Origin of the sequence: Streptomyces virginiae (genome assembly GCF_040638905.1) — a bacterium.
GTDB lineage: Bacteria > Actinomycetota > Actinomycetes > Streptomycetales > Streptomycetaceae > Streptomyces > Streptomyces virginiae_B.
Map to the genome: position 1 here is coordinate 226,020 of NZ_JBEZYV010000008.1, position 50,093 is coordinate 276,112.

47 protein-coding genes and 1 tRNA gene are annotated in these 50,093 nt (G+C 71.2%); 20 read left to right on the forward strand and 28 right to left on the reverse strand.

Annotated features, from left to right (window positions below):
• Positions 1 to 14: 14 nt before the first annotated feature.
• Entirely contained in the window at positions 15 to 506 is a 492-nt protein-coding gene (locus tag AB0F82_RS14570; protein ID WP_362627034.1) for an HIT family protein, read from the reverse strand.
• Positions 507 to 722: 216 nt separating this feature from the next.
• Between AB0F82_RS14570 and AB0F82_RS14575 the strand changes: the two genes are divergently transcribed.
• From AB0F82_RS14575 to AB0F82_RS14605, 7 genes are all read left to right on the forward strand, one after another.
• On the forward strand, positions 723 to 1,790 hold the full coding sequence (locus tag AB0F82_RS14575; protein WP_362627037.1) for an alpha/beta hydrolase: 1,068 nt from the start codon (positions 723 to 725) through the stop codon (positions 1,788 to 1,790).
• Positions 1,783 to 2,973 (forward strand): acyltransferase family protein, encoded by a 1,191-nt coding sequence (locus tag AB0F82_RS14580; protein ID WP_362627040.1) that lies wholly within the window; start codon positions 1,783 to 1,785, stop codon positions 2,971 to 2,973. Before AB0F82_RS14575 ends, AB0F82_RS14580 begins: the two co-directional genes overlap by 8 nt.
• Before the next feature lie 130 nt (positions 2,974 to 3,103).
• Entirely contained in the window at positions 3,104 to 4,327 is a 1,224-nt protein-coding gene (locus AB0F82_RS14585) for a sensor histidine kinase (protein WP_362627042.1), read from the forward strand.
• Positions 4,324 to 4,995: a response regulator gene (locus AB0F82_RS14590; RefSeq protein WP_030817459.1), complete on the forward strand. Its 672-nt coding sequence runs from the start codon at positions 4,324 to 4,326 to the stop codon at positions 4,993 to 4,995. Before AB0F82_RS14585 ends, AB0F82_RS14590 begins: the two co-directional genes overlap by 4 nt.
• A gap of 88 nt (positions 4,996 to 5,083) precedes the next feature.
• Complete coding sequence (locus AB0F82_RS14595; RefSeq protein ID WP_362627045.1) at positions 5,084 to 6,421, forward strand: sensor histidine kinase; 1,338 nt, start codon at positions 5,084 to 5,086, stop codon at positions 6,419 to 6,421.
• Positions 6,418 to 7,077, forward strand: coding sequence for a response regulator transcription factor (locus AB0F82_RS14600; RefSeq protein WP_356811622.1), 660 nt, complete (start codon positions 6,418 to 6,420; stop codon positions 7,075 to 7,077). The genes AB0F82_RS14595 and AB0F82_RS14600 overlap by 4 nt, the downstream gene beginning before the upstream one ends.
• Before the next feature lie 104 nt (positions 7,078 to 7,181).
• A complete protein-coding gene (locus AB0F82_RS14605) occupies positions 7,182 to 8,390 on the forward strand; it encodes a cytochrome P450 (RefSeq protein ID WP_362627048.1) in 1,209 nt (402 codons plus the stop codon).
• On the opposite strand, the gene AB0F82_RS14610 is transcribed toward AB0F82_RS14605, so the two are convergent.
• Positions 8,387 to 8,650, reverse strand: coding sequence for a hypothetical protein (locus AB0F82_RS14610; RefSeq protein WP_362627051.1), 264 nt, complete (start codon positions 8,648 to 8,650; stop codon positions 8,387 to 8,389). The genes AB0F82_RS14605 and AB0F82_RS14610 overlap by 4 nt on opposite strands.
• 127 nt (positions 8,651 to 8,777) lie before the next feature.
• Positions 8,778 to 9,620: a diacylglycerol kinase gene (locus AB0F82_RS14615; protein ID WP_362627152.1), complete on the reverse strand. Its 843-nt coding sequence runs from the start codon at positions 9,618 to 9,620 to the stop codon at positions 8,778 to 8,780.
• A gap of 182 nt (positions 9,621 to 9,802) precedes the next feature.
• Between AB0F82_RS14615 and AB0F82_RS14620 the strand changes: the two genes are divergently transcribed.
• Positions 9,803 to 11,086, forward strand: a complete 1,284-nt coding sequence (locus AB0F82_RS14620; protein ID WP_356811620.1) for an adenylosuccinate synthase — start codon at positions 9,803 to 9,805, stop codon at positions 11,084 to 11,086.
• Between the two features lie 124 nt (positions 11,087 to 11,210).
• Here the strand turns inward: AB0F82_RS14620 and AB0F82_RS14625 are convergent, their stop codons facing one another.
• Positions 11,211 to 12,920: a hypothetical protein gene (locus AB0F82_RS14625; protein WP_362627054.1), complete on the reverse strand. Its 1,710-nt coding sequence runs from the start codon at positions 12,918 to 12,920 to the stop codon at positions 11,211 to 11,213.
• A 229-nt stretch (positions 12,921 to 13,149) separates the two neighbouring features.
• Here AB0F82_RS14625 and AB0F82_RS14630 point away from each other — a divergent pair, with 229 nt between their 5' ends.
• Entirely contained in the window at positions 13,150 to 14,025 is an 876-nt protein-coding gene (locus AB0F82_RS14630) for a PP2C family protein-serine/threonine phosphatase (RefSeq protein WP_362627057.1), read from the forward strand.
• A gap of 44 nt (positions 14,026 to 14,069) precedes the next feature.
• Positions 14,070 to 15,035 (forward strand): MASE1 domain-containing protein, encoded by a 966-nt coding sequence (locus AB0F82_RS14635; protein WP_362627060.1) that lies wholly within the window; start codon positions 14,070 to 14,072, stop codon positions 15,033 to 15,035.
• Between the two features lie 40 nt (positions 15,036 to 15,075).
• Here the strand turns inward: AB0F82_RS14635 and AB0F82_RS14640 are convergent, their stop codons facing one another.
• The 12 genes from AB0F82_RS14640 to AB0F82_RS14695 all read right to left on the reverse strand — a co-directional run bounded on the left by AB0F82_RS14640 (position 15,076) and on the right by AB0F82_RS14695 (position 28,709).
• Complete coding sequence (locus tag AB0F82_RS14640; protein WP_362627063.1) at positions 15,076 to 16,731, reverse strand: PKD domain-containing protein; 1,656 nt, start codon at positions 16,729 to 16,731, stop codon at positions 15,076 to 15,078.
• A 225-nt stretch (positions 16,732 to 16,956) separates the two neighbouring features.
• Positions 16,957 to 18,609: a hypothetical protein gene (locus AB0F82_RS14645; protein WP_362627066.1), complete on the reverse strand. Its 1,653-nt coding sequence runs from the start codon at positions 18,607 to 18,609 to the stop codon at positions 16,957 to 16,959.
• 151 nt (positions 18,610 to 18,760) lie between these two features.
• The gene (locus AB0F82_RS14650; protein ID WP_362627069.1) at positions 18,761 to 19,639 is read right to left on the reverse strand and encodes an alpha/beta hydrolase; all 879 of its coding nucleotides are present in this window, start codon (positions 19,637 to 19,639) and stop codon (positions 18,761 to 18,763) included.
• 171 nt (positions 19,640 to 19,810) lie between these two features.
• Positions 19,811 to 21,022, reverse strand: coding sequence for a kynureninase (kynU, locus tag AB0F82_RS14655; RefSeq protein WP_362627072.1), 1,212 nt, complete (start codon positions 21,020 to 21,022; stop codon positions 19,811 to 19,813).
• Complete coding sequence (locus tag AB0F82_RS14660; RefSeq protein WP_356811612.1) at positions 21,015 to 21,860, reverse strand: tryptophan 2,3-dioxygenase family protein; 846 nt, start codon at positions 21,858 to 21,860, stop codon at positions 21,015 to 21,017. Before AB0F82_RS14660 ends, kynU begins: the two co-directional genes overlap by 8 nt.
• Positions 21,861 to 22,026: 166 nt before the next feature.
• Positions 22,027 to 22,440 carry a DUF3151 domain-containing protein gene (locus AB0F82_RS14665; protein WP_356811611.1) on the reverse strand — a complete coding sequence of 138 codons (414 nt, stop codon included), beginning with the start codon at positions 22,438 to 22,440 and terminating at the stop codon, positions 22,027 to 22,029.
• A 421-nt stretch (positions 22,441 to 22,861) separates the two neighbouring features.
• On the reverse strand, positions 22,862 to 23,884 hold the full coding sequence (gene fbaA / locus AB0F82_RS14670) for a class II fructose-bisphosphate aldolase (RefSeq protein ID WP_030031672.1): 1,023 nt from the start codon (positions 23,882 to 23,884) through the stop codon (positions 22,862 to 22,864).
• A 238-nt stretch (positions 23,885 to 24,122) separates the two neighbouring features.
• The gene (pyrE, locus tag AB0F82_RS14675; RefSeq protein WP_362627077.1) at positions 24,123 to 24,662 is read right to left on the reverse strand and encodes an orotate phosphoribosyltransferase; all 540 of its coding nucleotides are present in this window, start codon (positions 24,660 to 24,662) and stop codon (positions 24,123 to 24,125) included.
• Positions 24,663 to 24,683: 21 nt separating this feature from the next.
• On the reverse strand, positions 24,684 to 25,466 hold the full coding sequence (locus tag AB0F82_RS14680; protein WP_362627080.1) for an aldose 1-epimerase: 783 nt from the start codon (positions 25,464 to 25,466) through the stop codon (positions 24,684 to 24,686).
• 51 nt (positions 25,467 to 25,517) lie between these two features.
• On the reverse strand, positions 25,518 to 26,330 hold the full coding sequence (locus AB0F82_RS14685; RefSeq protein WP_362627083.1) for an SRPBCC family protein: 813 nt from the start codon (positions 26,328 to 26,330) through the stop codon (positions 25,518 to 25,520).
• A gap of 32 nt (positions 26,331 to 26,362) precedes the next feature.
• Positions 26,363 to 28,006: a polyamine aminopropyltransferase gene (locus AB0F82_RS14690; protein ID WP_356811607.1), complete on the reverse strand. Its 1,644-nt coding sequence runs from the start codon at positions 28,004 to 28,006 to the stop codon at positions 26,363 to 26,365.
• 157 nt (positions 28,007 to 28,163) lie between these two features.
• Positions 28,164 to 28,709, reverse strand: a complete 546-nt coding sequence (locus AB0F82_RS14695; protein WP_356811606.1) for a DUF2617 family protein — start codon at positions 28,707 to 28,709, stop codon at positions 28,164 to 28,166.
• Positions 28,710 to 29,397: 688 nt separating this feature from the next.
• On the opposite strand from AB0F82_RS14695, the gene AB0F82_RS14700 reads away from it, so the two are divergent.
• Positions 29,398 to 30,588, forward strand: coding sequence for a pyridoxal phosphate-dependent aminotransferase (locus AB0F82_RS14700; protein WP_436842090.1), 1,191 nt, complete (start codon positions 29,398 to 29,400; stop codon positions 30,586 to 30,588).
• 207 nt (positions 30,589 to 30,795) lie between these two features.
• Entirely contained in the window at positions 30,796 to 31,914 is a 1,119-nt protein-coding gene (locus AB0F82_RS14705) for a glycosyltransferase family 39 protein (protein WP_362627090.1), read from the forward strand.
• A 16-nt stretch (positions 31,915 to 31,930) separates the two neighbouring features.
• Here AB0F82_RS14705 and AB0F82_RS14710 read toward each other — a convergent pair whose 3' ends face one another.
• Together AB0F82_RS14710 and clpB are read right to left on the reverse strand one after the other, a co-directional pair.
• Positions 31,931 to 32,470, reverse strand: a complete 540-nt coding sequence (locus AB0F82_RS14710) for a YbjN domain-containing protein (protein WP_356811603.1) — start codon at positions 32,468 to 32,470, stop codon at positions 31,931 to 31,933.
• Positions 32,471 to 32,604: 134 nt separating this feature from the next.
• Positions 32,605 to 35,196, reverse strand: coding sequence for an ATP-dependent chaperone ClpB (gene clpB, locus AB0F82_RS14715; RefSeq protein WP_362627094.1), 2,592 nt, complete (start codon positions 35,194 to 35,196; stop codon positions 32,605 to 32,607).
• Positions 35,197 to 35,335: 139 nt separating this feature from the next.
• Between clpB and AB0F82_RS14720 the strand changes: the two genes are divergently transcribed.
• Entirely contained in the window at positions 35,336 to 35,758 is a 423-nt protein-coding gene (locus tag AB0F82_RS14720; RefSeq protein WP_356811601.1) for a pyridoxamine 5'-phosphate oxidase family protein, read from the forward strand.
• Positions 35,759 to 35,892: 134 nt separating this feature from the next.
• On the opposite strand, the gene AB0F82_RS14725 is transcribed toward AB0F82_RS14720, so the two are convergent.
• Entirely contained in the window at positions 35,893 to 36,207 is a 315-nt protein-coding gene (locus tag AB0F82_RS14725; protein ID WP_362627097.1) for a (2Fe-2S)-binding protein, read from the reverse strand.
• Complete coding sequence (locus AB0F82_RS14730; RefSeq protein WP_362627100.1) at positions 36,204 to 36,479, reverse strand: hypothetical protein; 276 nt, start codon at positions 36,477 to 36,479, stop codon at positions 36,204 to 36,206. Before AB0F82_RS14730 ends, AB0F82_RS14725 begins: the two co-directional genes overlap by 4 nt.
• Before the next feature lie 84 nt (positions 36,480 to 36,563).
• On the opposite strand from AB0F82_RS14730, the gene AB0F82_RS14735 reads away from it, so the two are divergent.
• Positions 36,564 to 37,643 (forward strand): helix-turn-helix transcriptional regulator, encoded by a 1,080-nt coding sequence (locus tag AB0F82_RS14735; RefSeq protein WP_362627103.1) that lies wholly within the window; start codon positions 36,564 to 36,566, stop codon positions 37,641 to 37,643.
• 73 nt (positions 37,644 to 37,716) lie between these two features.
• On the opposite strand, the gene AB0F82_RS14740 is transcribed toward AB0F82_RS14735, so the two are convergent.
• The 4 genes from AB0F82_RS14740 to dnaK are packed head-to-tail and all read right to left on the reverse strand — an operon-like array spanning position 37,717 to position 41,916.
• Positions 37,717 to 38,187 (reverse strand): heat shock protein transcriptional repressor HspR, encoded by a 471-nt coding sequence (locus AB0F82_RS14740; protein WP_356811599.1) that lies wholly within the window; start codon positions 38,185 to 38,187, stop codon positions 37,717 to 37,719.
• Between the two features lies 1 nt (position 38,188).
• Positions 38,189 to 39,367: a molecular chaperone DnaJ gene (gene dnaJ, locus AB0F82_RS14745; protein ID WP_356811598.1), complete on the reverse strand. Its 1,179-nt coding sequence runs from the start codon at positions 39,365 to 39,367 to the stop codon at positions 38,189 to 38,191.
• Positions 39,368 to 39,406: 39 nt separating this feature from the next.
• Positions 39,407 to 40,066 carry a nucleotide exchange factor GrpE gene (gene grpE, locus AB0F82_RS14750; protein ID WP_356811597.1) on the reverse strand — a complete coding sequence of 220 codons (660 nt, stop codon included), beginning with the start codon at positions 40,064 to 40,066 and terminating at the stop codon, positions 39,407 to 39,409.
• Positions 40,066 to 41,916 (reverse strand): molecular chaperone DnaK, encoded by a 1,851-nt coding sequence (dnaK, locus tag AB0F82_RS14755; protein WP_356811596.1) that lies wholly within the window; start codon positions 41,914 to 41,916, stop codon positions 40,066 to 40,068. Before dnaK ends, grpE begins: the two co-directional genes overlap by 1 nt.
• Before the next feature lie 206 nt (positions 41,917 to 42,122).
• Between dnaK and AB0F82_RS14760 the strand changes: the two genes are divergently transcribed.
• Both AB0F82_RS14760 and AB0F82_RS14765 read left to right on the forward strand, forming a co-directional pair.
• A complete protein-coding gene (locus AB0F82_RS14760) occupies positions 42,123 to 42,656 on the forward strand; it encodes a sugar transferase (protein ID WP_356811595.1) in 534 nt (177 codons plus the stop codon).
• A 110-nt stretch (positions 42,657 to 42,766) separates the two neighbouring features.
• Positions 42,767 to 45,430: a 4Fe-4S dicluster domain-containing protein gene (locus tag AB0F82_RS14765; protein WP_436842091.1), complete on the forward strand. Its 2,664-nt coding sequence runs from the start codon at positions 42,767 to 42,769 to the stop codon at positions 45,428 to 45,430.
• A gap of 73 nt (positions 45,431 to 45,503) precedes the next feature.
• Here the strand turns inward: AB0F82_RS14765 and AB0F82_RS14770 are convergent, their stop codons facing one another.
• Positions 45,504 to 45,701, reverse strand: coding sequence for a hypothetical protein (locus AB0F82_RS14770; RefSeq protein WP_362627108.1), 198 nt, complete (start codon positions 45,699 to 45,701; stop codon positions 45,504 to 45,506).
• 287 nt (positions 45,702 to 45,988) lie between these two features.
• Here AB0F82_RS14770 and AB0F82_RS14775 point away from each other — a divergent pair, with 287 nt between their 5' ends.
• Positions 45,989 to 46,897 carry a Yip1 family protein gene (locus tag AB0F82_RS14775; RefSeq protein ID WP_362627111.1) on the forward strand — a complete coding sequence of 303 codons (909 nt, stop codon included), beginning with the start codon at positions 45,989 to 45,991 and terminating at the stop codon, positions 46,895 to 46,897.
• A gap of 96 nt (positions 46,898 to 46,993) precedes the next feature.
• Here AB0F82_RS14775 and AB0F82_RS14780 read toward each other — a convergent pair whose 3' ends face one another.
• The 3 genes from AB0F82_RS14780 to AB0F82_RS14790 form a co-directional block, all read right to left on the reverse strand.
• A complete protein-coding gene (locus tag AB0F82_RS14780) occupies positions 46,994 to 47,494 on the reverse strand; it encodes a phosphoribosyltransferase (RefSeq protein ID WP_362627114.1) in 501 nt (166 codons plus the stop codon).
• A complete protein-coding gene (gene dcd / locus AB0F82_RS14785; RefSeq protein WP_030647898.1) occupies positions 47,491 to 48,078 on the reverse strand; it encodes a dCTP deaminase in 588 nt (195 codons plus the stop codon). The genes AB0F82_RS14780 and dcd overlap by 4 nt, the downstream gene beginning before the upstream one ends.
• 85 nt (positions 48,079 to 48,163) lie before the next feature.
• Positions 48,164 to 48,376 carry a hypothetical protein gene (locus AB0F82_RS14790; RefSeq protein ID WP_362627117.1) on the reverse strand — a complete coding sequence of 71 codons (213 nt, stop codon included), beginning with the start codon at positions 48,374 to 48,376 and terminating at the stop codon, positions 48,164 to 48,166.
• Positions 48,377 to 48,556: 180 nt separating this feature from the next.
• On the opposite strand from AB0F82_RS14790, the gene AB0F82_RS14795 reads away from it, so the two are divergent.
• The 3 genes from AB0F82_RS14795 to AB0F82_RS14805 all read left to right on the forward strand — a co-directional run.
• Positions 48,557 to 48,627, forward strand: a tRNA-Gly gene (locus AB0F82_RS14795).
• Between the two features lie 495 nt (positions 48,628 to 49,122).
• Entirely contained in the window at positions 49,123 to 49,326 is a 204-nt protein-coding gene (locus AB0F82_RS14800; protein ID WP_356811592.1) for a cold-shock protein, read from the forward strand.
• A 312-nt stretch (positions 49,327 to 49,638) separates the two neighbouring features.
• The coding region (locus AB0F82_RS14805; protein ID WP_362627120.1) for a DEAD/DEAH box helicase at positions 49,639 to 50,093 on the forward strand (455 nt) is incomplete at its 3' end.

Consider the following 50,093-nt stretch of genomic DNA (forward strand, 5'->3'; position numbering starts at 1 on the left):
CCGCCAGTAGCCGGTCAGGCCGTGGGCCCCGCCGCTCCGAGCCGGTCCAGCTCCTCGCCGATCGCGGCCCTCAGGGCGTCGTGGCGCGGACCCAGCGCGTGCCGCTCGCCGCGCCAGCACTCCTCCTCGTAGAGCCACACGGGCCGCCTGACGCGGTCCTCGGGTTCCCAGTCGTAGCGGGGCCAGACATGGGCGTGGAGGTAGGGGTCGGTGTTGCCGAGGATCTCGATGTTGACCCTGCGGAAGGCCGGGTCGAGCCGTACGCAGGCCCGCTCGACGGCCTCGGCCAGCCGCTCGGTGTCCGCGAGGTACGCGCCCCTGCGCGGCCGGGGCAGGTCCGAGAGCCGGGTCGCGGCCGGGTCGTCGGTCAGCAGTACCGAGTAGCCGGGGAGGAACTGCCGGTCCCCGATGACCGCGAAGCCGGCGGTGAGGCGGCGCAGGACGGTGGGGTTCACGCCGCGGTGCGCGCTGCCGATGCGGTCGCTGCGCCAGTCGTCGTCGCTCATTGGTGAACTCCAAGTGGCTCATGTCACCGTGGTGTTGGGCGATGGTGTGGCACACGGTGAGGCGCGCGCTGTGCCTCTGAAGTATCCCCCGTCATACCCGAGAGCTACGTGCGAACACGGCTCTGCGGCGGGACGCCGACGAGGGGTCCCGGTTTCTAACTTCGGTGAGACAGAGGGGCGCTGACGGCCCTTCCGGGCGACCGAAGGAAGCACATCGTGGCGACGGGGACGGCGACGGGCACGGCAGGGGCTGCGGGGGCGGCGGACGGGGTCGGCACGGGCGGGGTCAGCGCGGGCGGGGTCGGCGCGGGCGGGGCGGTGTTCAGCACCGGGAGGGCGAGGGTGCGTGGTGGGCGGCTACGCCGCACGCTGCTGGCCTCGCTGGTCGCGACGGCCGTCGTCGTCCCCGTGTCGGCCGCCGCCTCCGCCAAGGCTCCCGCCCCGGCACCCGTCGTGTTCGCCGAGGATGCCTCGCCCCAAAGCCGTTATGCCGCCAACCGTGACAATCTCGCCGAGGCGGTCCGGATGGCCCAGGACGCCGACCGCTCCGGCCGGGCCGGCCGACTTCGGGCCATGGCGGCGGGCGGCACGGCACAGTTCCTCGCCTTCGACGGCAGCGGACGGGGCCGGGTCGTCGAGGTGTTCGGCGAGCTGGAGACCGCCGACCGGATCGCCGTCCTGGTGCCCGGCTCCGACACCACCCTCGATACGTACGAGAGGTTCCGGTCCGGGGCGGTGGCCCTCCAGCAGCGCCTGCAGGCGGGCGGTCCCCGTTCCGCCGTGGTCGCCTGGCTCGGGTACGACACCCCGGGCACGGTCAGTACGACCGTGCTGACCGCCGGCCGGGCCGAGGAGGCGGCGGCCGAACTGGGGCCGCTCCTGGACCGGTTGCGGGACATGGCCGCGCCCGGCTCACGGCTGTCGCTGCTCTGCCACTCCTACGGCTCCGTCGTCTGCGCCCGGACCCCGACGGGGCCGGCGGTCGGCGACATGGTGTTCTTCGGCAGCCCGGGTACCGGGGCCGCTTCCGTCCGGGAGCTGCAGACCTCCGCCCGGGTCTGGGCCGGGCGGGGCGGCGCCGACTGGATAGCCGGTGTGCCGCACGTCCGGCTCGGCGGGATCGGCTTCGGCACCGACCCGGTCGACCCCGCCTTCGGGGCGCGGGCCTTCGACGCCGGCGCCGGGGGCCACAGCGACTACCTCAAGCCGGGCACCCGTTCCCTCGACGCCCTGGCCGCCATCGTCCTCGGTACCGCTCCCGCGCAGGAGGCCTCCCGTGCATGAACTCCGCGGCCGCTGGTCCGCTCTGGCGGCGGGCATCGACGCGGCCACGCCGGCCGGCCGGGACCGGGCCGTGGACGCGCTCCGGGCCCTGGCGATCCTCGGAGTGGTGCTCGGCCACTGGCTGGTCACCTCCCTGACCGCGGCCGACGGCGGTCTGCACGGCACCAGCCCGCTGGCCCGCCTGCCCTGGCTGGCGCCGGTGTCCTGGGTGTTCCAGACGCTGGCCGTCTTCTTCCTGGTCGGCGGCCATGTCGCCGCTGTTGGGTACGCCTCGGCGCGCGAGCGGGGAGTCTCGTACGGGGCTTGGATCGGGCAGCGGCTGGGCCGGCTGTTCCGGCCGGTCGCCGCGGTGCTCGTCCTGTGGACGGTCGTGGCGGGCGGGCTGCTCATCGGCGGCGCGGAGCTCGACACCGTACGGACGCTGGTCAAGCTGGTCCTGTCGCCGCTGTGGTTCCTGCTGGTGTTCGCCGCGCTCACCGCCGCGACCCCACTCGTGGCACGGCTCAGCCCGCTCTGGCCTGCCGCCGTGGTGGCGGGTGTCGACCTGTGGCGTTTCGGGCCGGGCGGGCCCGAGTGGATCGGCTGGGTCAATGTGGCCGCGGGCTGGCTCGTGCCCTTCACGCTGGGCGCCGCGTGGGCACGCGGGGCCCTCGCCCGGCGGGCTCGGCTCCGGCTCCTGGCCGGCGCCGGCGCCGCGGCCACCGCCGCGCTGATCCTGTGGGGCGGATACCCGGCGTCCATGGTGGGCGTGCCGGGAGCGGCGATCTCGAACCTGAACCCGCCGACCCTCGCCGCGGTCGCCTTCGGACTGGCCCAGTGCGGGCTGGCCCTGCTGGTCCGCGACCGGCTGGCCCGGCTCATGCGGCGGCCGGCGGCCTGGGCGAAGGTGGCGCTGGTGAACCTGTCCGCCATGACGATCTTCCTGTGGCACCAGACCGCCATGATGGCCGTCACCGCCCTCGGGCTGTTGGTCTCGGCCGACCTGCCCGGCCTGCACACCGTGCCCGACTCGGTCGGCTGGATAGCGGCCCGGGTGTTGTGGCTGCCGGTGTTCGCTGCCGTGTTGGGGCTTTGTTGGGCGGCGTTCCGCGTCCACGAACAGGCGGGGCGCCCCCGCCCGGCCACGGTCACCGCCGCCTGCCGCGTCCCGAGCCCTTCCGCCAAGGAGGTCAACCATGCCTAGGCTGGCCGATGTGAACGATCAGCGCGTGCCCCCGGCCGGGCCGAGAACCTCAGAAGCCGCCGCGGGAGCCGGGCCCCGTCTGTCGTTGGCCCTGGACCTGTTCACGCTGCGAAGTGATCCGCTCCCCAGGATGGGCGGGCCGCGGTGGCTCGCCCGGCTGCCGCACGTATTCGTCGCCTATGCCGCGGTGTTCTTCGGGTTCCTCACCACCGAGCAGCTCATGGACCACTACCACGTCAAGGGCGGCCCGCCGCTGGCCGTCGCGCTGCTGACCGCGCTGTCCATCTGGCTGGCGATGTTCCGCCCTGTCGCCGCCTGGTGGCTCGCTCTGCTCGCCGCGGGCTGGATCGCCTGGATGATCCACGACAACGTCGGGCAGGGCCAGACCTGGCCCTGGACGCCCGGCGGGATGTTCGCGTTCGCCCCCGTGCTGCTGCTGGTCGCCCTCCGGGTGCCGCCTCGGGTGACCATATGGGTCGTCGGCATCTCCATCGCCCTCACCGGGGCGGCCGAGCTGACGCTCCATCCGGGCGGGAGCCAGTTCTCCTCCATGGCGGCGACCGTCCTCTTCGGCTTCGTCGGGCTCCTCGGGTACGCGCTGCGCGCCCTGCGGCTGGCCCGTGGCGAACTGGTCGAGCAGGAGACCCTCACCGCGGAGGAGCGCGCACGGCGCACCGTGCTGGAGGAGCGCAGCCGCATCGCCCGTGAACTGCACGACGTCGTCGCGCACCACATGTCGGTGATCTCCATCCAGGCGCAGGTCGCCCCACACCTCGTGGACAACCCGTCCGAGGAACTCAAGGAGAACCTGGCGGGCATCCGGGAGAACGCGCTGGAGGCCCTCACGGAGTTGCGGCGGGTACTGGGAGTGCTGCGCTCCGAACAACCCGGGGATCCCGCTGCCCCGCAGCATCCGCAGCCGACCCTGGCCGAGTTGGACGGCCTCGTGGACAACGTAAGGGGTGCGGGGCTGGACGTCACCACCGCGGTCGCGGGCATCCGCCGGCCGCTGACGCCCGGCGTGGAACTCACCGCGTACCGGATCGTGCAGGAGGCCTTGAGCAACTGCCTCCGCCACGCGCCCGGTTCACAGGTGGAGGTCGGCGTCGCGTACGGGCCTCGCGAGCTGCACCTGTGCGTCGCCAACAGTGCGCCGACCCGGCCGGCCGCGCCCTCGCAAGGAGCGGGGCACGGGCTGCTGGGGATGCGGGAGCGGGCGGGCATGCTGGGGGGCGAACTGGCCGCGGGACCACGCCCCGACGGCGGGTACGAGGTCAGCGCCGTGCTCCCGATGGACCCCCAGGACCCGCCCGCCGGCCCCGGTACCGGCCCCGAGACGAAGAAGGCCGCATGAGCACCCCGATCAAGGTGATGATCGCCGACGACCAGATGATGGTGCGGCAGGGCTTCACCGTGCTTCTCAACGCCCAGCCCGACATAGAGGTCGTGGGGCAGGCGGTGGACGGGGCGGACGCCGTCGCGAAGGTCGCCGAGCTGGCTCCGGACGTGGTGCTGATGGACATCCGCATGCCCGGCATGGGCGGTATCGAGGCCACGTCCGTGATCACCCGTGTTCCCGACGCCGCGGTGAAGGTTCTCGTGCTGACCACCTTCGACCTCGACGAGTACGTGTACGAGGCGCTGCGGGCCGGGGCTTCCGGGTTCCTGCTGAAGGACGCCTCGGCCGATCAGCTCGCGGAGGCGGTACGGGTGGTGGCGGCCGGTGAGGCGCTGCTCTCGCCGAACATCACGAAGCGGCTGATCACGGAGTTCTCCCGGCTGGGCGCTCCCCGCGCGCCGTCGCGAGCCCGGATCGACGTGCTGACCGAGCGGGAGACCGAGGTGCTGTCGCTGATCGCCCAGGGCCTGTCGAACGCGGAGATCTCCGAGCACCTGGTCCTGGCCGAGCAGACGGTGAAGACCCACGTGAGTCGGATCCTGGTGAAGTTGGGGCTGCGGGACCGGACGCAGGCGGCGGTGTTCGCCTACGAGAGCGGTCTGATCCGTCCGACGGGCTACTGACGGACCCGTGTAGTACTTGAGAGGGACCCGGGGAAATCCCCATCGGCGGCGACGCGGACGAAGGCGGTACAGACCTACGGTTGTGTGCATGACCGAGACGACCACCGGGGGGACAGCCCGGACGCCTGAATTCCGACTGGCATCGGAGGTGATCGCGACCCTGCGCCAGGACCTCGTCACCGATGCCTTCGCCTACCGGCCGCTGCCCCTGGCGGGGGCACCGGGACGCTTCTCGCGGCGGCTCCCCGAGGGGATACGACGGTATGCGCCGTGGCGGCGGCATGCGGCGGTGGGCGTGCTGGCGTTCTTCGCCGTGCTGTTCACGACGGAAGGGCAGTCGAGCTACTTGGGCGATCTGGGTCAGCTCGTCATGGGGCTGATAGCTGCGGCTCCGGTCCTGATGACGCTTGTACGGCCGGTGGGCGCGTGGTGGGCGGCCGTCGCGATGACGGTGGTGCTGGCCGCCCTCGGCGGCGGCGCCAACTGGCCCTGGACCCCGGGCGCCTTCTTCTCCTACATCGCGGTCATGGTCCTCGTCACGCTGCGAACCGGCCCGCGGGTGGCGGCCTGGATGTGGGCGCTCACCCTCGCGCTGGGCACCGCATTGTCCGTGGTGTTCAACGGCCAGTGGGGCTCGAACATGCCGGAGATGGCGGTGACCTCGGCGTTCGCTCTGGTGATCGCCGGCAGCATCCAGATACGCAGGCACGCCAAAGCGGAGGTGAGCGCGCAGCAGGAGGTCACGGCCGTCGAGCGGGACAAGCGGACGCTGCTGGAGGAGCGGACCACGATTGCGCGGGAGTTGCACGACGTGGTGGCGCACCACATGTCGGTGGTGGCGATCCAGGCGGAGGCCGCCCCGTACCGGGTGAAGAATCCGCCGCCGGAGCTGGAGGCGGCGTTCGTCACCATCCGGGAGAACGCGGTGGCGGCCCTGACGGAGCTGCGGCGGGTGCTGGGTGTGGTGCGCTCCGCGGACTACGAGGCTCCGGACGCCCCGCAGCCGACGCTGGCCTCGCTGGACGGGCTGTTGGCGAATGTGCGCGAGGCGGGGCTCAGCGTGGAGAAGACGGTCACGGGTGCGGTACGGGAGCTGCCGCAGGGCGTGGAGCTGTCGGCGTACCGGATCATCCAGGAAGCCCTGAGCAACACCCTGCGACACGCGCCGGGCGCGGCGGCCGGGGTGGAGGTGTCGTACGTGCTGGGCGGTCTGGGGATACGGGTCGTCAACGAGGCGCCGACCGGGGATGTTCGGCCCTCGGCGGGGGCCGGCCACGGGATCACCGGGATGCGGGAGCGGGTCGCCATGCTGGAGGGGCAGATGACGGCCGCGCGGACGGCATCGGGCGGGTACGAGGTCGCGGTGTTCATTCCGGTGCGCAACCGGGCCGAGCCGGTGCCGGAGTCGCAGGAAGGACCGGCATGACGATCAAGGTGCTGATCGTCGACGACCAGATGATGGTCCGCGAGGGGTTCTCCGTTCTGCTGAACGCCATGGACGGCATCGAGGTGGTGGGCGAGGCGGTCGACGGCCGGGAGGCCGTCGCGCAGGTGGCGGCGCTGCGGCCGGACGTGGTGCTGATGGACATACGCATGCCGCAGATGAACGGCCTGGAGGCGACACGGGAGATCGTGGCCGCGGACACGGACGCGAAGGTGCTGGTCCTGACGACCTTCGACCTCGACGAGTACGTGTACCAGGCGCTGCGGGCGGGGGCTTCCGGGTTCCTGCTGAAGGACGCTTCAGCCCGCCAGCTGGCGGACGGGGTGAGGGTGGTGGCGGCCGGTGAGGCCCTGCTGGCGCCTTCGGTGACCAAGCGGCTGATAGCGGAGTTCTCGAAGATCTCCGAGGCGCGCAGGCTGGCGGATCCGGCCGGGGTGGGTGAGCTGACGGAGCGTGAGACGGAGGTGCTGATCCTGATCGCGCAGGGCTTGTCCAACGCGGAGATAGCCGACCGGCTGATCGTCGCGGAGTCCACGATCAAGACCCATGTCAGCCGGATCCTGGTCAAGCTGGGCCTGCGGGACCGGACGCAGGCGGCGGTGTTCGCCTACGAGACCCGCCTGGTCACGCCGGCCTGACCCGGGGGGAGAGCCGGGGAGAGCCGGGGAGAGCCCCAGGAGGTGGCTCGCCGATCGCGCCGCGGGCCCGGCCTGGTCGACAGGACACCCCCTAGTCTGCGGGGATGGGCTTTGATCCGTGGGATGCCGCGTTCGTCGCCGATCCGTACCCGGCGTACCGGGAGTTGCGGGAGCAGGGGCGGGCCATCTGGTGGGAGGCCACCGGGCAGTGGCTGGTGCCGCACTACTCCGATGTCAGTGCGCTGCTGAGGGACCGGCGGCTGGGGCGGACCTACCTCCACCGGTTCTCGCACGAGGAGTTCGGGCGGGAGGCGTCGCCGCCGGAGCACGAGCCCTTCCATGTGCTCAACGGCAACGGGCTGCTGGACCTGGAGGATCCCGCGCACGCGCGGGTGCGCAGGCTGGTGGCGAAGGCCTTCACCCCGCGGACGGTGGAGCGGCTCGTGCCCGCCGTGCAGCGGATGGCCGGGGAACTGGTGGGGCGGTTGCTCGCGGACGGGGGCGGTGACCTGCTCGCCACCGTCGCCGAGCCGCTGCCGGTGGCCGTGATCGCGGAGCTGCTGGGCGTGCCGGAGGCGGACCGGGGGCTGCTGCGGCCCTGGTCGGCGGACATCTGCGGGATGTTCGAACTCCGGCCGGACGAGGAGACGGCGCGGCGCGCGGTGCGGGCCAGCATCGACTTCAGCGCGTACCTGCGGGAGCTGATCGCCGAGCGGCGAACCCGCCCCGGGGAGGATTTGATCTCCGGACTGATCGCCGCCCACGATGAGGAGGGGCGGCTCAGCGAGCAGGAGATGATCTCCACTTGCGCCCTCCTGCTGAACGCCGGGCACGAGGCCACCGTCAACACCACGGTCAACGGGTGGTGGGCGCTGTTCCGCAACCCATCTCAGCTCGCCGCGCTCCGCGACGGCCACGATCCCGAAAAGTTGTCCACAGCTGTGGATGAACTCATGCGGTACGACACTCCTCTGCAGATGTTCGAACGCTGGGTGCTCGACGACATCCGCGTGGGTGACAACGAGATCCCCCGCGGAGCCGAGGTCGCACTGTTGTTCGGTTCTGCGAACCGGGATCCCGCGCGCTTCGACGACCCCGACACGCTGGACGTCGTACGGGCGGACAACCCCCACCTGACCTTCGGGGCCGGGATCCACTACTGCCTGGGGGCGCCGCTGGCGCGGCGGGAGCTGGAGGCCTCGTTCGGGGCGCTGCTGTCGGAGGGGATCCCGCCCTTGCGGCTCGTGGAGGAGCCGCGGTGGCGGGACGGGTACGTCATCCGCGGGCTGGAACGCCTGCTCGTGGAGTTCTAGGGGCGTCTGCCGGTGAGGCCGTCAGGTCGCGGCGGCACAGGGCGGCGGGGCAGGGCGGCGGGGCCGGCCGCCGCCAGGGCGGTCTGGGCCAGCACCGGCGGCCGCCACGGCATGCGCACCACCTCGGCGTCGTACGGCACCCAGCGCACCGCCGGGTCCCGCAGCAGGCGCCGCACCCTGGCGGACGGCGCGCAGCTCGCGCATTCCGAGCACACACCGGGCCCAGCAGCACCCACCAGCACCACCGGGCGCATGAGCACCGCCGCGACCGGCGCAGGTCAGCAGAGCACCGGCAGCAGGCACAGCAGCAGCGTCCCGCCGCCAGTCACCCAGCGCCTCCCGTGCCCTCCCGCGACGTCACCGCAGGCGGTGTCGCCGCCCCCGCCGTCAGCGGGGCACGGTGAGCGTCCATGCCCCCGGGCGCAGCGTCCACGTACGACGGCGGACCGGGCCGGCCATCGCGCCGTCGGCGCGGTAGCGGAAGTCCGCGCCCGACACCGTGACCTTCTTCGCCCGAGCCGTCACCGTCGAGCCGCCGAACCCACCACCCGTGCGCACCGCGACCTCCGCCGGTTCTCCGTCGCCCCGCGTGCGCACCGAGACGTCCGCCACGGGCTGGTCCACATCGGCCAGCAGCACCCCGTCGGCCTCCACCCGCAGCCGGTGGTGCCCGCCGCCCGCCCCGCCCGCCGCCGCGACCGGGCGGACCAGCGTCCGCACCAGCGAGCGGTACGCGCTCCACACCGACGGCCCGGCCGGCCTGGGCACCCCCCGCTCCGGCCCGCGCAGCGGCGGGATCCGCAGCGCGCCCAGCACCACCCCGTCACTGTCGTCGACCAGCAGGTCGCACATCCGCACCGAGCCGTCCAGCACCGCCCGCGCCGCCGCGACGGCGGACTCGGGCACACCCAGGGACCTCGCCAGCGCCAGGGACCCCGCCGGCCCCACCGGAACCAGCGCCAGCGCGCCCTCGCCCAGCCCCCGCTCCCGGTGCAGCAGTCCCACGGCCCGCACCAGGGCCCGGTCGTCGCCCACGATCACCGGCTGTCGATGACCCCGGCGGGCGAGGGCCCGCGCGAATTCCTCCTGCGAGTCCGGGAGGCAGATCTTCGCTGCCGCGCCCGCTGACAACACATCTTTCGCGATCCGCACGGACTCGCCGTCAAGACGGCGGGCGACCGGGTCGACGAGCACCAGCAGACCGCCTACCGGCGCGCCCGCTTCGCTCATGGTGGGCTCTGGAGCCGACACCTCGGTCCTTCCTCGGGTAGCATCTTTGTGCAAGAGGCCCTTGCGCTATTGCGCCAGGGCCTTCGTCTATTCCGGGGCAACCCGTCCGACGGCTCAGCCCGCGTACATCGTCGTACGCCCCCTGACCTTGGACATGCCCCATCCGGAAGAGGTGTACGCCTGTGCCCGCTCTTGTGCTGCTCGGAGCTCAGTGGGGTGACGAGGGCAAGGGAAAGGCCACCGACCTGCTCGGTGGATCCGTTGACTATGTAGTGCGCTACCAGGGCGGCAACAACGCCGGCCACACGGTCGTCGTCGGCGACCAGAAGTACGCGCTGCACCTTCTCCCTTCCGGCATCCTCTCCCCCGGATGCACCCCGGTCATCGGTAACGGCGTCGTCGTCGACCCGGCCGTCCTGCTCTCCGAGCTGCGCGGCCTGAACGAGCGCGGCATCGACACCTCCAAGCTGCTCATCAGCGGCAACGCGCACCTGATCACGCCGTACAACGTCACCCTCGACAAGGTCGGCGAGCGCTTCCTCGGCAAGCGCAAGATCGGCACCACCGGTCGCGGCATCGGCCCGACGTACGCGGACAAGATCAACCGCATCGGCATCCGGGTCCAGGACCTCTACGACGAGTCGATCCTCACCCAGAAGGTCGAGGCGGCGCTGGAGGGCAAGAACCAGCTCCTCGCGAAGCTCTACAACCGCCGCGCGATCGAGGCCGGCCAGATCGTCGAGGAGATGCTCCAGTACGCGGAGCAGATCAAGCCGTACGTCGCCGACACCACCCTGATCCTCAACAACGCGCTGGACGAGGACAAGGTCGTGCTCTTCGAGGGCGGCCAGGGCACCCTGCTCGACGTCGACCACGGCACCTACCCCTTCGTCACCTCGTCGAACCCGACCGCGGGCGGCGCCTGCACCGGTACCGGCGTGGGCCCGACGAAGATCAGCCGTGTCATCGGCATCCTCAAGGCCTACACGACCCGCGTCGGCGCGGGCCCGTTCCCGACCGAGCTGTTCGACCAGGACGGCGAGGACCTGCGCCGCATCGGCGGCGAGCGCGGTGTGACCACCGGCCGTGACCGTCGCTGCGGCTGGTTCGACGCGCCGATCGCACGTTACGCCACCCGCGTGAACGGCCTCACCGACTTCTTCCTCACCAAGCTGGACGTGCTGACCGGCTGGGAGCAGATCCCGGTCTGCGTCGCGTACGAGATCGACGGCAAGCGCGTCGAGGAGCTCCCCTACTCGCAGACCGACTTCCACCACGCGAAGCCGATCTACGAATACCTCCCCGGCTGGTCCGAGGACATCACCAAGGCCAAGACCTTCGACGACCTGCCGAAGAACGCGCAGGACTACGTCAAGGCCCTGGAGGAGATGTCGGGCGCCCCGATCTCCGCGATCGGCGTCGGCCCCGGCCGCACCGAGACGATCGAGATCAACTCGTTCCTCTAGGGAGTGTCGACCAGGCCGGCCCCGCCGGCCGGGCGGGACTTTGACGGCACGACCCAGGCCGCAGCGGCACGAAGGGGCGGTGCGCCGTACGGCGCACCGCCCCTTCGGTCTACAGGCCGCCGGGTCAGTCCGTCTGGTAGTAGGCGAGCAGGTCGACGAGCAGGTGGGTGTCCTCCCAGCCCTGGTTCCACAGGTCGATCATGCCGCCCTTGCCGCCGGGCGTCTGCGCGACGTTCGCGACGGTCGCGCCCTTCGTCCAGTTCAGGACCGAGGAGACGGGCCGCTGCGGCGTCACCGCCGTGCCGTTCGCGTAGTCGGACCAGAAGTTCGGGTCCGGTGTCACGGACAGGAAGCCGTTCCCGCGGGTGTCGGTGACGGTGGTGTTCAGCACCCAGCCGTCGACGTCCGGGGTCGTCGTGTCGCCCTCCAGCCGCATGGGGAAGTGCGTACGGGCTTTCAGCGGGCCGGCCTTCCAGCCGCCCCAGCTGTCCTTGCGGGTGTCCAGCAGCCGGTACGGGATCCCGTGGGCCACCAGGGCGGACCGGCTCTCGGGGGTGTAGTAGCCGACGACGTCGACCACCACGTCGGCCGGGTCCCAGCCGCCGTTGCGCACGTTGATCTTTCCGTCGGGGCCGATCGGCACGACGGCCGAGTTGGCGACCGTCTGCCCGGCGGTGAAGTTCACGTTCGAGGTCGCCGGGGCGGCCTTCCCGCTGGGGTAGGCGGTCAGGTGGCCGGCCGACCGCGGGTTGGTGGCGGTGAGGTTGACCGCCACCGCGGTGGCGCCCTTCGGCACGCCCGCGCGCCCGGCGATCTCCACGCCGACGGCGCCCTGGCCGGGGACCTGGCCCTTGGCCGCGCCGAGGCCCTCGCGGGTGTCGACGACGCGGGTCGGGTTCAGCGCGCCCCAGCCGTTGGCGTGCGCCGGGGCGAAGTAGCCGGTGACATCGGCGATGATGTCGACCGCCTCCCAGCCGCCGTTGAACAGGTGGATGTACCCGTCCTCGCCGATCGCCTCGATCACCAGGTTCGGGACGGTCTGGCCCGCGGCGAAGTTCACGTTCGACGTCTCTGCGCCCTCGGCGCGGTCCTTCGTTGACTGCACCGAGACGTGGCCCGCGCCCGTGGCGTTGGTGACGGTGACGTTGAGGGCGACCGCGGTGGCCCCGGCGGGGACCTTCGCCGCGCCCGCGACCTTCAGCGCCACCGAGCTGCGCGGGCCGACCTGGGCCTTCGCGGCGCCGGTGCCCGTGCGGGTGTCGAGCAGCCGGGTGGGCTCGTGCGCGGTGAATTCGGCGCCCCGGGTGGTGAACTTCAGCTCGTTCACGGCCTCGGTGCCGTCGGCGGCGTTCTTCGCCGTGACCCTGACGTCGTACGTGCCGAGTACGGCGTACTTGTGCTTGAGGTCCCGCGCGTCGGACGCGCCGCCGGCGGGCAGGGAGTAGGTGTCCGTCGTGCCGTCGCCCCAGGAGACGGTGACGTCGAGGGCGGGCGCGTCGAAGTCGATGACGTGGGTCCGCAGCTCGACCGACCGCGCACCGTCGGTGTGCGCGGTCAGGTAGATCGACGTGGACGAATCCTGCGCACCCTGCTTCCCCTGCGTGCCCTGAGCCCCTTGAGCCCCCTGAGCCCCCTTGGCACCCGGAGCGGCGCCCTGAGCGCCCTGAGCGCCCTTGGTGACGACCGTACGCTCGGCGGGGCTGCTGTACGTCGTGCCCCCCGTCCCCAGCGTCGCGTCCGGCCCCGCCCCGGGCGCCGCCTGGGCGATCCCGGGCACGAGGCCCATACCCGCCGCCACCAGGGCGGCGGAAATCACGAGTCGGCGATTGCGCACCGATCCCCCCTCTTTTCCATCAGTGGTCACACCATGGTCTTCCTGGAACACGAGTACGAGCCCGATCCGGTTGCAAGATCATGCGGACACCGGTGTTCCCAGCAAGCCCTCCCCCGCGGGCTCCGCCGAGACGGGGCTCGGGGGGCGGGGTCCGGGTCGGCGGAAATATGATGGGCAGGTCCTTTCCACGGCGGAAGCAGGGACGGATGCACCATCGTCGGAGCCTTCGATGAGCCGGCGCCGTCCCCCTCGGGTGGCCAGCGCCGACCTGCTGAGCATGCTCGGCCGGCTGACCGCGCAGGCGCGGCAGGGCGTGGAGCTCCAGCAGGCCCGCGTGGAACTGGCCGAGGCCCTGCAGCGCGAGATGCTTCCCACCACGCTGCCCAGCCTGCCGGGGCTGCGTACGGCGGCCCGGTACTCGCCCGCCCGGCACGGCCTGGACATCGGCGGCGACTGGTACGACGGCTTCCGGCTGCCGGAGGGCGCCCTTGCCCTCTGCATCGGCGACGTGCAGGGGCACGACGTCGACGCGGCCGCCTTCATGGGGCAGGTCAGGATCTGCCTGCGGGCCGTGGCGGCCGTGGTCGTCGATCCCGGCGAGGTGCTGAGCCGGGCCAATGAGGTGCTGCTCTCGATGAACCGCGACCTCTTCGCGACCTGCAGCCTGCTCCGCTTCGACCCGGACACCTGGGAGCTGGAGAGCGCCCGGGCCGGTCACGTCCCCGCGGTGTGGGCCACGGTCGACGGCCGGTACGGCATAGCCGAAGACAACGGAGGGCTGCCGCTGAACCTGGTGCCCGGGGCGGCGTACGCGGTGACCCGGCGGCGCCTCACACAGGCGGGATCGATCGTCCTGCTCACCGACGGCGTGGTCGAGGGACCGCGGTTCCCGCTGGAGGTGGGGCTGGAACGCGTGCTCAGGGTGGTCCGGGAGGCGGCGGGCACCGACCCCGCCGAGCTGGCCGCCGAGGTGATGAAGGTGGCCGATTCGACGGGCCACGCGGACGACGCCGCGGTGCTCGTCCTCAGCCACGACGCGGCCGGAGCCGACTCGCAAGCGGGCTCGGGCGAGGACCGCGACCCGCAACCCCGTGGGACGGCGTAGCGCGTGTCACGCCCCACCCGGCCGGCGGGCTGTTGTCTGATGATGTGGTGCGCACCGAGGGATGGCGACGTCCGGCCGAACTGCTCCTACTGATCCTCGCCGTCGCCGTCGCGTACTACATCGGCGGGCGGATCGGCCTGCGCCAGAGCGTGACCGTCGACGGCGCCCAGGTCACCCCGCTGTGGCTGCCCACCGGCATCGCGCTGGCCGCCCTGCTCTGGCTGGGCCCGCGGGTCTGGCCGGGGATCCCGCTCGGCACCTACTTCGCCATCGAACGGATCAGCGAGTTCGACCTCAGCGACCTCGGCATCCTCGCGGGGAACACCATCGCGCCGGTGTGCGCGTACCTGATGCTGCGCCGGGTGGACTTCCGCACGCAGATGGACCGGCTGCGGGACGCCCTGGCGCTCGTCTTCCTGGGCGGTCTGCTGCCGATGCTGATCAGCGCGACGGCCGGGACCTGGACCCTCGTACTCACCGGCGATCTGCCCCGGGGCGGATTCTGGCCGGTGTGGGCGGCCTGGTGGGTGGGGGACGCCATGGGGGTGCTCGTACTGACCCCGCTGCTGCTGGTCCTGCGCCGGGCCCGGCTGCCACGGGACGACTACCGGCTGGCCGAGGTGTCGGCCCTGGCGGTCACGTCCGTGATCGTCACCCTCGTGGCCACCCGCAGCCACCTGTCCGTGCTCTTCCTCGTCTTCCCGCTGCTGATCTGGGCGGCCGTACGCTTCCAGCTCGCCGGGAGCGCGCCGTGCACCCTGCTGATCTCGGTCCTGGCGATCTCGGCGGCGCACGATCACGTCGGGCCGTTCGTCGAGTACAGCCTCCTGGAGCTCATGGTCAACCTCCAGGCCCTCAACGGCGCGGCCGCCCTCACCGGGCTGCTGCTGTCCGCGCTCGTGACCGAGCAGAACAACGTACGGCTGAGGATCGAGCAGGTCTGCGAGGACCTGGCCGACCTGGTGGAGCACCTGGCTCCGGGCGGCAGACCGGGGCCCCCGGAGCACTGAGCGCCCCGGGGAGGCCGTCCCCGGGGCGCTCGGCGGTGGGTCAGTTGGTCTCGTAGTAGCCGAAGATGTCGACGACGAGGTCGGTGTTGTCCCAGCCCTGGTTCCAGTAGTCGACGATGCCGTTCTTCCCGGAGCCCGCCTGGACCAGGTTCGGAACGGTCTTGCCGGCCGTCCAGTTCAGGGTCGAGGCGGTGGGACGCTCCGGGAACACCTGCTTGCCGTCCCGGTACTGCTCCCGCGTGTTCGAATCCGGAGCGACTGACAGGAAGCCCGCGCCGACGGTGTTCGTGACCGTGGTGTTCAGCACGAACCCGGCGATGCCGGGCTCGCCCACCGACAGCGGGTGCCAGATGTAGCCGCGACCCTGCATCGGACCGTGCGGCCAGCGCGGGTCGCGGGTGTCGATCAGCCGGACCGACGTGATCGGCATGTAGGCGGCCTTGCTGTCGCGGCTGTAGAAGCCGACGACGTCGACGATCACGTCCGTGCCGGCCCAGGCGCCGTTGCGGACGTTGATGCTGCCGTCGGGGCCGACGGGCACGATCACCGCATTGGCGATGGTCTGGCCCGCGGTGAAGTTCACGTTGGACGTGATCGGGACGCTGCCGCCGCTCGGGAAGACGGACAGGTGGCCGGCCTCCTTCGGGTTGGTCGCCGTCACGTTCAGCGCCACGGCCGTGACGCCTTCCGGCACTCCGCGCAGGCCGCTGATCCGCGTACCGAAGGTCTTCTGCCCGGCCAGCTGGCCCCGGGTGGTGCCCAGGCCCTCACGGGTGTCGACGAACCGGACGGGCGTCATCGGCGTGTAGCCGGCGGCGTCGGTGCGCGTGAAGTAGCCGGTCACGTCCGCGATCAGGTCGACGGACTCCGAGCCGCGGTTGGCGAGCTCGACGTAGCCGTTCTTGCCGACGGGCACGATGACCAGGTTGGGGACGGACCGGCCGGCCTCGAAGTTCACGTTCGAGGTCGTCGGCCGCTCGGTGCCCTCGGCGAAGGCCGTGATGTGCCCGCCGCTGGTGGTGTTGGTGACGGTCACGTTGAGGGCGACGGCGGTGACCCCCTCCGGTATCGCGCCGTTGCCGCCGACCTTCACGCGGGTCGAGCCGTACGCGGGGACCTTGCCCTGGGCCGCGCCGGTCCCGTCGCGGGTGTCCAGCAGTCGGGTCGGGGTGTGCGCGACGAAGTCCGAGCCGGCGGTCATCACCTCGAACTCGTTGACGACCTCGGCCTGGTTGGCCGGGTCCGCCACGGTGACCTTGACGGTGTACTGGCCGAGCTTCGCGTACGTGTGGCTGTTCTTCAGGACGGTCGAGCCGTACGCGTCCACGCCGTCCGGGCTGCTGCCGTCGCCCCAGTCGACGGTGACCTTCAGCGCGGAGTCGGCGCTGATGACGGTGGTCTCCAGGTCGAACGCGTGGGCCGTGGTGGCCGCGGCGTTCAGGACGAGGGCCAGGTCGGGGTTGCCGGAGGCCTGCTGGGCGGAGACCCCGCCCTTGGCGCCCGGCAGGGCCTTGCGGACGGAACGCTCCGCGGGGCTCTTGAAGGTGTTCAGGTTCGGTGCGGCGGCCTTGGCCAGGTCCACGGCGGGCGCGCTCACCCCCGGCGTGACCGGCTCCGCGGCCTGGGCGATGCCCGGCGCGAGACCGACGGTTGCCGCGATGACGGCGACGGAAACTACGAGACGGCGACTGCGCACCGGTCCCCCCATTTTTGAACGTGCTCAGGTCTGGGCTTCAGAGTACATAGATCTTCGCCCGCGAAATCGCCAATGCCTTTGCGGTCGCGTGGAGTTGGCGCATTTCTGTCCCGAACTGATCCCAATGTCCGTCGGGACGGACCCGCGGAAGGGATGAGAACGAGCGAGGGCCCGCCCGGTCGTGAGATCGGGCGGGACCCTCGCCGTTGTGCGCGGAGCTGCGGATCAGTTCGTCTCGTAGATGCCGAAGACGTCGACGATCAGGTCGGCGTCCTGCCAGCCCTGGTTCCAGAAGTTGATGATCCCGTACTCGCCGACGCCCGTCTGCACCAGGTTCGGGACGGTGGCGCCCTTCGCCCAGTTCAGGGTGGAGGAGCCGGGACGCGGCGGCTTCGGCGCGTTGGGGTCGGTGTTCTCCTCCCACGGGAGCGGGCTGGGTGCCACCGAGAGGAACCCGGAGTCCGTGGTGTTGGTGACCGTCGTGTTGAAGGTGAAGGCCTCGACGCCCTCCGGCTCGGGCGCGAACCACTGCGAGAAGTACCCGCGGGCCGGCAGCCTCCCGGGCCACGCCACGGTGTCGCGGGTGTCGATCGCGCGCCACGGGTCGATCGCCCGGTACGCCGCCCTGCTGTCCTTGCTGTAGTGGCCGACGACGTCCACGACGACGTCGGTGCCCGCCCATGAGCCGTTGAAGACGCTGATCCTGCCGTCGGCGCTCACGGGTACGATCACCGAGTTGGCGACCGTCTGGCCGGCCGTGAAGTTCAGGTTGGACGCCGTGGGGGTCTGGCCCCCGCCCGGGAAGACCGACAGGTGACCGGCCTCCCCGGGGTTGGTCACCGTGACGTTCAGGGCGACGGCGGTGATGCCCTTGGGCACGCCCTTGAGGCCGTCGATCTGGGTGGTGAAGGTACCCCGCCCGGCGAGCCGGCCCTTGGCGGTGCCGAGGCCCTCACGGGTGTCGACGAACCGGGCCGGGGTCATCGCCGTGTAACCGCCGGCCGCGGAACGGGTGAAGTAGCCCGTGACGTCGGCGATCAGGTCCACCGGGCTCCAGCCGCCGTTGAAGAACTCCACGTAACCGTCCTCGCCCACCGGCACGATGACCAGGTTCGGGACGGACTGACCGGCGGTGTGGTTCAGGTTCGACGTGTCCGGCCGGGATCCTCCGCCCGCGTACGCCGTGACGTGCCCGTCGGCGGTGGTGTTCGTGACGGTGACGTTGAGGACGACCGCCGTGGCTCCGGCGGGAATCCCGGAGTTGCCCGCCACCCGTACACGGGTCGTGCCGCGCCCCACGACCTTGCCCGCCTTCGCGCCCGTACCGTCGCGCGTGTCCAGCAGCCGGGTCGGGGCGTGCGGGGTGAACTCGGCGCCCGCGGTCGCGAAGGCGATCTGGTTGGCGGCCTGGATGCCGTTGGCGACGTCGGTGACCGTCACCTTCACCACGTACTCGCCGACCTCGGCGTAGACGTGGCTGTGGTAGACCTCGCCGGTGCCCTTGGCGGTCGTCTTCTCCGTCTTGCCGTCACCCCAGTCGACGACCACGTCGAGCGTGACGTCCGGCCCCGTGATCTTGGTGATGAGCTCCAGCCGGTGAGCGGAGTAGCTTTCACCCGTGATCTCCGCGGCCAGCCCCGGGTGGTCCTCGGCGGCCTTGTTGGCCGCGCCCGGCAGCGTCGTGCGCACCGTGCGGTCGGCGGGGCTGTGGAACTTCTCGCCCGAGGCCTTCGTGGCCTGCATGCCCTGCGTGCCCTTCACGGCCTTCGCGGCCTGCGCGGCGCCCGGGCCCTGCGCGGCGGGCTTGGCCGGCCCCCCGGTGGCCGAGGCCGTGCTCGGGATGAGCCCGAGACCCGCCGCCACGAGGGCAGCGGTCATTACGAGTCGGCGATTGCGCACCGGCCCCCCCATTTGTTTGCTCTTCAAAGCGACCTGATCAGATCTTGATCAGAGTACCCAGCGTGCCGGCCCTCGCCGCCATGGGTTTTCGCCCTGGTCACGGGGGAGGTGTGCGGAGGTCCGGCGTCCGCTACCAGGCCAGCTGGGAGATCTCCTCCGCGACCACCGCGCACGCGTCCGCCCCCGGGTCGATCAGCGGAAAGTGCCCCACCCCGTCGAGCAGGGTCAGCCCCACCGTCTCCCCCGCCTTCGCCGCTGCCGCCACGTACGCCTCGGCCACCTGCTGCGGGACCACGATGTCGTCCCGCCCCTGGACGACCGCCGTGGCGATGCCCGTCGGCAGCAGGGACGCCGGGTCGGCGGACGGGAGCCGCTCGTCCCAGTGGTCCGCGCCCCCCAGCAGCTGCGCGCTCGCCCCGCCGCACACGCCCAGCTCCTCCGCCACCGCGAAGTCCGCGATCGGCGCCAGCGCCACCACCCCCCGCAGCATCGGCGGGGCGGGCAGCCGCCACGGGGATCCGTACGGCAGCACGTGCCGGGCCGCGGCCCACAGCGCGAGGTGGCCGCCCGCCGAGTGGCCGGTGACGACCACGCGGCGGACGTCGGCCTGCGGCAGGGCGGTCGCGGCGAGGCCCGGAAGGGCGTCCATCGCGGCCGCGACGTCGTCGAAGGTCTCCGGCCAGCGCCCGGCGACCGGCCCGTCGGAATTCTGGTGGGGCAGCGAACTGCCGCGCCGGTACTCGACGTTGGCGACGGCGAAACCGCGCCGGGCCAGGAAGTCCGCGAAGGGGGTGATGTGCTGCCTGTCGTAGGGCGCCCGCCACGCGCCGCCGTGCAGGACCACCACCAGCGGGACCGGGCCCGCGCTCTCGCCGCGCGGGGCGTAGAAGTCGACGACGTGGTCGGGGTGTTGCCCGTAGGCGGCCGTCGCGTCCGGTGCGACCGCCGGATGGGCGAAGGCCGAGGCGGCCTCGGCGGCGTCCCGTTCCACGGCGGCGGGGTCCGTCATCGGCTCAACCTCTCGGTAACGCGTGGGACAGCGGGGACAGATGTTCCGGTGTTCCGGCAGAGCGGGACCGTATCAGTCTGGAACAGGTGGTTCCGTGCAGGGCCCGGAATACGAAGGGGCGGACGGAGCCGTGGCCCCGCCCGCCCTGCGATGTGACGTTTCGCTACTGCGTCACCCGAAGATGTGACCCAGCGTGCGCGCTGCGCGCTCCGCATCGGCGAATCCGACGTAGAGCGGGGTGAAGCCGAAGCGCAGGACGTCGGGTGCGCGGAAGTCACCGATGACGCCCCGGGAGATGAGCTCCCCCATGACCTCACGGGCGTTCTCGGTGCGCAACGAGACCTGGCTGCCGCGGCGCTCGTGCTCGGCCGGGGTGACCGATTCGACCAGGCCCTGCGGGACGTACGCCGCCACGCATTCGAGGAAGAAGTCGGTCAGCGCGAGGGACTTGGCGCGCACCGCCTCGACGGAGACTCCGTCCCAGGCGTCGAGCGCCGCCTCCAGCGCCAGCATGGACAGGATGTCCGGGGTGCCGACGCGGCCGCGGGTCGCGCCCGGCGCCGCCTCGTAGGCCGGAGTCATCGCGAAGGGGTCCGCGTGCCCGTTCCAGCCGGGGAGGGGGGAGTCGAAGGCGTCCTGGTGCCGGGCGGCTATGTACAGGTACGCGGGGGCGCCGGGGCCTCCGTTGAGGTACTTGTACGTGCAGCCGACCGCCAGGTCGACGTCGTGCGCGTCGAGCCCCACGGGCAGGGCGCCCGCGGAGTGGCAGAGGTCCCACACCACGACCGCCCCGGCGGCGCGGGCCGCCGCCGTGAGGGCCGGCAGGTCGTGGAGCCGGCCGCTGCGGTAGTCGACGTGGTTGAGGAGCACCACGGCGGTGTCCGCGTCCATCGCCTCCGCCGCCCGGGAGGGGTCGACCGGGACGACGGTCAGCCCCGTCAGCCGGGCCGCCGACCGGGCGATGTAGCCGTCGGTGGGGAAGGTGGCGGAGTCGACCAGCATCCTGGTCCGGCCGGGGGCCGCGAGGCGGGCGGCGCCGACCAGGGCCTTGAAGAGGTTGACGCTGGTGGAGTCGCCGACGACCACCTGGCCGGCGGCGGCGCCGATCAGCGGGGCGATCTTGTCGCCTATCCGCTCGGGCGCGGTCCACCAGCCGCTCTCGTCCCACGAGCGGATGAGGAGCTCGCCCCACTGCCGGGCGACGACATCCGCGGTGGTCGCGGCGACACCGGCCGGGAGGGCGCCGAGGGAGTTGCCGTCCAGGTAGACGACGCCGTCGGGCAGGGTGAAGCGCTCGCGCAGCTTCCCGAGCTCGTCGGCGGCGTCCAGGGCGGCCGCGCGGTCGCGCAGTTCGGTGGCGCGGTCCGTGGGGGCCTCAGACATGGCTGCGCGCCGTCCAGAGCTCCGGGAAGACGTTCTTCGTCGCGCGCTTCTCCAGCCAGGCCACGCCGGCGGAACCGCCCGTGCCGGTCTTGGCGCCCATCGCGCGGCGGGTGGCGACCAGGTGGTCGTTGCGCCAGCGCCAGACGAGCTCGGCGACATCGGTGAGGACCTCGCCGAGGCGGTGGAGGTCCAGGTTCTCGTCCGGGGCGGCGTACAGGCCGGTCCAGACGGCCTCGACCTCGGGGGAGGCCTCGTAGCGCAGCGACAGGTCGCGGTTCAGGACGGCTTCGGGGACCGGCAGGCCGCGGCGGGCCAGGAGGCGCAGCACCTCGTCGTAGAGGCTGGGCTCCTGGAGGGCCTTCTCCAGCTCCGCGTGGACGCGCGGTGCGCCCCGGTGCGGGACGAGCATGGAGGCGGACTTGTCGCCGAGCAGGAACTCCATCCGGCGGTACATCGCCGACTGGAAACCGGAACCCTCACCGAGGGCGCCGCGGTAGGCGTTGAACTGCGCCGGGGTGAGCTGGGCGAGCGGGCGCCAGGAGGCGTTGAGGGCCTCCAGCTCACGAAGGGAACGTTTCAGCGCGTCCATCGCGACCGGGATGCGGTCCTCGCGCAGAGCCTTCGCGGCGGTTTCCCACTCGTGGACGATGACCGTGAACCACAGCTCCATGACCTGGGTCGTGACCAGGAAGACCATCTCGCCCGGGTCGTCCGAGCGGAGGTGCTGGAGGTGGGTGAGGACGTCCGCCTGGACGTAGTCCTCGTAGGGGGTCGTGCCGTCGAAGTCGAGGTTCGGGGTGTCCCCGCCGACTCCGGAGGCATCAAGGGTGTTCGACATCGCTGTCTCCTCGACACGTGCTTCCGGGTAGCGGTCCGCTCCTTCCGTGAGGTGAGTGGAGCCCCGGTCCCCTGCCCGCATCATAGGACGCCGTCGCGCCGACGCTCCAGCGGGGAGTGATGCAGACCACACAATATGTCCGCGCGCCACTCCCCGCTGTACGGCCTCAGGCGCTCAGCGTGTCCGCGGCCGTCGGTGACGAGTCGCGCAGGAAGGTCGTGCAGCGCTCGTACTCCTCCTTCTCGCCGATCGCTCCGGCAGCGCGGGCCAGGGCGTGCAGGGCGCGCAGGAAGCCGCGGTTCGGCTCGTGCTCCCACGGGACCGGGCCGTGGCCCTTCCACCCGGCGCGGCGCAGCGCGTCGAGGCCGCGGTGGTAGCCCGTACGGGCGTAGGCGTACGACTCCACCGTGTTGCCGGCGGCGAAGGCCTCGTCGGCGAGGACCGCCCAGGCGAGGGAGGATGTGGGGTGCGCGGCGGCCACCTCGACAGCCGGGGTGCCGGCGGCGATGGCCTCACGGCCGGGCTCGTCGGGGAGGTGGGTGGGGGCGGGGCCCCCGAGCAGGTTCTGGTGAATGGACATGCCCCCAGTCTGCCGGTTGCGGTGATCCGCAAAACCCGCCGTCCCCTCGGCACCACCGCCCCGCCGGATGCGGGGTACGCGGGCTCACGCCCCCTCGGCACCACCGCCCCGCGGATGCGGGTACGCGGGCTCACGTCCCCTTGGCGTCACCGCCACGCGGATGCGGGTACGCGGGCTCACGTCCCCTTGGCGTCACCGCCGGGTGCGGGGTACGCGGGCTCACGCCGCCTTGCACCGCCGGGTGCGGGAGCCGCGGCCCTGCGGGCCGTTGGGTCGGTTCGTGGGGGCGGGGGGGGCGGTACCCCGACCCGTCCTCGAACAGCACGGTCCCTGCCCGCGCATGCAGGAGGGCCCGGCCTCCGTCCTGGGACGGGGCCGGGCCCTGCTGTACGACTGCTGCAGCGGCGGCGGCTGCAGCCGGTTACTTCAGCTTGGTACCGCTGGAGCGCAGGTTCGCGCACGCCTCGGCGACACGCGCGGCCATGCCCGCCTCGGCGGCCTTGCCCCAGGTGCGCGGGTCGTACTTCGACTTGGTGCCGACCTCGCCGTCAACCTTCAGGACACCGGCGTAGTTGGTGAACATGTGGTCCACGACCGGGCGGGTGAAGGCGTACTGGGTGTCGGTGTCGAGGTTCATCTTCACGACGCCGTTCTCCAGGGCGGTGGCGATCTCCTCGGCCGTGGAGCCCGAACCGCCGTGGAAGACGAAGTCGAACGGCGAGGCCTTGCCGAACTTCTCGGCGACACCGGCCTGGAGGTCCTTGAGGAGCTCGGGGCGCAGCACGACGTTGCCCGGCTTGTAGACGCCGTGGACGTTGCCGAAGGAGGCGGCGAGCAGGTAGCGGCCCTTCTCGCCCAGGCCCAGGGCCTCGGCGGTACGGATCGCGTCCTCGACGGTGGTGTACAGCTCGTCGTTGATCTCGTGGCTGACACCGTCCTCCTCGCCGCCGGTCGGGGTGATCTCGACCTCAAGGATGATCTTCGCCGCGACGGCCTTGGCGAGCAGCTCCTGGCCGATCGCCAGGTTGTCGGCCAGGGTCTCGGCGGAGCCGTCCCACATGTGCGACTGGAAGAGCGGGTTCAGACCGCGGGCGACGCGCTCGGCGGAGATGTCCAGGAGCGGACGTACGTAGCCGTCCAGCTTGTCCTTGGGGCAGTGGTCCGTGTGCAGGGCGACGGTGATGTCGTACTTGGCGGCGACGATGTGCGCGAACTCGGCCAGGGCGACGGCGCCCGTGACCATGTCCTTGTTGTGCTGGCCACCCAGGAACTCCGCACCACCGGTGGAGATCTGGATGATGCCGTCGCTCTCGGCCTCCGCGAAGCCCCGCAGCGCGGCGTGCAGGGTCTGGGACGAGGTCACGTTGATGGCCGGGTAGGCGAACTTGCCTGCCTTCGCCCGGTCGAGCATCTCGTTGTAGACCTCGGGGGTTGCGATGGGCATCTGTCCGCTCCTTGGATGTGCGGGGAGTGTGCTTATTGCGGGCCCTGACCTGGGGGCGACGTCATCGTCGCGCCTATCTTTCCAGACTCCGCGCAAGGGTCCAGCCCGCCGGTCTCACGTGGTGGGCGAACGGCCCGGGATGTTTCACGTGAAACATCCCGGGCCGCAGGGAAAGGCCAGGTCAGGCCCGCATCAAGGCCGGCAGCGGACCTTTGCCCCCCGTTCTCGCGGTGGCCGGTCAGGACAGGCCGAGGTCCTCGAGGCGGTAGCCGGTGAGGTAGGGCAGGCCCGCCTCGGCGATCGCGTCGGCCGCACCGCGGTCGACGATCGTGGCGACGGCGACGACCTCGCCGCCGGCCTCGCGGACGGCCTCGACAGCGGTCAGCGGGGACCCGCCGGTGGTCGAGGTGTCCTCGACCACCAGGCAGCGCTTGCCCTTCACCTCGGTGCCCTCGATGCGGCGCTGCATGCCGTGCGCCTTCTGCGCCTTGCGGACGACGAAGGCGTCCAGGCGCTGACCGCGCGCGGCGGAGGCGTGCAGCATCGAGGTGGCGACCGGGTCGGCACCGAGGGTCAGACCCCCGACGCAGTCGAAGTCGAGCTCGGCGGTGAGGTCGAGCATGACCTGGCCGACCAGCGGGGCCGACTCGCCGTCGAGGGTGATCCGGCGGAGATCGATGTAGTAGTCGGCCTCCCGGCCGGAGGAGAGGGTCACCTTGCCGTGCACGACGGCCTTGTCCTTGATCTGCTGCAGAAGCGCATCGCGTACGTCACTCATGCCGACGAGCTTAGTTGCGGCCTACGCGAGCCGCCGCCAGGTCCAGGTCGTGGAGACCTCCAGCGGGTCCACGGGGGTGACCAGGCGCGGAGCGGTGTTGATCCCGTTCGGCGGGCCGGACTGCGGCTCGACGCAGACGGCCTCGGCCTCCTCGTCGTAGACGACCACCCATTCGGACCTGCTGGTGACGCGCAGCTCCAGGGTGCCGGGCCAGGTGAGGGTGACGTCGACGCCGTCGGGCATGCCGAAGCAGTCGTCCCAGGGGCCGGGCCTCCGGTCGATGCGGTTGCCGGTGGGGAGGTGGTCGGCGCCGCGCTCTTCCTGCCAGGCGGGGTCGAAGGAGAGCTCCACGTCCCGGCCGCCGAGGTTGCGCCGGAACCAGGGGTGCCAGCCGGCCTGGGCCGGGAAGGAGTTCCCGTACGTCTCGACGCCCATGGTGAGGGTCAGCGATTCCTCGGCGAGCGTGACGACCTGGGTGACCCGGCCGGGCGTCGGCCACGGGTCGACCAGGTCGTAGGTGAAGGCGGCCTCGGTGGCGGTGGCACCGGCCGGCCGCCACCGCGCGTCACGGCCGAAGCCGTGGAGGGCGTGCGGCGGATGGTCGAGGGGCATCTGGTGCACGGTCGCACCGTCGTGGAACCGGCCGTCCTTCATGCGGCCGCACCACGGGACCATCGGGAAGGCTCCGTACCGCGGCCCCTGGCGCAGCAACTCGGTCCCGTCGATGCGCAGACTGCTGATCCGGCAGCCGTTCTCCTGGTCGACAGTCACCTCGGTGCCGCCGGCGCTCAGTTGCGTACTCATGCGGTCGACCCTAGGGGGTGTCGCCGGAGTCCAGGGGCTTGAGGCCGCAGGTCAGCGGCGGCGGCGCAGGGCGCGGCCGATCACGACGGCCGAGGCGAGCGCGATCGCCGCGGCCGGGGCGATCCAGCGCAGGCTGTCGCCGGTGGCGGTGGCGGCCGGCGCGGGTACCGGCGCGTACCGGCCGCGGGGAGGCGCGTGGTCCACCTCCTCGGCGCTGCGGCCGATCATGGTGCGGCGGGCGTGGGCGGCCTCGGCCGGGGGCCGCGGGGCTCCGTTCGCGTCGAGGTCCTCGAACCCGCCGGCCAGGAACGGGTCCAGGGACGGGGGCGGCACCTCGGTCTCGAAGACGGTGGCGCTGACCTCGGTGATGTCGTCACCGGGCTCCGCCGGAGAGTCGGCCTCCGCGGCTTCGGCCTCGGCGACGGGGTCGCTGATCGCGGACCCGGCGGCCAGCTGGCGGGCGGCCCGGTCCAGGAGCCTGCGCAGCGCGGTGGCCGCGGCGTCGGGGGCGAAGGAGGCGGCGCGTCCGTCGGCGGTGGCGCGGGCGGTGAAGTCCAGCCGGGTCCCGTCGGCGGCCGGGCTCAGCCGAAGGCCGAGGGAGAACTTCACGGTGCCGGTGCCGCGCACCTCGGTGCCCTCACCCTCAAAGGTGAAGTGGTCGGGATCCTGCTCGGTGACGGCCGCGGACCCCCGATAGGTCACGGTGCTCCCGCCGGCCCGCACCCTCAGCCGCCCGGAGAGCGGTCCGACGCCCGTGTCGGCGTCCTGCTGGAGTCCCGGTACGCACCGGGCCACCCGGGCGGGGTCGCGCAGCACGGCGCGGAGGTCGTCTGCCGGTACCGGGACGAACACCTGATGCTCCATGCGGTCGAGCCTACGGCCTGGACCGCACCGGGTCACGAATACCGCGGATGCGGCAGCGTCGACGGTGGAAGTCCGCTCACCCGGGTGCGTTCGGCGTCGCGCGCCGCGTCCTGGAGGGAACCGGTCGACAGCGAGCGCAGCGCGGGGGTTTCGCGGTCCACGCGCAACGCGGGTTCCTGGTCGCGGGCGGCCAGGACGAACCCCCAGTCCTGCGGCGGCGCGCCGGTCCCCCCGAGGGGCGTGCGGTCGGGTCCGGCGGCGAATCCGGTGAGACGGCCGCCCGCGCTGTAGGCGGCGGTGCGCAGGCCGGCCGCACGGAGGGTGGAGTCGACGGTCCAGTACGTACGGGGGCGCGTGGTCAGCGGCCCGGCGTGCACGGCCATCCGGCCGCCGGGGGCCAGGGCCCGCACCGCCAGACCGTAGAACTCCTGCGAGTACAGCTTCGTGCTGGGGGTGATGCCCGGGTCGGGGAGGTCGGAGACGATCACGTCGAAGCGGTCGTTCGCGGCGGGTCCGCGCAGCCAGCGGAAGGCGTCCTGGGTGACGACGGCCAGGCGCGGGTCGGCGTACACCCCGGCGTTGAGCGCGGAGAGCATCGGGTCGGTGCGGGCGAGCCGGACGACGCCGGGGTCGATCTCGACGACGGTGACGGAGGCGACGTCCTGGTAGCGGAGCACCTCGCGGGCGGCGAGGCCGTCGCCGCCGCCGAGGACGAGGACCCGGGCGTGCGGGCCGGTCATAGCGGGGTGGACCAGGGCCTCGTGGTAGCGGTACTCGTCGTAGCCGCTGACCCGCAGCCGTCCGTCCAGGTACAGGTCGAGGGAGCGCGGGGAGCCGGTCGCGGGGCCGGTGAGCACCAGCTCCTGCACCCCGGTCTGGACGGCGACCCGCACCTCGGAACCGTAGACGGCGCGCCGGGCGACCCGCTCGAAGTCGTCGGCGAGGACGGTCGCGGAGGCGAGCACGACGAGGACGGTCAGGTTCGCGGCGATGAGCAGCCAGCGGCAGCGCCGGCTCAGGTCGTGGCGGAAGAGCCACAGGACCAGGCCGCCGCCGGCGACGGCGTTGACGGTGCCGGTGAGCATGGCGCCGGTGAGCTGGCCGAGCATCGGCAGCAGCAGGAACGGGAAGGCGAGGCCGCCGACGAGGGCGCCCACGTAGTCGGCGGCGAACAGGTCGGCAACGGCGCCGCCCGCGTCCTGTCTGCGGATGCGCTGGATGAGGACCATCAGCAGCGGGATCTCGGCGCCGATGAGCATGCCGATGGCGAAGGAGAAGGCGACGAGCGCCGGCCGGGACTCCCCCAGCCACGCGAAACTCGCGTACAGCGCTATGGCGGAGAGGCCGCCGAGGAGGGCGAGCCCGGCCTCGATGACGCCGAAGCCGAGGGCGGGCCGGTGCCGGAAGCGTTTGGCGAGCAGGGAGCCGACGCCCATGGCGAAGACCATGACGGACAGCACGACCGACGCCTGGGTGACGGAGTCGCCGATGAGGTAGGTCCCCAGGGCGAGCAGCTCCAGCTCGTACACGAGCCCGCAGGCGGCGCATACGAACACGGTGGCCAGGACCAGGAGTCGGCCGGTCCGGGGCCGTACGGGCAGGGCGGCCGCGACGGTCTCGGCGCCTCCCGGCTCCGGAGCCGGAAGGACCCGGCGCGGGACGGAACGGTCGATCATGAAGCGAACCGTACGTCACCGCCCAGCCCCATCCGGTCACCCACATGGGTGCAAGTGGTGCACCGGTCCGGCCAGTTGGCGTAACCACATCACGCCCCGCCACGCGGCGCGCCCGGGCGGCCGCACTCCGGCCGCAAGGGCCCCTCGCCCGTACGGCCTACAGCAGGGCGGGCGATTCCACGGCCGGCGCCGGGGCGCCCATCCGGACCCCGACCCGCGTCCGAGTGGCCACCAACTGCCCTTCCTGCGGGTACGCGTGCCAGGTGCGCCACCGCACCTGGCCCTCGTAGCGCTGGGCGAGCAGGGCGGTGAAGGCGTGCGGACTTCCGGGGAACGTCCCCGCCAGCCCGTTCGGGTGGTCCGCCACCAGTGCGAGCAGCTCCTGGGCCCGCCCCGCGAAGGACCCCCGGGACAGGGTCTCGACCCGCGCGGCGAACTCGTACTCCCAGTCGCCCACCCGTTTCGCCACGCCGAGCGGCAGCGGCGTACTGCTGCCGGGCATGCAGGCGACCGTCTCCGAACAGAGCACGTCCTTCTCCTCCAGCAGAACCTGATGGGAGGCCCCGAGCAGGCGCAACTCGACCTTCGCACCCGAAAGTTCGAGGTTCAGCACGGCCAGGGCGGGCAGCCGGTCCCGACCCAGGGCCCAGGCGAGATCGGCGGCACGCGTGTCGGTGTATGAGGTCTGGAGGGTCGTGAGCATGAGTCGGCTCCGCAAACGCGCGAGGGAGATGGGCCGGGGCCCGCCAGCGGTAGCAAGCACGGGTGGGGGGACACCGGCACGGGTCCACAGGAAGTCCAGGGAGGTCCGAGGACTGGTCTACTCAACCGAGGGAATCATGAAAGGCACGGCACTCACAGCGTTTTTACCCAACTTGACGGGGTTTACATCCCCCCGGGGGCTCGGCAGTTCACGTGTTCAACAGGTTGCATCCCGCGCGTCGAGATGCATGGACAACGCGCGGGCGCCCGACGGGAAACGGACCGTCGGACGCCCGCGTCAGGACGGCGCCGGCTGCCCCGTGTCAGCTGCCGCCGCCACACCCCCCGCCCCCGCATGACGAGGACGAACCGCAGGAGGAGGACGACCCGCACGAGGACGACGAGCCGCAGCCCGACGAGCCCCCGTCCCCCGCCCACCAGCTGCCCCTGCCGCGGCGCGGCCGGTGCGGTCGGGAACCGTGCCCCACCAGCTTCCGGACGACCCGGCTCATGAGGAAGACGAACAACGCGCAGATACCGAGCACTACGAAGACGAACTGCATGTCCGCCCCTCTCTCACGCCCCGGTCCTCCCGGGGAGCGGGATCCCCGCGTCCCGCGTGAAGGGGGAATTCCCACGGCCCGCACGGCCCAAAGCACACTTGAGCAAGTCCAGAGGTTGCCCGCAGGATGACGCCCATGAGCGCACCCGTGAGCAGCGACCGCCCCTTCCTCAACCGCCGCCTGGCACCCTTCGGCACGACGATCTTCGCGGAGATGTCGGCGCTGGCCGTACGCACCGGGTCGATCAACCTCGGCCAGGGCTTCCCCGACACCGACGGCCCGGCACAGATCGCCGAGGCGGCCTCCCGCGCGGTCCTCACCGGGCTCGGCAACCAGTACCCGCCCGGGCCCGGCGTCCCCGAGCTGCGCACCGCGATCACAGCGCACCAGCAGCGCTTCTACGGCCTCGGCTACGACCCCGACACCGAGGTCCTGGTCACCGCGGGCGCCACGGAGGCCATCGCCGCCTCCCTCCTCGCCCTCCTGGAGCCGGGTGACGAGGTCATCGCCCTCGAACCGTTCTACGACTCCTACGCGGCCTGCATCGCGATGGCCGGCGCCACCCGCGTCCCGGTCACCCTGCGCCCGCGCGGCGGGACCTTCGCCCTCGACCTGGACGAGCTGCGCGCCGCCGTCACCCCGCGCACCCGGCTGCTCCTGCTGAACACCCCGCACAACCCGACGGGCACCGTCCTCACCCCGGACGAGCTCACGGCGATCGCCGCGCTCGCGGTCGAACGCGATCTGCTGGTCGTCACGGACGAGGTGTACGAGCACCTGGTCTTCGAGGGCTCCCACACCCCCCTGGCGGGCTTCCCCGGGATGCGCGGGCGCACGGTCACCATCAGCAGCGCGGGCAAGACGTTCTCGTTCACCGGCTGGAAGGTCGGCTGGCTGACGGCCCCGCCGGAGCTCGTTTCCGCGGTCCGCTCGGCGAAGCAGTTCCTCACCTACGTCTCCTCCGGCCCCTTCCAGTACGCCATCGCGGAGGCCCTGCAGCTCCCGGACACCTACTACGAGGCCTTCCGCGCCGACCTCGCCGCCAAGCGCGACATCCTCGCCGACGGCCTCGCGTCGGCCGGCTTCGAGGTCTTCCGCCCGCAGGGCACTTACTTCATCACCACCGACATCACCCCCCTCGGCGAGAAGGACGGCCTCGCCTTCTGCCGCGCCCTGCCCGAGCACTGCGGGGTCGTCGCCATCCCGAACCAGGTCTTCTACGACGACAAGTCCGCCGGCGCCACGCAGGTCCGCTGGGCGTTCTGCAAGAAGACCCACGTCCTCGAAGAGGCCGTGGACCGGCTGCGGCGCCTCTGAGCCGCAGCCCGGTGACCGAAGCCCGCCGCGGGCTTCGGCTCGGCGCCCCGGGGGAGCCCGATTTCACCGGAGCTTCCGGGGCCATTCACGCCCGGTGGGAGGCGGGTCCGCTTAAGGTGCCCGAGGCTCCTCCTGGTCCGGATGGGCGTCCTCACGCAGCGCAGGAAGTCGGGGTAGATGACGGCGACGGGCAGTACGTCGGTTTTCGTGCGGCCGAGCAACGTCAGGGCCGTCGGCGTGCCCACCGCCGCGCTCGCGCTCGGCGTGTTCGCCGCGGTCCGCGTGGCCGGAGCCGCCGTGCTGGCCTTCGCCGCGTGGTGGGCCGGGCGCAGCCCCGTCCGGGTGCTGGGGCACTCCTGGGACTCCGTCTGGTACCTCGCCATCGCCCGGCACGGCTACGGCCGCACCCAGATGTGGCCCGTCACCGGGCTCGTGCAGAGCGACTACGCCTTCTTCCCGCTGTACCCGGTGCTGGTGCGGCTGTCCGGCGGCGGCGAGTGGGGGGCGCTGCTCGTCGCCTGGACCGCCGCCGCCGTGGCCTCCGTCGGCGTGTACCGGGTCGGGGAGCTGGTGGCCGGGCGGCGCGTCGCGCTGCTGCTGGTCGCCCTGTGGGCGGTGGTCCCGCACGCGGTGGTGCTCACCCTCGCCTACACCGAGCCGCTGCTGGTCGCCCTCGCCGCCTGGTCGCTGTACGCGCTGCTGCGCGAGCGCTGGCTGCTCGCCGCGTCGCTGGCACTCCTGGCGGGGCTGACCCGGCCGACCGGGATCGCCGTCGCCGCGGCCGTGTCCGTCACGGCCGCGCACGCGCTGCTCGTACGAAGACCCCGGGCGCCCGAGGTGTGGGCGGCCGGGCTGCTGGCGCCGGCGGGCTGGCTGGCGTACGTGGCGGCCGTCGGGGTCCGCCGGCACGACGCGGCCGGGTACTTCAACGTGCAGCGCCAGTGGGGCTCCCGCTTCGACGGGGGCGGTTACGTGCTGTCCGCCCTGTGGCGGGTGCTGAGCGGCGGCCCCGTGGCACTCGCCACCGGCGTCACCGCAATGCTGCTGGGAGCGGCCCTGCTCCTGGCGGCGCTGCTGCTGGTCAACCGGCCGCCGCTGCCACTGCTCGTCTACACCGCGGTCCTGCTGGTGATCACCCTGGGCGGGGCCGGCTACTTCGAGTCCAAGCCGCGGTTCCTGCTGCCGGCGTTCCCGCTGCTGCTGCCGCTGGCCACCGTGATGGCGCGAGCCCGGCCGCGCTCCGCGGTCGTGGTGACCGCGGGGCTGGCCGGGCTCAGTTACGCCTACGGGGTCTACCTCCTGGTGTTCGCCAAGATGCCCCCTTGAGGGACGGGGCGGGGGATCAGTTGTCCCCGCCGTCCTCTTCCTCGCCGTCGGTGGAGTCGATGTCCTTCTCCAGTCCGAGCTGCTCCGTGAGCCACTTGTCGAACTCGATGGACGCACGGACCCAGCTGACCGTGGAGGACACGAAGTGCTCCAGGTTGACGCCGGTGCCGATCAGCATCTGCGCCTCGCCGATCAGGCGGACGGAGCCGTCGTCGTGCGTGTGGCTGTAGACCTTCGGCCACAGGGTGCGACGGTTCCAGTCGTCGATCGACTCGAGGAGCTGCGGCTTCTCGTCGATCTTGTGCGGACGGTCGTAGAAGGTCCGCACCGAGAAGACCTGCTGCTCCGCTTCGCCGCGGAACATGAAGTACGTACGGAACTCCTCCCACGGCGCCGCGAGGTCACCCTCGTCGTCGACGACGTACTTGAGCTCCATCTGCTCCAGCAGCTGCTTGACCAGATCCTGGTCGGGGACGACGGGGCCCGCCGGTCCTGTGGCCTGCGGATCGGGCTGCTGCCCTCCGAAGTTCGGAATCGAGGCCGGGTCGATGCTCACCGTGTACTTCCCTTCGTGCGGATACTTGCATCCTCCCCCATCCCGCCCACCCCATGTCCAGCCCGACGGCCGCGTATCCGCTGCGGGCGGACAGGAGTGCACCCCGCGCACGTTCCTGTACGCGGGGTGCGGGGTCAGGGTGCCTTGCCCACCAGCAGGTCCTCGCCGGCCACGTCGACGCGCACGGTGTCGCCGTCGCGCACCTCTCCGGAGAGGATCTCCTTCGCGAGGCGGTCGCCGATCGCCGTCTGGATCAGGCGGCGCAGCGGCCGGGCGCCGTACGCCGGGTCGTTGCCCTTGTCCGCCACCCAGGCCAAGGCCTCGGGGGTGACGTCCAGGGTCAGCCGCCGGTCGGCCAGGCGCTTGGCGAGGCGGCCGATCTGCAGCTCGGCGATGTGCGCCAGCTCGTCCCGGCTCAGCGCGGAGAAGACCACCAGGTCGTCCAGGCGGTTGAGGAACTCCGGCTTGAAGCTCGCCCGGACCACGTCAAGGACCTGCTGCTTCTTCTGGTCGGCCGAGGTGGCCGGGTCCATCAGGAACTGGCTGCCCAGGTTCGAGGTCAGGATCAGGATGGTGTTGCGGAAGTCGACCGTCCGGCCCTGGCCGTCGGTGAGCCGGCCGTCGTCCAGGACCTGGAGCAGGATGTCGAAGACCTCGGGGTGGGCCTTCTCCACCTCGTCGAGGAGCACCACGCTGTACGGGCGGCGGCGGACGGCCTCGGTGAGCTGCCCGCCCTCCTCGTAGCCGACGTAGCCGGGCGGGGCGCCGACGAGCCGGGCCACGCTGTGCTTCTCGGAGTACTCCGACATGTCGATGCGGACCATGGCCCGCTCGTCGTCGAAGAGGAAGTCGGCGAGTGCCTTGGCCAGCTCCGTCTTGCCCACGCCCGTCGGGCCGAGGAAGAGGAAGGAGCCGGTCGGCCGGTCCGGGTCGGCGATGCCGGCGCGGGTGCGGCGCACGGCGTCGGAGACGGCCCGAACGGCCTCGGTCTGGCCGATCAGGCGGCGGCCCAGGCCGTCCTCCATGCGCAGCAGCTTCTGGGTCTCCCCTTCGAGCAGCCGGCCTGCGGGGATGCCGGTCCAGGCGCCCACCACGTCCGCGATGTCGTCGGGCCCGACCTCGTCCTTGACCATGGAGTCCTTGGACGTCTCGGCCGCGGCCTCCTCCTCGGTGGCCTCGGCCAGCTCGCGCTCCAGCTGCGGGATCTCCCCGTAGAGGAGCTTGGAGGCGGTGTCGAAGTCGCCGTCGCGCTGGGCGCGCTCGGCCTGGCCGCGCAGGTCGTCCAGGCGCTCCTTGAGCTCGCCGACCCGGTTGAGGGACTGCTTCTCCTTCTCCCAGCGGGCGGTCAGGCCGCGCAGTTCCTCCTCCTTGTCGGCAAGGTCCTTGCGGATCTTGTCGAGGCGCTCGCGCGAGGCCGGGTCGGACTCGTTGTTCAGCGCCAGCTCCTCCATCCGCAGGCGGTCCACCGAGCGCTGCAGCTCGTCGATCTCGACGGGCGAGGAGTCGATCTCCATGCGCAGCCGGGACGCGGCCTCGTCGACGAGGTCGATGGCCTTGTCCGGCAGGAAGCGGGAGGTGATGTACCGGTCGGAGAGGGTCGCGGCGGCGACCAGCGCACTGTCGTTGATGACCACCTTGTGGTGGGCCTCGTAACGGCCCTTGAGCCCGCGCAGGATCGCGATCGTGTCCTCGACGGACGGCTCGGCGACCAGCACCTGCTGGAAGCGCCGCTCCAGCGCCGGGTCCTTCTCGATGCGCTCGCGGTACTCGTCGAGCGTGGTCGCGCCGACCATGCGGAGCTCGCCGCGGGCCAGCATGGGCTTGAGCATGTTGCCGGCGTCCATCGCGGAATCGCCGCCGGCGCCCGCGCCGACGACCGTGTGCAGCTCGTCGATGAAGGTGATGATCTGGCCCTCGCTGGACTTGATCTCCGCGAGGACGGTCTTCAGCCGCTCCTCGAACTCGCCGCGGTACTTGGCGCCGGCGACCATGGCGCCCAGGTCGAGGGCGACGAGCCGCTTGTTCTTCAGGGACTCGGGCACGTCGCCCTTGACGATGCGCTGGGCCAGGCCCTCGACGACGGCCGTCTTGCCGACGCCGGGCTCGCCGATGAGCACCGGATTGTTCTTCGTACGGCGCGACAGGACCTGCACGACGCGCCGGATCTCGTGGTCGCGGCCGATGACCGGGTCCAGCTTGCCGTCGCGGGCGGCCGCCGTGAAGTCGGTGCCGAACTTCTCCAGGGCCTTGTACTGGCCCTCGGGGTCGGGGGTGGTCACCCTCCGTGCTCCTCGTGCGTTCTGGAAGGCGTCCAGCAGCTTCTTCGCCGTCGCGCCCTGCGTGGAAAGGACCTCACCGGCCGCGCCGCCCTTGGCGGCGACGGCGATGAGCAGGTGTTCGGTGGAGAGGTACTCGTCGCCGAGCTTGCCGGCCTCGCTGTCGGCCTCGGCGAGCACGGCGAGCAGCTCGCGGGTGGGCTGCGGGGGCGCGACCGTGGAGCCGGTGACGCTGGGCAGCGCGGCGAGCAGGCGTTCGGCGCCGCTGCGCACGGCGGCCTGGTCGGCGTCCGTGGCGATCAGCAGGTCGATCACGTTCTCGTTGTCCTCGCCGGCGAGCAGGGCCAGCAACAGGTGTGCGGGGGTCAGGTCCGCGTGGCCGTCCTTGACGGCCCTGCCGGTGGCCGCGTTCAGCGCGTCGCGGCTCTTGTTGGTCAGCTCGGCGTCCACAGCGCCTTCTCCTCTCCAAGAGATGCACAACCAGGCCTGCCCGGGGTCCGGGCGTGCTCTGACAGAGTCAGCGTATGCAAAGTTGAGTCTATTCCACTCAAGGCAGATGAGGGGACCGCTTGCCCGTACCCTTCGGCCCATGTCCCATGACGTCCTCAACCCGACGCCCGAGTACCTCGCCTTCTGGCGGGAGCGGCACGTCTGCACCCTGACCACCCCGCGCCCCGACGGGACCCCGCACGTGGTGCCGGTGGGCGTGACGTACGACCCTGAGGCCGGCCTGGCGCGGGTGATCAGCAACAGGCACAGCAAGAAGGTCCGCAACGTCCTGGCCGCTCAGGACGCGCAGGACGCTCAGGGCGGCGGGGCCCGGGTGGCGGTCTGCCAGATGGCGGGGCGGCGCTGGGCCACGCTGGAGGGCCGGGCGGTGATCCGCACGGACGAGGCGTCGGTCGCCGACGCCGTGGCGCGCTACGCGGAGCGGTACGGGCGGACGCCGTCGCCCAATCCGGACCGCGTGGTCATGGAGATCACTCTGGACCGGGCCATGGGCCGCGCATGAGCCGTTGATCCTTCGTCTTGTCCGGTTCACGCACTGGACGCGGGCATCACAACGGCGCCATCGTGGTCAGGTCCACGATGGCGCCGTTGTGTGGGGGTAGCACCTGAGCGATCTGGAACGACGGGGGAATCGCTTCAGGCACTGCGGGGGGTGGCGGTGGTGATGTCGGGTTCGAAGAGCTGGTGGTCCCGCTGGTCGAGATTGACGAAGACCATTCCGTAGCGCACCTCGCAGCGCACGGGCTGCGGCGCGCCGCGCGGGCGGCGCAGGCACCGGTAGGCACGTACGTCCTCGTCCTCCTCGCGCACGATGACGATGGGCTGGCCGAACAGGGTGACCATCAACGTGTCGCCGGGGTGGGGGATGGCCGTGGCGAGGTCGATGAACTGCCAGCCCGAGCGGTAGGCCGACGCCATCTCGCGGCGGAAGCCGCGGTCGTCGGGGGTCATGCGGACACCGTCGCAGGAGCCTCGGTCCAGCCCGTGTCGTCCTTACCGCCCAGTTCGGCGGCGGTCCAGCCGGTGTCCGCGTACTTGCCCACGGGCGCGGTGGTCCAGCCGGTGTCGAACTCCGTGCTCGTCAGGCTCGTACCCTGACCGTCCCTAGCGCTCCCCGCGTCACTTTCGACGGCGCTGACTGCCCCAATAACCGCAACGGCGGAGAAACCTATGGCAAGCACCGAGCGAAGCATTCTCTTGTACATGGTCGGCTTCGTCCTCACTTGATGGAATCCTCTCCCCCGCGTGTCAGACGATGGCTCATTCAGGCACGTCAATGCCACAGGGACGATGCATCATGTTCTTGCATGTTCAGGACCCTGGGGGGTGGAGATTTGACGCGAAATGAGACAAAGGCGACACATCCCCACCCCGTCACGTCCATGTGCGCCGAGGGAACGCGGCTCTACGCGGCTGCCCTGAGCACCGGCCGGATAGCCCGGGGAGAGATCCAGAACGCCCCCTGCCTGCTGGAACTCGCCCTTCTGCAGCCCGACCCGGATGACGCCAACCAGCTCCGCCCGGTTCCCCCGTCCGTGGCTTTGGCTCAACGGCTCCATCCGATTGAACGCGAGATCCAGGACCGCCGACGCAGCGCTGTAGATCTCACCGACACTTTCGAGCCTTTCCTGGCCATCAGCGCACAGAGCCCGGCCAACACCCACGCCATCACGGTGCTGGAGGGTTTCGAGCGGATCAATGCCGCACTGAACCTCGCGACGGCCGAATGCCACACCGAGGTGCTGACGGTCCAGCCGGGCGGCGCACGGCCCTCCGAGGCCCTCACACAGGCCCTGGAGCGCGACCAGCCGCTGATCGACCGCGGGGTCAGCATACGGACCCTCTACCAGCACACCGCGCGGCACAGCCAGGGCACCCTCGCCTACGTGGACCGGATCTCCACGGGCAAGGTCGAGATCCGCACGCTCGAAGAGCTGATAGAGCGCCTGATCATCTTCGACCGCACCGTCGCCTTCATCCCAGTGAGCGACGACCGCCGGGTCGCGCTGGAGCTGCGCCACCCCGGCCTCGTCGACTACCTCATCAAGGTGTTCGAGCAGCTCTGGCACCGCGCCGTACCGCTCACGGAGGAGGTGACGTACCGCAGCACCCCCGGCGGCGTCACCGGCGTGCAGCGCACCATCGCCCAGCTCCTCATCGAAGGGCACGTGGACGAGGCCATCGCCCGCCGCCTCGGCATGAACGTGCGGACCTGCCGCGCCCACATCGCCAAGCTCGCCAGCACCCTGGGCAGCGGCAGCCGGGCCCAGCTCGGCTACCTCATCGCCCAGTCCGGCATCCTGGGCCGCCCTTCCGCCCACGAGGAGTGCGAACACCCGGGCCCCGGTGGAGAGCGCGACCACGGCGCGGCCCGGGAAAGCGTCTAGAAAGCCGTCAGGCCCCGCCCTGGGAGGGGCGGAGCCCGTGGGGGTGCTTCCGGGGGCCGGGACGGCCTGCCGGTCAGTCCAGCGGGCGCTTGGGGCTCGGCCGCCAGACCACCAGGGCGCTGCCCGGCTGCGGCGGCTGGTACGGGACCAGGTCGCGCCGGTACGAGGCGTGCACCTGGGCCTCGCGGGCCCGCAGCGTGGCGGCCGCGCCGTCCACCGCCGCCGAGAGCTCGGCGACGCGCTGCTGGAGCGCCGCCACCTGGTTCTCCAGCTCGATGATCCGCTTGATGCCCGCCAGGTTGATGCCCTCGTCCTGGGACAGTGCCTGCACCGTGCGGAGCAGTTCGATGTCCCGGGCCGAATAGCGCCGGCCGCGGCCCGCCGTGCGGTCCGGGGAGACCAGGCCGAGACGGTCGTACTGGCGGAGGGTCTGCGGGTGCAGGCCCGAGAGCTGGGCGGCCACCGAGATCACGTAGACCGGGGTCTCGTCGGTGAGTTGGTAGGCACCGCTTCCCAGACGGGACTGTCGTCGGCGGCCGTCCATGTCATGCTCCCTTCGCGGACTCGAACAGCGCGGAGCGCGGGTCCTGCGACTCCGTCGCCTCGCGGTACATCTCCAGCGCCTCGCGTGCCTTGTCGGACAGCTCGGTCGGAACCGCCACCTCCACGGTGACCAGCAGGTCCCCGCGGGTGCCGTCCTTGCGGACCGCTCCCTTGCCGCGGGCCCGCATCGTACGTCCGTTCGGGGTGCCCGGGGGCAGTTTCAGCGTCACCGAGGGGCCGTTCAAGGTCGGGACCTTGATGTCGGCGCCCAGCGCAGCCTCCGCGAACGTCACCGGGACGGTCACCGTCAGATTGTCGTCCTTGCGGCCGAACACCGGGTGGGTCCCGACGTGCACCACCACGTAGAGGTCGCCGCCGGGGCCGCCCCGCTCGCCCGGGGCGCCCTTGCCGCGCAGCCGGATCCGCTGGCCGTCGGAGACGCCCGCCGGGATCCGGACCTGCATGGTGCGGGAGCTGCGGGCACGACCGCTGCCCTTGCAGACCTCGCAGGGGGTCTCGGCGATCAGGCCGCGGCCCTTGCAGTCCGCGCAGGGGTCGGTCAGCGAGAAGCCGCCGCCGCTGCCCCGCGAGACCTGGCCGGTGCCGACGCAGGTCGGGCACACCCGGGGCGTGCCGTTCTTGTCGCCGGTGCCCGAACAGGCCTTGCAGGGCGCCTGCGAGGACATCCGGAGCGGGACCGTGGCCCCGTCCACCGCCTCCGTGAAGGAGAGGGTGACCTCCGACTCGATGTCCTGGCCGCGGCGCGGCTGGGTACGGGTGCCCGCCCCCGGGCCGGCGCCGCGGTTGAAGAGGCCGCCGAAGACGTCGCCCAGGCCGCCGCCGAAGCCGCCGGCCTGACCGCCCTGCTGGGTGCCCCCGAAGAGGTCGCCGAGGTCGAAGTTGAACGAGCCGCCGCCGCCCGGCCCGGGGCGGAAGCCGCCGTTGCCGAACAGCGCGCGCGCCTCGTCGTACTCCTTGCGCTTCTTGGCGTCCCCGAGGATGTCGTTCGCCTCGGAGATCTCCTTGAAGCGCGCCTCGGCCGATGCGTCGCCCTTGTTGGCGTCCGGGTGGAACTCGCGCGCGAGCTTCCGGTACGCCTTCTTGATCTCGGCCTCGGTGGCGTCCTTCGGGACACCGAGGACCTTGTAGTAGTCCTTCTCGACGAAGTCCTTCGTGCTCATCCCCGGTGTCCCTCCTCCCGTGCCTCTACGTGTACTGCGTCAGCCCTGATCGGCTGCATCCGCGTCCTCGCCGGACGGCTGGTCGCCCTCCGCGGACTCGGACTTGGGGGCCGCGCCCGGCTGGGGCTCGGCCACCGCGACCCGTGCGGGACGGATCGTACGCTCGCCGATCCGGTACCCCGGCTGCAGGATCGCCACGCAGGTCGTCTCCGTGACGTCCGGTGCGTACGAGTGCATCAGGGCCTCGTGGACCGTCGGGTCGAAGGGCTCGCCCTCCTTGCCGAACTGCTGCAGGCCCATCTTCGCGGCGACCGTCTCCAGCGATTCGGCCACCGACTTGAAGCCGCCGACCAGCTCGCCGTGCTCCCGCGCCCGGCCGATGTCGTCGAGCGTCGGCAGGAGCTCCGTCAGAAGGGACGCGACCGCGATCTCCTTGACGGTGATCCGGTCCCGCTCCACCCGGCGGCGGTAGTTCTGGTACTCCGCCTGGAGCCGCTGGAGGTCCGCGGTGCGCTCACCGAGCGCGGTACGGGCCTGGTCCAGCTGCGCCAGCAGGGCCACATCCTGTGCGCTGTCCCCGGCCGGGGCCGCCCCCTCCGCCGTGTCGGCGGAGTCGGCGGCCTTCGGCTCGGCGTCGTCCTGAGCGGCGTCGGCGGGGACTTCGGGCTTCTCGTCGAAGCCCGGGGTCTCCTCCGACATCAGGCAGCGCCACCCTTCGGCTTCTCGTCGTCGACGATCTCGGCGTCGACGACGTCGTCGTCGGCCTTGGCCTGACCCGCGTCACCGGCGGCGGCACCTGCGGCGCCCTGGGCGGCCTGCGCGTCGGCGTAGATCGCCTGGCCGAGCTTCTGGCTGACCGCGGCGAGCTTCTCGGTCGCGCTGCGGATCTCGCCGGTGTCCTCGCCCTTGAGCTTCTCCTTCAGCTCGGCGACGGCGGACTCGACCTCGGTCTTGACCTCGGCCGGGACCTTGTCCTCGTTGTCCTTGACGAACTTCTCCGTCTGGTAGACGAGCTGCTCGCCCTGGTTGCGGGACTCGGCGGCCTCCTTGCGGCGCAGGTCCTCGTCCGCGTACTGCTCCGCCTCCTGGCGCATGCGGTCGACCTCGTCCTTGCCGAGCGAGGAGCCGCCGGTGACGGTCATCTTCTGCTCCTTGCCCGTGCCGAGGTCCTTGGCCGTGACGTGCATGATGCCGTTCGCGTCGATGTCGAAGGAGACCTCGATCTGCGGGACGCCACGCGGGGCCGGGGGCAGGCCGGTCAGCTCGAACATGCCGAGCTTCTTGTTGTACGCCGCGATCTCGCGCTCGCCCTGGTAGACCTGGATCTGCACGGACGGCTGGTTGTCCTCGGCCGTCGTGAAGATCTCGGACCGCTTGGTCGGGATCGTGGTGTTGCGCTCGATGAGCTTGGTCATGATGCCGCCCTTGGTCTCGATGCCGAGGGACAGCGGGGTCACGTCGAGGAGCAGGACGTCCTTGACCTCACCCTTGAGGACACCGGCCTGGAGGGTGGCGCCGATGGCGACGACCTCGTCCGGGTTGACGCCCTTGTTCGCGTCCTGACCGCCGGTCAGCTCCTTCACCAGCTCGGCGACGGCCGGCATGCGGGTGGAGCCGCCGACCAGGACCACGTGGTCGATCTCGGACAGCTGGATGCCGGCGTCCTTGATGACGTTGTGGAACGGGGTCTTGCAGCGGTCGAGCAGGTCCGCGGTCAGCTGCTGGAACTGGGCGCGCGTGAGCTTCTCGTCCAGGTGCAGCGGGCCCTCGGCGGACGCCGTGATGTACGGCAGGTTGATCGTGGTCTCCGTGGAGGAGGACAGCTCGATCTTCGCCTTCTCGGCGGCCTCGCGCAGACGCTGGAGCGCCATCTTGTCCTTGGACAGGTCGACGCCGTGGCCGTTGGCGAACTGCTTCACCAGGTAGTCCACGACGCGCTGGTCCCAGTCGTCACCACCGAGGTGGTTGTCACCGTTGGTGGCCTTGACCTCGACGACACCGTCACCGATCTCCAGGAGCGACACGTCGAAGGTGCCGCCACCGAGGTCGAAGACGAGGATGGTCTGGTCGTCCTTGTCGAGACCGTAGGCCAGGGCGGCGGCCGTCGGCTCGTTGACGATGCGCAGGACGTTGAGGCCCGCGATCTCACCGGCCTCCTTGGTCGCCTGGCGCTCGGAGTCGTTGAAGTAGGCCGGGACGGTGATGACCGCGTCCGTGACCTTCTCGCCCAGGTACGCCTCGGCGTCGCGCTTCAGCTTCTGCAGGATGAAGGCGCTCATCTGCTGCGGGTTGAAGTCCTTGCCATCCAGGTTGATCTTCCAGTCAGTGCCCATGTGGCGCTTGACGGAGCGGATGGTCCGGTCAACGTTCGTGACCGCCTGGCGCTTGGCCACCTCGCCGACGAGGACCTCGCCGTTCTTGGCGAAGGCGACGACGGACGGCGTGGTCCTGGCGCCCTCGGCGTTGGTGATGACGGTGGGCTCGCCGCCTTCCAGAACGCTGACGACGGAGTTAGTGGTGCCCAGGTCGATGCCGACCGCACGTGCCATTTCGATTCCTCCAGCTGACTTGAGTGGAACAGGCTCAACCATGCCGCAACCCCGCGCCCGCGTCAACAGAACTGAGTCGGGTCGACTCAACCTTTAACTGCCACTTACGCGCAACCTTGCGTTTTCCCCGGGCCGGCGCCGCCGGACGAGGGACCTGCGCCGCGCGGCGCGCCGGGCCCGCGACACCCGTACGGCAGCGTGCCGGTATGCCCCTCACACCCACCGCCCCCCGGCGGGTGCGGGTACCCGCGGCCCCGCCGGCGAAGCGGGTGCTCGACCTCGTCGGGGCGGCCATCCTGCTGGTCCTGCTCGCGCCGGCCCTGGCCGCGGTCGCCGCGCTGCTGTACGCGGCCACCGGCGGGCACCCCTTCGCACGGGAGGCCGCCGCCGGCCTCGCCGGGCGGCCGCTGCGGACCTGGCGCTTCGACACGGCCGCGGCGGGGCGGGCGGGCGCGCTCGTGGAGCGGTGCGCCCTCGACGGGCTCCCTCAGCTGCTCAACGTGATCCGCGGCGAGATGTCGCTGGTCGGCCCGCGCCCGGAGGCCCGTACGGACCGCCCCGACCGGCTCCTCGTACGCCCCGGAATGACCGGCTTGTGGCAGGTGAGCACACGCTCCGACCTCCCCTGGGAGGAGATGACGCTGCTCGACCGGCATTATGTGGAGAACCACTGGCTCGGGATGGACCTGGCGATCCTGGCGCGAACCCCGCGGGCGGCCTACCGACAAAGGCTCGCCTGAGCGACACAGATCACCGCACGCTCAGCTACATTGCGGCGTCGGGAATGGGTAACCTCAAGCCTTGACTTCATAAGTTACCGCTTAGTAAGTGCCGCCCGAGGAGCCCTCCCATGCAACTCGCCGCGATCATCGTGTCGCTGGTCCTGACCGTGGTCGGCGTCGCGCTGCTCGCACGAGCCGTGGCGCAGATCTACCGCTTCGTGAAGATCGGTCAGCCCGTGCCGGCCGGCAGCCGCACGGACGACCCGAAGGCCCGAACGCTGACCCTCGTCCGGGAGTTCCTCGGCCACAGCCGCATGAACCGCTGGGGCATCGTCGGCTTCGCGCACTGGTTCGTCGCGATCGGCTTCCTGACGCTCCCGCCGACCCTGGCCCAGGCCTACGGTCAGCTCTTCCAGGCCGACTGGACCCTTCCGGTCCTGGGCGGCTTCCTGCCGTTCGAGCTCTACATCGAGTTCATCGGCCTGATGACGGTCGTCGGCATCCTGGTCCTGATCGCGATCCGCCTGCTCAGCCTGCCCTCCCGGGCCGGCCGCAAGTCGCGCTTCGCCGGCTCGAAGGCCTGGCAGGCGTACTTCGTCGAGTACATCATCCTCACCATCGGCCTCGCGATCCTGTGCCTGCGCGGCCTCGAGGGCGCGATCCACCACGTGGACGGCTGGGAGCCGGCGTACGCCATCTCGTACCCGCTGGTCACGGCCTTCGACGGGCTGTCGGCGAGCACTCTGCAGAACGCCATCTACTTCACCGCGATGATCAAGATCGGCACCTCGCTGATCTGGATGATCGTGGTCTCCCTGAACACCAACATGGGTGTCGCCTGGCACCGCTTCCTCGGCTTCCCGAACATCTGGTTCAAGCGGAACGCCGACGGCGCGACCGCGCTGGGCGCGCTCCAGCCGATGACCAGCGGCGGCAAGGAGATCGACTTCGAGGACCCGGGCGAGGACGACAACTTCGGCGTCTCCCAGGTCGAGCAGTTCTCCTGGAAGGGCATCCTCGACTTCTCCACGTGCACCGAGTGCGGCCGCTGCCAGTCGCAGTGCCCCGCCTGGAACACGGGCAAGCCGCTCTCCCCCAAGCTCCTGATCATGTCGCTGCGCGACCACGCGCACGCCAAGGCCCCGTACCTGCTGGCCGGTGGCGGCAAGGACATGGAGGGCAACGAGAAGGCCACGGCGGAGCAGCTCGCCGGTGTCCCGGCCACGGCGCTGGCCGAGGCCGAGCGCCCGCTGATCGGCACGGTCGAGGAGAACGGCGTCATCGACCCGGACGTGCTGTGGTCCTGCACGACCTGCGGTGCGTGCGTGGAGCAGTGCCCGGTCGACATCGAGCACATCGACCACATCGTCGACATGCGCCGATACCAGGTGATGATCGAATCCGCGTTCCCGTCCGAGGCGGGCACGATGCTCAAGAACCTGGAGAAGAAGGGCAACCCCTGGGGCCTGGCGAAGAAGCAGCGCGTCGAGTGGACGAAGGAGGTGGACTTCGAGGTCCCGATCATCGGCAAGGACGCGGAGGACCTCTCCGAGTTCGACTACCTCTACTGGGTCGGCTGCGCCGGCGCCCTGGAGGACCGGGCCAAGAAGACCACGAAGGCCTTCGCGGAGCTGCTGAACATCGCGGGCGTCAAGTTCGCGATCATGGGCGGCGACGAGAAGTGCACCGGTGACTCGCCGCGCCGCCTGGGCAACGAGCCGCTGTTCCAGCAGCTGGGCCAGGAGAACGTGGCCATGCTGAACATGGCCTTCGGCGAGGACGACGACGACCCGGAGACGAAGAAGCCGAAGTCGGCGAAGCGGATCGTCTCGACCTGCCCGCACTGCTTCAACACCATCGCGAACGAGTACCCGCAGCTGGGCGGCGAGTACGAGGTCATCCACCACACGCAGCTGCTCCAGCACCTGATCGACGAGGGCCGGCTGACGCCGGTGACGCCGGTCGACGGCCTGATCACGTACCACGACCCGTGCTACCTGGGCCGGCACAACAAGGTCTACACGCCGCCGCGCGAGATCATGTCGGCCGTGCCGGGTCTGCGCCAGCAGGAGATGCACCGCCACAAGGAGCGGGGCTTCTGCTGCGGCGCCGGTGGCGCGCGGATGTGGATGGAGGAGCGGATCGGCAAGCGCATCAACAACGAGCGCGTCGACGAGGCCCTGTCCCTCAACCCCGACATCGTCTCGACCGCCTGCCCGTTCTGCCTGGTCATGCTGACCGACTCGGTCAACGGCAAGAAGAACGACGGCCAGGCGAAGGAGTCCGTGCAGGTCGTGGACGTGGCCCAGCTGCTGCTGGAGTCGGTCAAGGCCCCGGGCCCGACGGAGGCGGAACTGGCCGCCCTGGCGGCGGAGGCGGAAGCGGCAGCGGCGGCCGCTGCGGCGGAGGCGGAAGCGGCGGCCAAGGCGAAGGCGGCCGAGGAAGCCAAGGCAAAGGCCGAAGCCGAAGCGAAGGCCAAGGCGGAGGCGGAGGCGAAGGCCAAGGCCAAGGCCGAAGCCGATGCGAAGGCCGAGGCGGACGCGAAGTCGGAAGGGGCGCCGGAGGCCGACGCCACGGCCGAGCCCACGGCGGAAACTGAGCCGAAGGCAGAAGCCGAGGCCGAGCCGGAGTCCGCGCCCAAGCCGGAAGCCGAGCCCAGGGGCAAGGCGGAAGCCGAGGCGAAGCCGGAAGCCGAGGCGGCGCCGCAGGGCGGCACGACGGCCGAGGCCGAGCCCCGGGCGGAAGCCGAGGCGCCGACGCAGGGCGACGCGAAGGCCGAGGACGCCAAGTAGGCAGCCGCCAGGCACAGGGCACGCAACGGAACGGCCGGTCCCCGCTCGGGGACCGGCCGTTCCGGCGTTCCGGTCAGCCCCGGCCGCCACCCGGCTCGCGGCCCGTCAGAACGGCGAAGCCGAGCCCCGCGGCACCCGCCGACGCCATGACACCGCTGCCACTGCCACTGCCGGCGGACCCGACCGGGAGCGCCAGGACGGTCGCCGCGCCGGCGACGACCGCGGCGGTACGGAGAGTGGTTCGGCGGTTGGTTCGGCGGGTGCTGCGCATGATGGGACTCTTCCTCGGGCTCGTTCGTGATCGCTCGTGATCGTTCGTGCTGCGTGGAGTCGACGCAGACGAAGCTACGGGCCCGATATGTGGGTATTCCATCGACAACGTAACGAAGAGCCGCATAACACTACGCAACTACGTGAACCAGACACCTGGTCGGTGCTCTCCGGGGGTAGGGCCAACCCCCCGGGGATCCCCTAAGGGATGTCACAGGTCAGCCGCAAAGGGTGCCTGTTCCGGCTGCCCGGCCACCGGAGGCCGCCGGACCAGGTACGTTCGATCACGTGGCTGGATTCAGGATCGGACGCGGCCGGGACAACAACCGCGCTCCCCAACAACCCCCGCAGCAGCAGCAGTCGTACGGTCAGCAGCAACCGCCGCCGTACGGCCAGCCGCCCTACCCTCCCGTCGGCGGGCCGCCACCGCAGCAGCAGTGGCCGCAGCCGAACGCCGGGGGCCACGGCGAGCCGGAGTACTTCGACCCGTACGGGCAGCAGCACCCACACGCGCAGCAGCCCCCGTACGGCCACGGAGGCGGCGGCAACTACAACAACGACAACCCCGGGCACACGCAGGTCTTCGCCGTCGGCGAGGACCCGTACAGCCAGGGTGCGACCTACCACGCGGGCGCTGCCGCGGCGGCGCCGTCCGGGCCGCGGCTGCCGTGGAAGGAGCTGCTCCGCGGCATCGTGACGCGGCCGGGGCAGACCTTCCTCCAGATGCGCGACTACCCCGTCTGGGGTCCGGCGCTGGTCGTGACCTTCCTCTACGGTCTCCTGGCGGTCTTCGGCCTCGACGACGCCCGCCAGGACGTGATCAACGCGACCCTGTCGAAGGCCGTCCCGATCGTGCTGTCCGCCGGCGCGGCCTTCGTCATCTGCGGTCTGCTGCTGGGCGCGGTCACGCACACCCTGGCCCGGCAGATGGGCGGCGACGGCAGCTGGCAGCCCACCGTGGGCCTGTCGATGCTGGTCATGTCCATCACGGACGCCCCGCGCCTGCTGTTCGCCGTGTTCCTCGGCGGCGACAACATGATCGTCCAGGTACTGGGCTGGGCCACCTGGGTCGCCGCGGGCGCGCTCTTCACCTCGCTGGTCAGCAAGTCGCACGACCTGCCGTGGCCGAAGGCGCTGGGCGCCTCCGCGATCCAGCTGATCGCCCTGCTGTCGATCATCAAGCTGGGCACCATCTAGATCCAGCAGGCACGCCCAAGCGCGAGGGGCCCCCGGCAACGGCCGGGGGCCCCTCGCGCATGTCCGGTCGGACTGCGGTGGATCGGATCAGGCGTCTCAGGCGTCGAGGACCTGGCCCTCACGCTTGACGACCGGCGGCTCGACCGACCAGGGGAAGTTGATCCACTCGTCGGTCTTCTTCCACACGTACTCGCACTTCACGAGCGAGTGGGACTTCTCGTAGATGACGGCGGAGCGCACCTCGGCGACGTGGCCCAGGCAGAAGTCGTGCACCAGCTTGAGCGTCTTGCCGGTGTCGGCGACGTCGTCGGCGATGAGGACCTTCTTGTCGGTGAAGTCGATCGCCTCGGGCACGGGCGCCAGCATGACCGGCATCTCCAGCGTGGTGCCGACGCCGGTGTAGAACTCCACGTTCACCAGGTGGATGTTCTTGCAGTCCAGGGCGTACGCCAGGCCGCCGGCGACGAACACGCCGCCGCGGGCGATGCTCAGGATGATGTCGGGCTCGTAGCCGTCGTCGGCGATGGTCTGCGCCAGCTCGCGCACGGCGGTGCCGAAGCCCTCGTAGGTCAGGTTCTCGCGTACTGCGTCGCTCATGCCTCGTGCCTCACCTGGGTGCGGTGGAAGTTCTGGAAGGAGCGCGAGGCGGTCGGCCCGCGCTGCCCCTGGTACCTGGAGCCGTACCGTTCGCTGCCGTACGGGAACTCCGCGGGCGAGCTGAGCCGGAACATGCACAGCTGCCCGATCTTCATGCCCGGCCAGAGCTTGATCGGCAGCGTCGCCAGGTTCGACAGCTCGAGAGTCACGTGACCCGAGAACCCGGGGTCGATGAACCCGGCGGTCGAGTGCGTCACGAGGCCGAGACGGCCCAGGCTGGACTTCCCCTCCAGTCGGGAGGCGATGTCGTCGGGCAGCGAGATGACCTCGTAGGTCGACGCGAGGACGAACTCACCGGGATGCAGGATGAACGCCTCGTCCCCTTCGGGCTCGACCATCCGCGTCAGGTCCGGCTGCTCGACCGCGGGGTCGATGTGGGCGTAGCGGTGATTCTCGAACACCCGGAAGAACCGGTCGAGACGCACATCGATGCTGGAGGGCTGCACCATCGCCTCGTCGAACGGGTCGATGCGAACCCGTCCGCTGTCGAGCTCGGCCCGGATGTCTTTGTCAGAGAGAAGCACGTGCCGAGGATACGCAGAGCGCGCGGGCCACCCCCAATCGAGAGGGAACGCCCGCGCGCCCGGCCGTACGTCTCACACCCGGCGCTCAGCGCTTGGGCGCACCGCCAACGGGCACGGCCTGCCGCAGGCGCGCGCACCGCGGACACCGCAGCAGCCGCCCGGGTCCGATCCGGCCGGCACCGAGGTGCTGCAGCGGGAAGGAGGCAGTACTGAAAACGTGCCCTTCGGCACAACGGACGACGGTGTGCTCCATCGAGTCCCTTTCCCCAACGAGCCGATCTGCGACGAATCGCCACATTAGGGGATGATCCGCACCCGCTCCAGCCGCCGCGCTCCGCACGACACGGTACGCCCCAACTCCCGTACCCACACACCTCCGTGCACACGACAGACAACGACGGCTCCGCGGCAAATACACCGGGGGTCGATCATGGGGTAGAGTGTCCAACGGTAGGGGTCCAGGCGACTGGCCCGCTGCGCGGATGTAGTTTAATGGTAGAACATGAGCTTCCCAAGCTTATAGCGCGGGTTCGATTCCCGTCATCCGCTCTTGCACGAAGGCCCAGGTCAGCGACCTGGGCCTTCGTCGTTGTCCAGGCCTGTACGACTCCTCCGTGCCCTCCACGGGCCCCAACTGGCGGGAATGGCCTGCTCGGAGAGCCGGCACACGCCTTCCCGCCGAGGCGGCCGCCACCGTCGGTACCGCTGGACTGCACGTCGCAACTTGGGGACACCCTTGCTCCCGAAACGCTGCGCTCGGGGGGAATCAATATCTGTCCCCGCCGTCAGAGAATTCAATGGACCCCGCAGGGAGAGTTTTCCGCGCCGCACCGATGGAGATATTTCACGCACACAAACAGCTGCGGCGTGCTACTGTCGATCTCGGTTGCAGTTTTGGTACCCAAAAACTTCAAGCGCCCCAGTGGGCTTCCACCACGGCCGAGCGCTTCATATTTTCCGGTCATTTTCCGGCGGGGCATCATCGCGGCGACACGGTGTCCGTACAGTGCGGGCGCCGGCGTACTGCCCCAAAGGAGATATTACGTGGCATCTGGCACCGTGAAGTGGTTCAACGCGGCAAAGGGCTTCGGCTTCATCGAGCAGGACGGTGGCGGCGACGATGTCTTCGCCCACTTCTCGAACATCGCAGCCCAGGGCTTCCGCGAGCTGCTGGAAGGCCAGAAGGTCACCTTCGACATCGCGCGGGGCCAGAAGGGCCCGACGGCCGAGAACATCGTTCCCGCCTGACGCTGACGCGCATTTCGTAGCTGGGGCCCGCATCCCTCGGGGTGCGGGACCCAGCTGCACGCATTTCCCGCAGTGGTGTCACCTGCGGAACGAAGCACTCAGGGTTACAGCCTCCTCGGAGCTACAACCCCACTCGCCTTTCCTGCATGTCGCGTCCACCTGACGCCACCCCGTCTCAGCACCTGCGACCGTACAGAATCTCTGTAGTCCAGAGTCGCTTTCGCATTCCATTCGGCCCGTTCTTGTGATTCCCTGCGCTGCGTTTCCGCTGCGGAAATTCCTTGATACGTGCCGCATCAAGGAAGGTTCTGAATGAACCGCACTCGTACGAATGACCGTTCCTCCCGCACCCGCAGCCGCACCGGCGGCCCCGCATTCGGCGCTACCGCCGGTTCGGAACGGGGCAGCCGCTTCGGATCGTCCTCCCCCCGTTCCGGAAGTCCGAGCCGCTCGGGCGGCTACGGCCGCCGACCCGCCGCGGTACAGGGCGAGTTCGCCCTGCCGAAGACCATCACTCCCGCGCTGCCCGCCGTCGAGGCCTTCGCCGACCTCGCCATGCCGGCCGAGCTGTTGGCCGCCCTCGGCGCGCAGGGCGTGACCGTGCCCTTCCCGATCCAGGGCGCCACCCTGCCCAACACCCTCGCGGGCCGTGACGTGCTCGGCCGCGGACGCACCGGCTCCGGCAAGACCCTGGCCTTCGGCCTGGCCCTCCTGGCCCGTACCGCCGGACGGCGCGCAGAGCCGCGCCAGCCCCTGGCGCTGGTCCT

What these genes read in the sequence shown, in the direction of transcription:
- AB0F82_RS14725 (WP_362627097.1), bottom strand. Translation starts at nt 36,207, where the DNA reads ATGACCCCCGACGACCGCGGCTTCCGCCGCGAGATGGCGTCGGCCTAC.
- grpE (WP_356811597.1), bottom strand. Translation starts at nt 40,066, where the DNA reads ATGTCGGAGGAGACCCCGGGCTTCGACGAGAAGCCCGAAGTCCCCGCC.
- AB0F82_RS14570 (WP_362627034.1), bottom strand. Translation starts at nt 506, where the DNA reads ATGAGCGACGACGACTGGCGCAGCGACCGCATCGGCAGCGCGCACCGC.
- AB0F82_RS14685 (WP_362627083.1), bottom strand. Translation starts at nt 26,330, where the DNA reads ATGGAGCATCAGGTGTTCGTCCCGGTACCGGCAGACGACCTCCGCGCC.
- fbaA (WP_030031672.1), bottom strand. Translation starts at nt 23,884, where the DNA reads ATGCCCATCGCAACCCCCGAGGTCTACAACGAGATGCTCGACCGGGCG.
- pyrE (WP_362627077.1), bottom strand. Translation starts at nt 24,662, where the DNA reads ATGAGTGACGTACGCGATGCGCTTCTGCAGCAGATCAAGGACAAGGCC.
- kynU (WP_362627072.1), bottom strand. Translation starts at nt 21,022, where the DNA reads ATGTCTGAGGCCCCCACGGACCGCGCCACCGAACTGCGCGACCGCGCG.
- AB0F82_RS14720 (WP_356811601.1), top strand. Translation starts at nt 35,336, where the DNA reads ATGTCCCATGACGTCCTCAACCCGACGCCCGAGTACCTCGCCTTCTGG.
- dnaK (WP_356811596.1), bottom strand. Translation starts at nt 41,916, where the DNA reads ATGGCACGTGCGGTCGGCATCGACCTGGGCACCACTAACTCCGTCGTC.
- AB0F82_RS14645 (WP_362627066.1), bottom strand. Translation starts at nt 18,609, where the DNA reads ATGACCGCTGCCCTCGTGGCGGCGGGTCTCGGGCTCATCCCGAGCACG.
- AB0F82_RS14765 (WP_436842091.1), top strand. Translation starts at nt 42,767, where the DNA reads ATGCAACTCGCCGCGATCATCGTGTCGCTGGTCCTGACCGTGGTCGGC.
- AB0F82_RS14735 (WP_362627103.1), top strand. Translation starts at nt 36,564, where the DNA reads ATGTTCAGGACCCTGGGGGGTGGAGATTTGACGCGAAATGAGACAAAG.
- dnaJ (WP_356811598.1), bottom strand. Translation starts at nt 39,367, where the DNA reads ATGAGCACGAAGGACTTCGTCGAGAAGGACTACTACAAGGTCCTCGGT.
- AB0F82_RS14760 (WP_356811595.1), top strand. Translation starts at nt 42,123, where the DNA reads ATGCCCCTCACACCCACCGCCCCCCGGCGGGTGCGGGTACCCGCGGCC.
- AB0F82_RS14665 (WP_356811611.1), bottom strand. Translation starts at nt 22,440, where the DNA reads ATGTCCATTCACCAGAACCTGCTCGGGGGCCCCGCCCCCACCCACCTC.
- AB0F82_RS14600 (WP_356811622.1), top strand. Translation starts at nt 6,418, where the DNA reads ATGACGATCAAGGTGCTGATCGTCGACGACCAGATGATGGTCCGCGAG.
- AB0F82_RS14585 (WP_362627042.1), top strand. Translation starts at nt 3,104, where the DNA reads ATGGGCGGGCCGCGGTGGCTCGCCCGGCTGCCGCACGTATTCGTCGCC.
- AB0F82_RS14605 (WP_362627048.1), top strand. Translation starts at nt 7,182, where the DNA reads ATGGGCTTTGATCCGTGGGATGCCGCGTTCGTCGCCGATCCGTACCCG.
- AB0F82_RS14595 (WP_362627045.1), top strand. Translation starts at nt 5,084, where the DNA reads ATGACCGAGACGACCACCGGGGGGACAGCCCGGACGCCTGAATTCCGA.
- AB0F82_RS14770 (WP_362627108.1), bottom strand. Translation starts at nt 45,701, where the DNA reads ATGCGCAGCACCCGCCGAACCAACCGCCGAACCACTCTCCGTACCGCC.
- AB0F82_RS14700 (WP_436842090.1), top strand. Translation starts at nt 29,398, where the DNA reads ATGACGCCCATGAGCGCACCCGTGAGCAGCGACCGCCCCTTCCTCAAC.
- AB0F82_RS14690 (WP_356811607.1), bottom strand. Translation starts at nt 28,006, where the DNA reads ATGATCGACCGTTCCGTCCCGCGCCGGGTCCTTCCGGCTCCGGAGCCG.
- AB0F82_RS14790 (WP_362627117.1), bottom strand. Translation starts at nt 48,376, where the DNA reads ATGTGGCGATTCGTCGCAGATCGGCTCGTTGGGGAAAGGGACTCGATG.
- AB0F82_RS14630 (WP_362627057.1), top strand. Translation starts at nt 13,150, where the DNA reads ATGAGCCGGCGCCGTCCCCCTCGGGTGGCCAGCGCCGACCTGCTGAGC.
- AB0F82_RS14660 (WP_356811612.1), bottom strand. Translation starts at nt 21,860, where the DNA reads ATGTCGAACACCCTTGATGCCTCCGGAGTCGGCGGGGACACCCCGAAC.
- AB0F82_RS14780 (WP_362627114.1), bottom strand. Translation starts at nt 47,494, where the DNA reads ATGAGCGACGCAGTACGCGAGAACCTGACCTACGAGGGCTTCGGCACC.
- AB0F82_RS14695 (WP_356811606.1), bottom strand. Translation starts at nt 28,709, where the DNA reads ATGCTCACGACCCTCCAGACCTCATACACCGACACGCGTGCCGCCGAT.
- AB0F82_RS14680 (WP_362627080.1), bottom strand. Translation starts at nt 25,466, where the DNA reads ATGAGTACGCAACTGAGCGCCGGCGGCACCGAGGTGACTGTCGACCAG.
- AB0F82_RS14740 (WP_356811599.1), bottom strand. Translation starts at nt 38,187, where the DNA reads ATGGACGGCCGCCGACGACAGTCCCGTCTGGGAAGCGGTGCCTACCAA.
- AB0F82_RS14650 (WP_362627069.1), bottom strand. Translation starts at nt 19,639, where the DNA reads ATGACGGACCCCGCCGCCGTGGAACGGGACGCCGCCGAGGCCGCCTCG.
- AB0F82_RS14615 (WP_362627152.1), bottom strand. Translation starts at nt 9,620, where the DNA reads ATGAGCGAAGCGGGCGCGCCGGTAGGCGGTCTGCTGGTGCTCGTCGAC.
- AB0F82_RS14590 (WP_030817459.1), top strand. Translation starts at nt 4,324, where the DNA reads ATGAGCACCCCGATCAAGGTGATGATCGCCGACGACCAGATGATGGTG.